This is a genomic window from Streptomyces sp. NPDC101194 (genome assembly GCF_044767885.1).
In the GTDB taxonomy this organism is placed as follows: domain Bacteria; phylum Actinomycetota; class Actinomycetes; order Streptomycetales; family Streptomycetaceae; genus Streptomyces.
The window spans coordinates 170123-219493 of sequence record NZ_JBIWOS010000013.1 but is presented as its reverse complement, the minus strand read 5'-3'; the positions used below and the strand labels follow the sequence as shown (position 1 = coordinate 219493).

Sequence of the window (49371 nt, the reverse complement as noted above, 5' to 3'; positions counted from 1 at the left end):
TCCAACGGCCCTTGGGGGCGCGCGCCCCCCCCGCCCCGCCCCCCGCCCGGGTGGGGGCCCCCCCCCCCGGGGGGGCGGGCCCCCCCCCCCCCCCCCGCCCCCCCCCCCCGCCCCCGGCCCCCCCCCACGACCGGGGACCGCCGGTGCATGCGTGTCCGCGACCGGCCGGGGTCCCTTCACTCCCGGTGCGTGCCGGTCCGCGGATCGGGGACCGTCAGGGGCTGGCCCCGTCGAAGCCGTAACGCAGCGGCTGCTCCTTCGCCCGGGGGTCGAGTCGATAGACGTACAGGGCTTCCACCCGCATGCCCTCGGGTGGCGCCTCGACCTCGCACGGCCAGGTGACCTGAACCACCGGTGGCCGGCTGGTGACCCACATGCGCAGCCCGTGTGCGGGGCCGCCGTCGAGCATCGCGATCTGCTGGTTCGCCTGAGTGTCGGAAGTATCGGCATCCATGTTTACACTTTAATGGTTGCGCAATACGTGAATAGTCGTGAGCTGTGTCACGCCGGACGGCCGTCCCTGCCGCCGTCCGGCGGGGGTGGACCGTGGGGCAGGTGCGGTCCGGGGTGCTGGTCACGGGCGTCGGCCGGTCAGCGGACGGCGGCCGGCGCGAGGGCCACGCGTACGGTGTCGGCCAGTGCGACCGGGTCGCCCGTGGGTTTCACCGGGTAGCTCTTGCGCTCCAGGTTCCAGGCGTTGTCCCGTGCGAACCAGTCGATCGAGGCCGGGGAGCGGCCGGTGGTCAGGGCTGTGTCGAGGGAGTCGAGGTAGAGCGTCCAGCGTTCGGCGTAGAAGTCGGAGACCAGTCCCGACCACTCGCGGTTCGCGTAGTCGCGCAGACCGCCGGACTCGCTGCCGGAACGATGGCCCCAGGTGGTCAGGATCGAGCGGGCGTCGAACTCCGCGGCGTCCCGCTCGGCAGCGGTGCCGCCCCAGGACCTGGCGTCCTTGAGCCAGGGGCCGAGCATGAACCGCCGGTCGGAGGCCAGCAGCCGGTCCAGCAGGGCGAGGTCCTGCTTCCACTCCGTGGCCCGTTGCCGGTACAGGGCAAGGTCCTTCTCCTCGTACGCGGACCTGATCTGCGGCAGCAGCGTACGGCTGCGATTGGCCAGTGCCTGCCGGGCCACATCCACCACGTCGAACCGGTAGGCGTCCGACTTCTGCAGTTCGGGGGCGACTTGGAGCAACTCCGTGAGCGCCCGCTGCACCGTCGACGCGTCGTACCGCATGGACGACGGGCTCCAGCTGGCCGCGGAGCCGACGGTCAGCGCGGGGCGCGCGGTGAACAGGCTGTCCTGGGACTCGCTCCAGGTGCCGGACGGTGTGCTGTAGGGGCCCGCCCGCAGCAGTTCCCACGCCTTGGCGGCGTGCGGGTCGGCACCGCCGTAGCGGCGTTCCGCGTAGTCGGCGAACCAGGCCTCGTCGTCGGAAGGGGCGCTCTGCCAGGCGAGTTCGGTGAACAGCTCGTACGCGACGGGGTTGCCGCCGGTGCCCTCCGGCAGGTAGGCGATTCCCCGGAGCGCGCTGCCCGGCTTGGTGCGCCATGCGTTGAACCTGGCTGTCCAGACAGCTGAGTTGGCCCCGATCGTGGTGTGACCACCGAAGTTGGGGATGGTTCCGAAGGCGTACGGCGCGCCGTGCCAGGCGGCCTCCCGGTCCAGGCCGTTGTACCGGTCCGCGAGCCCGTCGACGATGAGGAGCCTGCTCCTGTCGACCGCGTCGATGAGCTGCGTCGACGGATTGCTCTGCCAGCCGAGCAGCACCCAGGTGGCGCCGGGACGCGCGGTCTGCAGAGCGTCCATGACGGCCCGAGCCGCGTCCGCGATGGGTACGTCGCCCGGCCGTCCGCCTTCGTGCAACAGATCCATCTTGTACATGGCGGAGTCGCCGAACAGCCTTCGCTGGTGACGGTAGAAGGCCTCGGCGACCTTCGGGAACATCTCGCCGCGCGGGTCCAGCCAGTCCGGCCGCTCGAAACCGACCCAGTCGCCCTGCGGGACCACGGGGCCCGTCGGGTTGCGGCCCGTGAACCCGGGCGGGACCGTTCCGTAGTAGCCGGGCAGGACCGGGGTCATACCGAGCAGACGCAGCCGGTCGGCGATCCTGCGGCCGAGCGTGGCCCGCTGCTCCAACAGCTTCTCGGTGACCGGGCCGCCGAAGCCGGACATGTTCTGCATCAGCCACCACGGCTGATGTGCCGGACCGGGAATCCAGGACGCGAGGTCCTTCTTCGCGTACCCGAACTCCTGGAACGTGTCGTAGTACACGGCGTCCGCACCCATCTGCACGAACACCTCGTTGACACCGTGCAGGGCCAGGACGTCGATCTGCCTCTCGTACGAGGCCCAGTCCCGGTACGCGCCGGAGTAGCCGTCGTCCGTGTCGTTGAGGGCGAACCGGTGCGGCACCGAGGCGTCCCGGCGGACCGTGCCGACGGGCGCGGGGAGCCTCTTCGGAAGCCTCGACGTGCTGTCACCGGGCCAGCCGATGTCCACCTTCGCCGTGTACTTCAGGTACCAGTTGACCCCGCTGAGCAGCACGGCGGGGCTGGTCCCCCGAACCCGCACGTGGCCCGTGGTCCCGGAGACGGCGAAGTAGTCACCGGACGCGGGACGGTCCACCGCCACGAGGTCGAACTGCCCGGCGTGCCGGGGGAGAAGACGGCGCAGGGCCGCCTCGGCAGGCCCGGCGGCGAAGGCCGGGCCGCCGCGGGGAGACGCCTCCGCGGGAGCGGCAGGAGCGCTCAACACCGCGGCCAGCACCGTGAGGGCGGTCGTGCAGACGACGATCCAGGATCTGAGGCTTCTCAACGTTGACCTCGTCCGACGAAGGGATGTGGAGGTTTGCCGAGTACGTGGAGCGGACACGCGTCAGACTTACTAACGGAGCATTCGTTAATATGGGCGGACCGTGTCGTGACCGTCAAGAGCGCCGACCGCCCGCGCTCTCGAAGCGCTGGGTACAGTGCCTACAGCGCCCTCCGGCAAGGGAGTTGACGTACATGTCGGTCCACAGAGCGGCGGCCACCGGCCCGCACGTCCTGCGCCGGATGAACGTCGCCGCGGTTCTGGCCGCACTGCGGGAGGGGGACGCACCCACCGCCCGCGTCACCGATCTCGCCGCGCTCACCGGGCTGTCACGGCCCGCGGTGACCAGGGCCCTGGGCGAACTGAGGGACTGCGGACTGGTGGAATTCACCACGGCCGTCGGACCGCAACAGCTCGGCCGGCCTGCCCAGTACGCCAGGTTCCGCGCCGAGGCGGGGCACGTCGCGGGGGTCGACATCGGCCCGCACAAGGTGCTGGTGATGATCGCGGACCTGGCAGGCCGGATACTGGCCACGCATCGCGTGGCCGTGGACAGGGGCACGGCCGGGCCGCACCTGTTCGCCACGGTCCGGGCCGCGCTGACGGCGGCGGCGGCCGAGGCGGACGTGCCGCTGTCGAGCCTGTGGGCGGTGAGCGTGGGCACCCCCGGGATCGTCGACCGGGAGCGGGGCGAGGTGCTGCTCGCGCCCAGCATTCCCGACTGGGCCGGGCTGCCGGCCGCATCGCTGCTGCGCGAGTGGCTGCACTGCCCGGTGTCCATCGAGAACGACGTCAACCTCGCCGTGCTCGCCGAGCGCTGGCGAGGGGCCGCGGCCTCCTCGGCGACCGGCAGCGACGACGCCGGTATCCGGACCGACTGCCTGGTCTTCGTCCAGTGGGGAAGGCGCATCGGTACCGGCATCGTCATCGACGGCCGCCCCTACCGGGGGAATTCGGCCGCCGCAGGTGAGCTGGGATTCATCGACCTGATGGGGGATTCCGCCCCGGCCCCCGGACCGCGTCCGGCCGACGGCATGGGGCCGTTCGAACGGCTCGTCGGCGCCGAGGCCATTCACCGCCTCGCCCTGGAGGCCGGTGCTCCGGTCGGCGTCGCCCATGACATCGCGCCGCTCTTCGCGGCGGCCGGGGCGGGGGACCGGACCGCTGTCGACGTGGTGGAGCGGGTGGCCGCCCGGTTCGCCCGCGGGCTCGCCGTACTCCTGCTGGTCCTCGATCCGGGCCGGGTCGTCGTCGGGGGCGGTGTGTCGCGGGCGGGTGACACCCTGCTCGAACCCGTGCGCAGGCATCTGCGATCCCGCACCCTGGTGCCGGTGGAACTCGACGCGTCGGCGCTCGGCGAACGAGCCGTCGCACTGGGGGCGGTGCGTCACGCCCTGGACGTCGCCGAAGAACGTGTGACGACGACCCACCGAGGTGTGGTGTAGCGAAGGGGCGGCGACCGTGCCCGGCGGACGGAGAGCGGCGCCGGGCGGAGCGACGGAGGAGTACCGGCTGCCGCCGTCACCCGGGCGGTCGGCCGGTGTCACCCCGTTGCCCGCCGGGCCGTGCCGTCACCGCGGGGCCCGGTGAGGCTGGGTCCGGCGCTTCCCTCCGGTGGAGCGCCCCAATCCCTCGTCGGTGCCGTTCGTTTGCTGGGAGAGCGTGATGGATCTGCGTCTGACAGGCAGGGCGGCCGTGGTCACCGGCGCCGGCCGGGGCATCGGCCTTGCCGTGACACGGGCCCTCGCCGACGAAGGCGTGCGAGTGGTCGCCGCCTCCCGGACCCTCACCGAACCGCTGTCGGAACTGACGGCGCGCGAGGACGTCCACTTCGTGCGGGCGGACCTCACCCGGCCCGACGGTGCCGAGGAACCGGTGGCCGAGGCGGTCGCCCGGTACGGCGGCCTGGACATCCTCGTCAACAACGTCGGCGCTGTGCGTCCGAGAGCGGGCGGCTTCCTGTCCGTCGGCGACGACGAATGGATGTGGGCGCTGACGGTCAACCTCCTCACCGCGGTGCGCACCACACGCGCCGCCCTGCCGCACCTGATCGCGAGCGGCTCCGGCTCGATCGTGACGGTCGGTTCGGTCAGCGCCTTCCTGCCCGACCCCTCGGTCATCGACTACGGGGCGAGCAAGGCGGCCCTGAGTAACTTCTCCAAGGCCCTGTCCAAGGAGGTCGGCCCGCACGGGGTACGGGTGAACACCGTCAGCCCCGGGCCCGTCGCCACGGACCTCTGGCTGGGCGAGGGAGGCATCGCGCAGACCGTCGCGGCGGTCGCCGGCAGCGAACCGGACGACATCGCCCAGGGGTTCGCCGCCCAGGCGGTGACCGGGAGGTTCAGCCGGCCGGAAGAAGTCGCCGATCTGGTACTGCTGCTGGCGAGCGGCCGGTCGGGCAACGTCACCGGATCGGAATTCGTCATCGACGGAGGACTCGTCACGACGCTGTGACCGGGGGCGACCCGTTGCAGGAGGGGACCGGAACGGGAGAGGACCCGGTGCCGGGAGCCCCGGTGCCCGGCACCGCCGGGCACCGGGCCGGACGCGGCGCGTCAGGAGCGTCGACAGCCATCGGAATCCGCCGGGGCCCGCGTCCGTGCGGAGGAGGGCCCCGAAGGGAACGGGACATCGCATGCCACCCTCACTCGGCCGACGCGCCCTGCTGCTCGGCACCGGCGGACTGCTCGCGGGACCCATGGGCTGCTCCGCGACCTCCCGGACAAAGACCGCCCCGGCCACGTCTGTATCCCGTTCCCCGCTCCCACCCCTGCCGACGACCACGGCCTGGCATCCCGACCGCGGCGACGTGGACCCCGAGGTGAAGCTGCGTGCCGTGCGGGTGGTGGAGGCGATCGGCGCCTGGCCCGCCGGCCAGGGCGGTGCGGCCGCTGCGAAGAGACGGGTGGCCGCGCTGGGGGCGGCGCCGTCACTGGTGGACCGGGCGGGCGCGCTGCGCCCCGACGCGGACCGGGCCGCACTCCAGGTGATCGACGCGCAGTACGGCGGGATCCTGACCGACTCGGCCAGTGTGCTGGTGGTGTGCCGTCAGTGGACGCCCGGCCACGAAGGCGGTACGACCGTCGACGTACGGCTGAGCCGGGCCCGGCCCCACTGGGAGGTCACCGATCTCCACCCGGCCCGCCCCGGCCCCGCCGCGGCCACGCTGCCCACGGAGGCCGAGCGGGTGCTGGCCGAACCGCGGATCGGTCTGCCGCCCGCGGCCGAGGCGGACATCCGCAGCGGGCACGTCCACCCGAGCGTGCTGCGGGCCCTGCTGAGCCTGGTCGGCACGTACCGGATGGACCTCAGCGTGATCCGCTCCGGGCACCCGCTGTACGTGTTCGGGACCGACCGGCCCAGTGATCACCCACCGGGCCGGGCCTTCGACGTGGGGCGGATCGACGGGCACATGGTCGTCGATCCGGCCACGTCGCGCCGGCTGATCGAGTCGTTCATGCGCGACGCGGCGGCGGCCGGTTCGTACAACGTCGGAGGGCCGGTCCGGCCCTCCGGGGGCGTGACGGCACATCAGTTCTTCACCGACGCCACCCATCACGACCATGTCCACGTGGGATTCACGGACTGAGGACCGCTCCGCCGCTCAGGCGCGCTGGTCGAGACCCGCCCCCAGCGGCGGCTGCGGGGCGTCGAGCAGCGAGGTGTCCACCTCGCCGACGCCCCAGCCGTACGCCAGCTTGTGCACTTCCAGTACGAAGAAGGAGTCGGTCGAGACGATTCCGTCGATCTGATGCAGTCTGCGGTTCATCAGATCGGTGAAGTGGTCGGTGTCCCGGCAGATCACCTCCACCATCACGTCGTAGGTACCCGCCGTCATGATGACGTAGGAGGTCTCGGGCAGTTCCCTCAGCCGTCGGCAGACCTCCTGGGCGCTGCCCGGCCTCACCCGGATGCCGACCATGGCGAACCGGTCGAAGCCGATGGTCAGCGGGTTGGCGATCCCGACGATCTGAAGAGTGCCGTTCTCCTCCATGCGCTGGACGCGGTAGCGCACGGAGGAGGCGGGGATGTCGAGTTCCTCGGCGATCTGGCTGTACGGGCGGCGGCCGTCCGCTTGGAGTGCGGCGATGATCCGGCGGTCGGTGTCGTCCAGGGGGCTGCCACCCAGCGTGCTCATGCTGTTGCTCCGGCTCTCATGTACGGCCCGTCACGGTGCGCGGGCCTGGATCTTCGGTCGTGCGGCCTATCCTGCCCGGCTCAGGAATCGAAACCGAGGCCGAGTCGGTCCAGGGTGCGCAGCCACAGATCGCGACGGCCGTGCGTGTCCTCGCGGGCCATGGACCGGCGTGTGGCCTCGACACCCAGATACCGGACCGGCTCCGGCGGGAAGGGCACCGGTGGGCGGCGGATCATCGCGGGCCGGAGCCGGTCCGTGCGCCTTTCCGAGAGCAGGTCCAGCATGACCTGGGCACCGAACCGGGTGGCGCAGACGCCGAGCCCGGTGAAGCCGAGCGCGTAGGCGATCCGGCCGTGCGCCGCGGTGCCGGCGAACATGCAGAAGCGGGTGGTGGAGTCGATGACGCCGCCCCAGGAGTGCGAGAAGCGGACATCGGCGAGGGCGGGAAAGGCCTCGGCGAACTGGGCGGCGAGGGTGTCGAAGGTGGCGGGTCGCTGCGTGAGCCGTTCGTCGACCCGGCTGCCGTAGTGGTAGATGGCGTCGTAGCCGCCGAAGAGGATGCGGTTGTCGTCGGTCTTGCGCAGATAGTGGAACTGATTGCCCGCGTCGGTGATTCCGTGGTCGCCGATCCAGCCGATGGCGGCGAGCTGCTCGTCCTTCAGGGGCTCGGTGGTGAGGGCGTAGTCGTAGACCGGGATCACGCTGAGCGAGAGGCGTTTGAGCAGGGGCCGGTAGACATTGGTGGCGAGAGCGACCTGCCGGGCGCCGACCGCCGCGTACGGGGTGGCGAGGCGCACCCGGCCGGCATGACGGGTGGTCAGGTCGGTGACCTCGGTGCGCTCGGCGATGCGTACCCCGAGGTCCAGGCAGGCCGCGCGCAGACCCCAGACGAGCCGGGCGGGGTCGAGGAGCGCGTAGTCGGGGGACCAGAGGCCGGCGGTCCAGCCGGGGGAGTCGACGTACGCCCGCAGTTCCGCGCGGTTCAGCAGCCTGGTCCGCTCGCCGTACCGGTGGGCGAGCGCGTGGGCGCTGTCGAGTCCTTCGGCCTGCCAGGGCGTGGCGGCGACGGTGACCTTGCCGCCGCGCACGAATCCGCAGTCGATGCCGTGGGTGTCCAGATCGCGCCGGAAGGCCTCGAAGTTCTCCATGCCCAGGCGGTGCAGCAGCCGGGCCTCGGCGGGCCAGCGGTCGGCGCCGTTGGCGAGGCCGTGGGTGAGGCTGGGTGAGCAGAAACCGCCGTTGCGGCCGCTGGCCGCGTGGCCGCAGGTGTTCTGTTCGATGACGAGGACGTCCCGTTCCGGGTGGGCGCGTTTGGCGAGCAGCGCGGTCCACAGACCGGTGTAGCCACCGCCGACGACGGCGAGATCGCAGGTGGTGTCGGCGGTCAGCCGGGGCAGGGGCGTGGGGTGCTCGGGCCGGTCCAGCCAGTAGGGGGCGGCCTCCGTGTCGCGCAGGCGGCTGCGATGGTCGGCGGGGCGCGGGGCTGCGGTGGTCATGTGGCGGGTACCTCGTTGCCGGCGTGGTGGGACGGTACGGGCCGGGGCCCCGACACTGGTCGGGGCCCCGGTCGACGGCGGGCGGGAGCGAGCGGGGCGGTCAGAGACTGATGACGCCGGTGCGGGTGTCGGTCATGTCCATGAGTGTCCACTTGCCGCCGATGCGGCCCCAGCCGGTGGACCGGCTGCCGGCGCCGCCGAACGGCATGTTGATGTCCCACCAGTTGTTGCTCTCGTTCACGACGACCTGGCCGACGGCCATTTCCTCGATGAAACGGAACGCGGAGCTCATGCTCCGGGTGAAGACGGCGCCCTGGAGGCCCAGCTTGTCGTCGTTGGCTATGCGCAGCAGATCGTCCTCGTCCTGCCCGGTGATGATCGGGACGACCGGTCCGAAGGATTCCTCACGGGACAGCAGACTGTCCTCGGGGACCCCGTCCACCACGGTGAACTCGTAGTAGAGGTCGGTGGGGTGGCCGGAGGCGCGCTTGCCGCCGAGCAGGATGCGTGCGCCCCGCTCGCGGGCGTCGGCCATGTGCCGGTCCATCTTGGCCGCGACGCCCTCGTTGTTGAGGGGGCCGAGCACGGTCTTGGGATCGAACGGGTCGCCGAGGGTGATGCGCTGGGCCTCGCGCAGGACGGCTTCGACGAACTCGTCATGGATGTCGGCGTGCACGATGACGCGTTCGGTGGCGCAGCAGACCTGCCCGGCGCACGGGTAGGCGCCGTCGACGGCGGCCTTGGCGGCAGCCTCGACATCGGCGTCGGCGAGGACGACGAGCGGGCCGTTGCCCGAGCACTCCATGATGGAGCGCTTGAGTCCGGCGGCGGACTGGATCTTCGCCCCGGTCGCGGAGGAGCCGATGAAGCCGATCGCGTGAATGCCCTCGTGACGCACCAGCGCGTCGCCGGTGTCACCCTCACCGGGCACGATGTTGACGAGGCCGTCGGGCAGCCCGGCGGCGACGAACGCCTCCATCGCCCTGAGGACGGTCAGCGGGGTGTTGGCCGGCGGCTTGACGACATGGGCGTTGCCGGTGGCGAGACCGGGGGCGACGAACTCCGCGAGCATCAGCAGCGGAAAGTTCCACGGCGTGATGATGCCCCATGTGCCCACCGGGCGCTGGAAGGTGAACATCCGCTTGGTGTTGTCGGTGGAGGGCAGCGTCTCGCCGTGCAACCGTACGGCGTCCTCGGCGTGCAGATGGAAGAGCTTGGCCGCCTCCTCGATGTCGGCGACGGACTCGGCGAGCGGCTTGCCCTGTTCCAGGGACTGGAGGCGGGCGAGTTCGTCCACGCGCCTGCCGAGTTCCGTACCGATGCGGTGACAGAGCTCGGCGCGGGTCCACACATTGGTCGCGGCCCAGGCCGGCTGGGCCTCGTTCGCGGCACGCACCGCGGCGTCGACATCGGCGGCCGCGGGCAGGGGGAAGCTGCCCACGAGTTCGCCCGTCGCCGGGCTGATGACCTCATGGATGTTCCCGGAGGTGCCGTCGGTGAAGGCGCCGTCGATGAAGAGCTGGTGCCGGTCGGCGGTCGGGGTGGTCATGCGTTGGCCTCTCTGTCCTGTCCTGAACGGGAAAGGGCGTGCCGGCTCGGAGCCGCGCCGTCCCGGGTCCGGTGCGAAGCGATGACTGGAGACTCGCCGAGCAATCAGGGACTGTCAAGACTGCTGAATCAGCAATCGACAAAGTCGATCACTGCTCATTCATGAGTATTGACAGGCGTTTTTCGCCTCCCTTATAACCAGGCCACATCGGCACTCCTGCCTGCGCCCACCCTGAGGGGAACGCCATGTCATCCCAGCCGCAGACTCCAGCCCCGCCCTCGTCCGATCCCTCGCCCCCGTCGGGAACGGCGGCCGCACTGCCGAAGAAGATGAGCTGGTTCGACGGATTCGCGATGTCGCTGACCATGCCCGCGGCGCTGATCGCCTCGCTCGGCGCCTCCATCGGCGGTCTCGGCGCCTGGGGCGCCATCGCCCTGTGGGCCGCATCGATGGTGCTGGCCACGGCGACCAACTGGATCTACACCGAACTGGCCGCGATGTTCCCCGACTCCTCCGGAGGCATCGCGCACTACGCGACCGAGGGCTGGAAGAAGCGGGCGCCCGTGGTGGGCCCGATCGCGAGCATCGGCTACTGGTTCCCCTGGACCACGGCCCTCGCGGTCTACTCCGGACTCATCGGCTCCTTCGTCCGGGCCCAGTGGTTCCCCGGCCAGGACTGGAGCGTGGAGTTCGGACCGCTGAAGGTGGACTTCCCCATAGCGGTGGGCCTGCTCGTCATGCTGCTGCTGTTCGGCGCCGCGATGATCGGCCTGCACGTCGCCATGTGGGTCGTCTACGTCACCGGCGGTGCGCTGCTGATCCCGCTCGCCGTCTTCATCGTCCTGCCGTTGTTCTCCGGTGACTGGAGCGCGCAGGGCCTGCACTGGAACCTGCACGGTGCCGCGGGACTGCGCGAGGCCCTGGTGTGGCTGTACGTCATGGCGTGGACCTCGTTCGGTGTGGAGGTGTGCGCGACCTTCGCACCCGAGTACAAGGACACGGTGCGCGACACCACCCGGGCCCTGCGCGCAGGGGTGCTGTTCTCCCTGGGGGTCTTCATCCTGCTGCCGCTGACCCTGTCGGGATACGTCGGCGAGAAGACCATCGGCGAGGAGCCCACCACCTTCTTCGTCGGCGCCTTCCAGGATCTGGTGGGCGGTGCCTCCGACCTCATGGTGGTCTTCCTGATCGCCTCGTTGCTGCTCATCATGATCACCGGCCTCGCCGACGGCTCCCGGGTGCTGTACGAGATGGGCAAGGCGGGACTCACCGTCAAGCAGGTGGGGGTGCTGAACCGGCGCGGCGTGCCGGTCCGGGCCCTGCTGGTGGCCCTGGTGCTGAACGTCTTCGTGCTGACGGTGCTTCAGACCCCGCTGGCCATCATCGTCACGGGCAACCTGGGGTACATCCTCGCCCATGTGCTGGCGGTCTCCGGCTTCGCACTGCTGCGAAGGGACCGGCCCGACGCCGTGCGGCCCATCCGGCTGCCCCGGTTCTTCGTGCCGCTGGCCTGGACGCTCGCCGGTTTCCTCACGGTGGTTCTGGTGGTGGGCGCCACCGGATTCTCCATCACCGGGTACGGCGGCTACACCGAACTGGGCGTGGCGCTCGCCGTCCTGGTGGTGGCGGTGCTGCTGTGGCTGTACCGGATCAAGGTGCAGGACCGGCGGCCCGCCGACGGCCGGCCGGCCTGACGCGGGCGGCGTCCGCACCGCTTCGACGAGCCGGAAATCAGGCGGAAAGTGGTCCTGCGGGCAAGAGGCGGCGCTCCCTAGTCTCGGGCCCATGCGTGTACTTTTCGCCTCGACCAGAGGGTCGGGTCACTTCCACCCCCTCATTCCCTTCATCGACGCGTGCACGGCCCGGGGCGACGACGTCCTCGTCGTCGCCCCGCCGGGGCTGAAGGAGACACTGGCGGCCAGGGAACAGCCGTACCGCATCGGCGGCGAGCCGCCCCGCGAAGAACTGACGCGGGTGATGAAGCGCGTCCTGGAACTTCCCCCGGACGAGGGCGTTTCGCTGATGACCACGGAGGTGTTCGGCCGGCTCGGTCTCGCCGCGATGCTTCCCGCACTGGAGGAGGCCTGCCGCACGTGGCGGCCCGACCTGGTGCTGCACGAGGCCTATGAGTTCGCGTCGGTGGTGGCCGCCGAGCGGCAGGGCATTCCGCACGCCCGGGTCGCGGTCTCGGCCGCGCGTTTCGCCCGGTCCACCGACGCACTGCTGGCCGCCGTGCTCGAACCGTACGGCCCCGGCATCACGGATCGGCTCCGCGCGTCCCCGTATCTGACGCGGCTGCCGGCCTCCCTCGATCCCTCCCCGTACGCCCGGACCCACCGCTACCACGAGCTCTCGCGACCCGGTGCGCTGCCGGACAGTTGGGGCGGCAGCGCGGAGCCTCTGGTCTACGTCACCCTCGGCACCGAGGCGGGTGCCATGCCGACCTCCAACGCCCTGTACCGGGCGGTGCTGGAGGCGGTGAGCGGGCTGCCGGTACGGGTACTGCTCACCGCGGGCCGCGGCACCGATCTGCAGGGCCTCGGACCGCTTCCGCCCCATGTCCGTGCGGAGGCGTGGGTGCCGCAGGCCGATGTCCTCGGCAGCGCCTCGCTCGTGGTCTGCCACGGCGGGTCGGGGACGGTCTTCGGGGCCCTGGCAGCAGGTGTCCCGCTGGTCTGCGTCCCCCTCTTCGCCGACCAACCGGTGAACGCCCTGCTGGTCACCGGGGCGGGTGCGGGACTTGCCGTGACCCCGACCGGTGGTCCGGCGAACGATTCGGCGGTGCTCGGTCCCGACGACGTCGCCCGCATCCGGTCCGCCGCCGAACTCCTGCTCAAGGATCCGTCGTACCGGGCGCGGGCCGGCCGACTGGCCGACGAGATGCGGGCCACCACCACATGCCGGGACCTGATCGGCACTCTCGATCCGCACTCCTGAGCCGCGACCGCCTCGGCCGCTGCGCCGGCACAGGTACGGAAGGGGCGCAGCCGAACCGGACGGGCACGTCCGTACGGTGGGGTTCGGCGCGCAGGGGCGCTGCGACGGTGCACCGGCGGGCATGGGAAAGAGATGCCAGGAGTATCCGCACCCGTGATCAAGCTTGTCCGGCGCACCACCGAGCCGGTCGGAGCGCAGACCCTGCGCTCCACGGCGGCAGCCGTCATCGCCTACGTCGTGGCGGTGTGGACCCTTCCGCATCCGGCACCGCTCACGGCACCGCTCACCGCGCTCCTCGTCGTGCAGGTCACCCTCTACGCCACCCTCACCACGGGGATCCGCCGGGTGAACTCCGTCGTCGTCGGCGTGCTCATCGCCACCGCCTTCAGCTCCCTGGTCGGCCTCAGTTGGTGGAGTCTCGGACTGACGATCTTCGCTTCGCTGATCGTCGGGCGGCTGGTGCGGGTGGACGAGTTCGTGCCCGAGGTGGCGATCAGCGCGATGCTCGTACTGGGTGTGGCCCAGGTCGCCTCCACCGCGTGGGACCGTGTGCTGGAGACCTTGATCGGCGCAGGTGTGGGACTGCTGTTCAACCTGCTCTTCGCGCCGCCCGTGTGGGTGCAGTCCGCGGGCGCCTCCATCGACAGTCTGGCCAGGGCGATGGGGCGCATGTTCCGTGCGATGGGAGAGGACGTGGACGGGCACATCTCCGTCCAACGGGCGGCCGACCGGCTCCATGAGGCCCGTCGGCTGGACCACGACATCGTGGAGGTCGACGCCTCGTTGCGGCAGGCCGAGGAGGGCCTCACCTTCAATCCGCGGGTCAGGCAGGGGCTGCTGTACCGGGTCGTGCTCCGTACCGGACTGGACACCCTGGAGATCTGTGCCGTGGTGCTGCGGGTGTTGTCACGCACGCTGACCGACCTGGCCAAGGCCCGTACCGACGAGACGCTGTTCCCCGCAGACGTGGCCGAATCCCTCAGGCAGCTGTTCGGACAGATGGCCGACGCCATCGAGAGCTTCTCGGAGTTGATCACCACTCCGGTCGCGGAGAACGCCGAGGAGGCCGAGGACCGGCTGGCCCGCGCACTCGCCGTCAGCCGCGAGACCCGCGACCGGGTGGCGGATCTGCTCCTCGAAGACGTCTCGGAACACCCCGGGCAATGGCAGTTGCACGGGGCCCTGCTCGCGGAGGTCGACCGGATTCTGGACGAGCTCGACATCGACAAGCGCACGGAACGCCTCGGCAAGGAGCTCGACCGGCGCTCCGCGCAGGTGCACGACCGTCATCCCTGGCTGCACGCCGTGTCGCGACGGCTCCGAGGCACCCGGAGCTGAGACGGCGCGGGCGGACGGCATCATGCCGGAGGCCAAAAGCCGTTCGATGGCGACCATGGCCGCGTCGTCACCCGGACGACCCGAACGGTATCGCGACGAGAGCGTTCCTGCGCCTTCGGGTCTTCCGTCGCAACTGCAGGAACGGCTGGGAATCCATGCTTCCGGGATACCTCCCCCGGTCCGCCGCCGCGCCCCGTGACAGCGGGGCGGCGCGGCCCGGTGACACCCGTCGGCACTCCGCGTCGCCCGCGCCTCACCCGGACGGTCGGCCGCTTTCACCCGCCTGCTTCTCGTGTCGCGCCGTTCCCGTCGGGCCTGGCAACGCTGGGCCCACCAACCGCTCCTCGACGAAGAGAGAACAGCATGACCGTCTCGGCCTTCCTCGCCCCGCGGACACGGATACCCGGGCGTCGCGCGCGGATCGTCGCCACCACGCTCACCACGGCGGCTCTCGCCGCCCCTGCCGCCGTCGCGGCCGACGGCGGCGCAGATGCGGCCGGTGCCAAGCCCACGGTGGTGCTGGTGCACGGCGCGTTCGCCGACGCGTCGAGCTGGAACGGCGTGACGGAACGACTGCAACGTGCCGGCTACGAAGTCATGGCCCCGGCCAATCCGCTGCGCGGGCTCGCCCATGACTCCGCCTACATAGCCAGTGTGCTGAAGAGCATCAGAGGCCCGATCGTGCTGGCCGGGCACTCCTACGGAGGTGCGGTGATCAGCGATGCCGCCGCGGGGAACCCGCACGTGAAGTCACTGGTGTTCGTCTCCGCGCTCATGCCGGACAAGGGGGAGAAGCTCGCGGATCTGTCGGCGAAGTTCGCCGGGAGCGAGCTGAACGCGGCACTGAGACCGGTGCCGTTCCCGGACGCCGACGCCGTCGGCGGGGAAGGGGCCGACCTGTACATCCGGCCCGCCAAGTTCCACGACGTCTTCGCGGCGGACGTACCGTCGGGTACCACCGCTGTGATGGCCGCTGCCCAACGCCCCATCAACGGGGCCGCGTTCATGGAGAAGGCGGCGGGAGCCGCCTGGAGGACCATCCCGTCCTGGGCGCTGGTCGCCACCCGTGACAAGGCCATCGCCCCGGACCTCGAACGCTACGAGGCCAAGCGCGCCAAGTCCCACACGGTCGAGGTCGACTCCTCGCACGTCGCGATGGTGTCGCACCCCGACACTGTCGCGGATCTCGTCCGGAAGGCCGCCGGAGACAACACACCGGCCGCGTCCACCATGGCCTCGACGGGCACCAGCACGCTGGTCCTGGCCTGCCTCGGCGGACTCGCGGGCCTGACCGTCGTGACCGGCGCCGGCCTCGTGACGGCCGTCCGCAGGCGTCGGGCCGCCGGCAGCGGGCCCGGAGCAGCCCTCTGAGCCCCCTCGGATCGGTGAGGGCTCGGGCGCGGGCCGGTCCCCGGGACCGGCCCGCCGATCTCTTCGCCGGCGACGTCGCGTCCGTCACGGGGTCACGTCCCCCGCCGCGACGGGCCGAGCCGTCACGGCGCCGGCGCACGACCGGGCGGTCGTCCGGGCTCCCCCGTCATGCGGATCCCGCGTACGGAGGGACTCCGACGCGCCTGTCACCCGACCGGATCCGTCCGCCGACTCGCTGCACGAGGGCAGACGTGGCCTCTGCGGACGAGGGGGGCGGCGCGTGGCGCGTCGCCCCCTCCGGTTCCTGCCGATGAGCCCCGCACCGGTCCTGCGCCGCTGCGGGGCCTCGGACGTCTAAGGAACCAGCCGGGACTTCGACAGACGGGGCGAGGGCGGTGTCGCGCCGTCCAGCGTCGCGGAGTACAGCGCGGCGTGCTCCTCGCGGGACACCACCGACCGGCCGCCGCTCAAGGTGAGCCGATGCCCCTGCGGCGTCGTCCAGCGCACCTCTGCGCAGGCGCCGACGCCGTCCACCTCCGGGTCCGGCACCTGCCCGCCGGTCGGCCCCGTGGCGGACGGCACGAGGGAGAGAGACCCCGCGGCGAAGGTGTCGCCCAGCATCGCCCAGTCCAGCTCTGCCGGGCTCTCGCTCTCGAAGAGGACGACCTCGATCCGCATTCCTTCGGCGCGCGGCACCACCCGGACCATCGGCCCACGGCCGCCGAAGCTGCCCCCGGCCAGCCTGAAGGCCAGCCGTGCCGTCCCCAGATCGAGATCGACAGCGCCGCCGACCGCGGAGGTCTCCGGCACGGGCGGTGCGCCGATCACGTCCACCACCAGCCGCAGCGACCGCGCCCGGAACCGGTCACCCGGCCGGATCATGTCGAGGTGGTGGTGCCGGTCGCCCGCCGGGCAGGCGAAGCCTGTCAGCCAGGCGACATGCGGGCCGCTCTGCACGGTGGAGATCACCCCCGAGGCGAAGTCGAAGTCCTCCGCCCCGTCGTTCTTCAGCAGATGGACGTGCAGATGCCCGGGGGTGCCGTCGGGACGTACCCAGTGGCCGAACAGCGGGCGCCGCTGCAGCCAGGTGTCCTGGTGGTTCACGCTGCCCAGCGTGGTGACGGCGTCCAGCCAGGTGGTTCCCGTCTCCGGCGACGGGCCCTCGGTGAAGAGTTCCCGGTGCTCGCGTTCACCTTCCAGCTCCAGCAGTCGCGGCAGCGCCCAGTCGGGCATGCGGTAGTCCACGCAGGAGTCCACTCCGACCGACATCTCCCCCCGGACCGGGTGGACGTCCGGGGTGCCCAGCACCCCGCGTACCGCCTTCACCAGGAACGGCGGCACACCCAGGTCATTGCTGTAGCAACGGGCCATCGGACCGGAGAGCTGACGGGTCGGCGGATGCCAGCGGGCCAGGAAGTGCAGCCAGAGCCGGTCGTGCAGGCGGTCGTTGAGGACCAGCACCTCCTCGTCGCGTACGTGCTCCCTGATCAGGGTCAGGGTCTGGAGGACGACGCCCCAGTAGGACGGGCTGTTGAACTCGGTGAAGCTGCCGGTCGTGTCGATCGCCTCGCACAGTCGCACCATACGGTCCTTGCCGTACGCGAACAGCTTCTCGTCGTCGAGGAGGCTGCCGGCCGCGAGCGTGACGAACGTGCCCATCACGGCGACGTTGGTGTACGACATGTGGACGTTCCTGCGGACGATCGACGCCGCCGCGTGCCGTACCGACTCCCGGACCTCCCGCAGCACCGCGGGGGGCAGGCGGTCGCCGTGCCGGGCGTGCACCAGCAGCAGCTGGATCCCGAGGAAGTCCGCCCAGTTCCAGTCGGCGGGGTCCATCTCCGCCGCGGACTCCTCGGCGTAGTAGCCCCAGATGCCGTAGGTGGCGCTCTCCACCGACCGGTCCTGGAGCTCCGCGATGCGCAGGATCACGGTGTGCGCGCGCTCGGCGTCGCCCGCACCATCCCGTTCCAGCAGGAGCAGCGCGTACTGCAGGGAGTTGCGGGTGGGGTGGGCGAGGCCGCTCCTGATGTGGGTGTGGATGGGGTTGTAAGGGGCTTCGATGTGCAGCAGGTTCGCGTCGGGGTCCCAGCAGCGGTCGCCTTCGGAAAGGGCCGCTCGCAGCAGGGTGCGGTCGTACTCGGCGGCCGACCAGGCAGGGTGCACGGGATGTCCTCCAGCTCGCGACCGTCGGGCCGACGATCTTCGGCAATGTGCGGGAAACGTTTTCCAGAGGCTAGGTCGATGTCACCGCCTCGGCAAGGGGCGCACCGGAACCCGGGGGCGCAAATCCGCTCCTCACCCCCATTGACGCGGCGATATCGGGCGGTGCAAGGTGACCCCGGCTGGAAAACGCTTTCCGGCCCCTTTCCGGTCTGCCCCTGAATGGAGTCCCCGATGAGACCCTCCCTGCGCACCGCTCTCACGGGCGTCACCGCGGGTGCGCTCGTCTGCGTGCTTGCGTCGTGTTCCGGTTCCGGCAGTGACAACGCCGCCGACGGCACGGTGACCATCACGGTCTCCGGGCGCCCGCCGGCCACCAGCGCGGCCGCACTCAAGATCTTCGACGCGCGGGTGGCGGAGTTCGAGAAGGCCAATCCCGAGATCAGGATCAAGACGAACGAGTACCAGTACGACCAGCAGAGCTTCCGGACCAAGGTGGGCGGCGGCAGCCTGGAGACGGTCGTCCGGGTGCCGCTGACCGAGATGTCGAGCCTGATCAAGCGCAAGCAGATCGCCGATCTCACCGCGGACTTCAAGGGGTTGAAGCACAGCGAGGACTTCAACCAGGTGGTGCTCGGCGCCGCGAAGGGCCTGGACGGCAAGATCTACGGCATACCCACCGAGGAGTACGCGCTCGGACTGGTCTACAACCGCGATCTCTTCGAGAAGGCCGGACTCGACCCCGACAAGCCGCCGGCCACCTGGCCCGAGGTCCGTGCCGCGGCCAAGGCGATCTCCGAGAAGACCGATGCCACCGGCTACGCCCAGATGACCAAGGAGAACGCCGGCGGCTGGATGCTCACCGCCATGGCCTACTCCTTCGGCGACAGCATGCAGGAGGAGTCCGGCGGCAAGTGGGCCAACACCTTCGACCGGTCCGGCAGCGGCGCCGAGAAGTCCCTGAACACGCTCAAGGAGATGCGCTGGACGGATCAGTCGATGGGCAGGAACCAACTGCGCAACATCTCCGACATGGAGAAGGACTTCTCCGCCGGAAAGATCGGCATGACGATCGCCGGGCCCAGCATCATCAACCACTACGTCCTGCAGTACAAGGGCGATCCGGAGACCATCGGGCTCTCCGCCATGCCCACGGACGGCAGCAGCAAGCGGACCCTGGCCGGCGGCGCCGTCGCGGTGGTCAGCCCCAGGGCCACCCCGCAACAGCGCGAGGCCGCGGCGAAGTTCATCGACTTCTACTACCTCGCCCCCAAGTACGACGTCGCGCTCGGCGAGAAGGGCGCGGCGTCCATGAAGAAGGACGGCGCCGTCGTCGGTGCGCCGACCGTCCCGTTCTACACGCCGGCCGTCGCCGCCCCCGTCCAGGCCGCGATCGACAAGCTGGCCAACGTGCCGGTCGCACACTTCGCCCCGTACACCGAGGCGCTCGACGAGTACGAGCTGGCCATCGAGCCGCCCGTCGAGGCACAGAACGTCTACAAGGCACTCGACAGCGCCGTGCAGGCCGTACTGACACGTCGGGACGCCGACCCGGCCGAACAGCTGAAGAAGGCTGCCTCGCAGGTCACGTCCCAGGTGGAGCGCGCGCAGCGCTAGGCCGTGTCTTCGTACTGCCGTCTGCCGCGCGACGCGTGGCACGCACGCTCGCAGCGTTGTCGGAGCCGTCCACGTACGTCGGGTGCGAGGGCGATCCTCCGCCGTGCGGTCGCACGCGCCGGACGCCGCGGCCCGGCCTCCGGCCGAACGACGCCGGTTCGAAGACACGTCCCCAGAGCGTGTCCGGTACATCAGGCATGAGCACAGCACGAGAAGAGGCGAGGAGACGTCAATGAGCAGGTCCCACGCACCTGCGGCGCCCGCCGGGAACCGCACCCGGAAGAACCGGACGCGCAGGCAGCGCTCCGCCGCCCCCCTTGCGCCGCGGACAGCGGACGGGCTGCCGCGCACCGCCTCCCCGCGTCGCGGCGGCCCGGGGCAACGCGTCGTCCGCTGGGTCAGGCAAGGAGGTGTCACCACCATCCTGTTCGGCCTGCCGATGGTGCTGTGCTTCGCCTACTTCTCCTGGTGGCCGATCGTCCAGAGCGTGCGGCTCAGTTTCCAGCAGACCAATCTGGTGGGCCCCGCCACCTGGGTGGGCCTGGACAACTTCCGGCACGTGCTGGAAGACCCGCTGCTGTGGACGGCCGTCAAGAACACCGCGCTCTTCGCGTTGCTCGCGCTGGCGATCGGCTTCCCGGTGCCGCTCTTCCTCGCGGTGCTCATCGCCGAACTGCGCCGCGGCGGAACACTGTTCCGCATCCTCGCCTACCTGCCGGTGGCGATTCCCCCGGTCGTCTCCGTCCTGCTCTGGAAGGTGTTCTACGATCCGGACGGCGGCCTGTTCAACCAGTTGCTGGCCCATGTGGGCCTCGGTCCGTATCCCTGGCTGCAGTCCACCGACACCGCCATGCTGTCGATCGTCCTGGAAGCCACCTGGGCGGGCTTCGGCTCCACGGTGATCATCTATCTGGCGGCGCTCGGCTCCGTACCGGCCGAACTGTACGAGGCGGCCGAGATCGACGCGGCGGGCATCTGGCGCCGGGTCTGGCACATCACCCTGCCGTCGCTGCGCGGGGTCGTTCTGATCATGCTGCTGCTCCAGATCATCGGCACCCTGCAGGTCTTCACCGAACCCTTCGTGATGACGGACGGCGGCCCGGAGGACTCCACTCTCACCGTCCTGATGCTGATCTACGACTACGCCTTCCAGAACGGCGACTTCGGAGCCGCGACCGCGCTCAGTGTGATGCTGGCCCTCGTGCTCGGCGCGCTCTCGGCGATCTATCTGCGGGCGACGAGGAACTGGAGCAACTGATGGCCGTACAGACCCCCCTTCGCCCCCGTCGCAGCGGCCGTCCCGAGGAGAGCGGACGCGGACTCATATCCGACGCCGACCGGCGACGGACCTCCGTACGCGTCTCGCTCCGCTCCGTGCAGACCCTCTCGTTCCTGCTGCTGCTCGCCTTCGGAGCCGCACCGCTCTACTGGACGTTCAAGGGCGCCGTCTCACCGACCCAGGAGCTGCTGCGCGATCCGCTGGCGCTCTGGCCCGGTCACGCGCAATGGGACAACCTCTCCCACGCCTGGAACGAACTGCAGGTCGGCCAGTACCTCTGGAACACCGTGGTCCTGGTCACCGGCTCGGTCGTCGCGCACCTCGTCGTCGCCACCACCGGCGGATACGTGCTGGCCGTGCTGCGCCCCAAGTGGGCGGCGCCCGTGCGATGGATGGTGCTCGCCACCCTCTTCATCCCGGGCTCCATCTCCCTGGTCGCGCTCTACCTCACCGTGCTCGACCTGCCGGGCCTCGGCATCTCGCTCGCCAACAGCCCCTGGGGCGTCTGGCTGCCGCACGCCGCCGGCGCCTTCACCGTGCTGATCGTGATGAAGTTCTTCGACGGCATCCCGCGTGAACTCTTCGAGGCCGCCGAGGTCGACGGAGCGGGCCCGTTCGTCATCTTCCGCCGGATCGTGCTGCCCATGTCGCGACCGATCCTCGCGGTGGTGACCCTGCTGACGGTCATGAACTCCTGGAAGGACTTCCTCTGGCCCCTGATCGTCATCCCGGACACAGAGAAACAGCCCATCTCCGCCGCGCTGCCGCGTCTCGCGGAAACGGCGGAACAGTCGCTGCTCATCGCCGGGATGCTGCTCGCCATCCTGCCACCGCTCGTGCTGTTCCTGATCTTCCAGCGGCAGATCGTACGCGGAGGGGGAGGCTTCACCGGCCTCAAGGGATGAGTTCCACCCGGGCACACGCGCGGACCCCGTCCGCGCGGCCGACGGCGGCAGCGGTGCCTGCCGACGGCACACGGGCCGGCGTGCTCCGCCGGGGTACAGCCGACGGAGCACACCACCACCCGGGAACCACCGATACGCACCGCGCCGATCCGATCGAGAGGATGCCTCGATGGAAAAGAACGGCACGATCCGGCCAGGCCCACTGGTTCCGGCCAGAATAACGGGCCGCTCCGGACGACCCGTCGCATGGGGCGCCGCCGCCGCGCTGCTCGGCTGTCTGCTGGTGGCAGCGCCGTTGCCCGGTGCGGCTCCCGCCGCCCACGCGGCCGGTACCCTCACCGTCACCTCGCCCGACCTGATCTTCGTCAAGGGACAGGCGAGGATCACCCTGGCCTCCGACGAGGCCTCGGTGGCCTGGAGGGCCATGGACGACCAGGGCCTGACCGTGGCGTCGGGCACCGCACCCGTGTCGGGCGGCACGGCCACCGTCGACGTCACCACGCTCGGCAGCGGCTACTACACGCTCACGGCGACCGCGGGTGCCACCACCCGTACCGCCAATTTCGGTGTGCTGACCGCGCTGGCCGGCCACGAGCAGAAGGACCCCCGCTTCGGCACCGGCATCCACTACGGGTGGAACGGCGGCGACGACCAGAAGCTGCTGCGTTCGGTCAAGCTGATGGGTATGCACGGGATACGTTCCGACATCAACTGGAGTGCCATCGAGAAGACCGCCGGCGAGTACACCTGGAGCGGTTACTCCACCGACCAGCACATCCCGTACGCCAAGACGCAGGGGCTGACCGCCCTGCCCATCTCCGCCTACCGGAATCCCCTGTACGACAACAACCGGACACCGGCGTCCGACGCGGCGCTGGATGCCTACGGGAAGTACACCGCCGCCGTCGTGGAGAAGTACCAGCAGTCCACGAAGGAGGTCGAGATCTACAACGAGTACAACTCGACCGGCTTCAACAACGGCACCTGCGGCATCACCGCCGACTGCTACCTCAAGCTGCTGAAGGCGAGCTTCGGCAAGGTGCACGCCAAGGTGCCGGACGCCACCGTCGTGGGCGGCGGCCTGGCCGGTCTCCAGACCGACTGGCTCAAGCGGTTGTACGCGATCGGTGGCCTGGACCACATGGACGCGCTCAGCGTCCACGAATACGGCTACCCGAGGCCGCCCGAGGAAGCCCTGGCGAAGCTGCCGCAGGTGCGCGCCGACCTGGACGCGGCGGGCGGCAAGGGCTTCCCGCTGTGGATCACGGAGAACGGGTACCCCACCCACAGCGACGGCGTCACCCCGGCCGTGCAGGCCGAGTACCTGCCGCGTGCCCAGATCTTCTCGTTCGCCTCGGGTGTCGATCGTTACTACTGGTACGACCTCACCAACGACGGCACCGACGCCTCCGACAAGGAACACAACTTCGGTGGATTCAAGCGCCCCACCGCCGAGGTCGAGGCCTGGCAGCCCAAGCCGTCCGTCGTCACCGAGGGCGTCCTGATCCGCCAGATCGCGGGCCGTGCCTACACCGGCCGTGACGACGCCGGTTCCGACGCCGTCCGCTCGTACCGCTTCGGCACCGGCGCCGACACCGTCCGGGCGTTGTACACGACCGCGACGACACCCAAAACCGCGGAGCTCTCGGCCACCGGCCCGGTCACCGTCACCGACCAGCTGGGCCACGCGAAGACCTACACCCCGGCCGGCGGCAAGGTACAGCTCGGGATCGACGGAAGGGTGCTGTACGTCAAGGGTGCGGTGACCGGTGTCGAGGCCGTGACCGCCCCGGTCTTCTCCCTGGCGCTGCCGAAGCGCTCCAACACGGAGGAGACCGTCGGCGCGGTGCTCCAGGTGGACCGCACCAAAGGGCACACCCCGATGCCGCCGCGCGTCGACTTCCGGATCGCCGGGGCCGAGTACCGGTTGATCGCTCGACCCGGCAGGGTCACCCGCAAGACGGTCGAACTGCCCACCTCGTCCCTGACCGGGGCCCGTTCGGTCAGTGGCACGGTCGGAGCGGGACGGCTGACCCTCGGCCGGATCACCGCCGACACCGAGGTGGTGCCCCCGACAGAGGTCACCTTCGACCCGGTGGTGAAGAAGGCGGCACCGTTCGCCGCCGGACTCGAGGTCACCGTCACCAACAACCGCGCCCGCTCCGCGCTCGACCTCACCGAGCTGGAGTGGCAGGTGAACGAGGGCACCGCCTATCTGGACCGGGGCACCATCGACGGACCGATCGAGGTCGGCACCGAGTCAAGTACCTCGTACACCGTGGACGTGCGCAACATCAAGCCCTGGAACCGCTACTGGACGGCCGCCCACATCAGCACCCCCGACGGCACCAGGACCCCCATGGGAACCTGGAACGGCTGGGGCGCCGTGCAGCCCGCAGGCACGGACACGGCCACGCCCATCGACATCGCGGCTCAGGGCAAGCTGTACTTCGCGGGCGGCTACCAGGGTGCGGCCGACCTCTCCGGCACCATCCGGCCCCAGTACACCGACGCCGGGCTCGTGCTGAAGGGCGAGATCACCGACAACGTCCTGGCCCAACCCGCCACCACCGCCGAGAACATGTGGCAGGGCGACAGCATCCAGTTCGCCGTCACCCCCCAGCTGCCCGGCCGCAGCCGGCAGTACGTCGAGGTCGGCGCCTCGCTGGTGGCCGGCGAGCCACAGGTCTACACCTGGCGGCCACCGTCCGGACAGAACGCCGGGCCGACCCCGGGTGCCACCGCCCACATCACCCGCGACGGCACCACCACCCGCTACACGGTGACGGTGCCGTGGGCCTCGCTCGGCCTCAGCGGCAAGCCGACCGCGTCCATCGGACTCGGCGTCGCCGTCAACGACTTCGACGACGACGGCCGGGGGCGCGGCTGGTCCGAGTGGGGTTCGGGCATCACCAACAACTCCAAGAGCGCCACCGGCCTGCGGGCCGTCCAACTGACCGACTGACCCACCCATGAACCGGCGGGGCCGGGTGCACCTGACAGCACCCGGTCCCGCCGCGCCATGTCACACCGTCGCACGTCACACTCTTCCGAGTCCCACCGCGAGGAGACCGATCCCATGGCCCTGTTCGACCTGCCGCTCCACGAACTCCGCGACTACCGACCGCAGATCGACGAACCGGAGGACTTCGACGCCTTCTGGTCGAAGACCCTGGCCGAGACCCGCTCCCACGACCTCGCCGTCTCCTTCGAACCCGTCGACACCGGGCTGACCGGCATGCGCACGTGGGACACCACGTTCGCCGGCTTCGGCGGCCACCCCGTCAAGGGGTGGTTCAGCGTTCCCGCGCACGCCGAGGGCCCGCTGCCGCTCATCGTCCAGTTCCACGGCTACAACGGCGGTCGCAGCCTCCCGCACTGCTGGGGCATGTGGCCGCTGGCCGGCTTCGCCCACTTCATCATGGACGTCCGCGGCCAGGGCAGTGGCGGCAACGTCGGCGACACCCCCGACCCGGTCGGCTCCGGCCCCTCCCACGCCGGCTTCATGACCCGCGGCATCGAGGACCCGAAGAGCTACTACTACCGCCGGGTCTACGCCGACGCCGTACGCGCCGTGGAAGCGGCCCGCTCCCACCCGCTCGCCGACCCCGCCCGCACCGTCGCGCTCGGCGGCAGCCAGGGCGGCGGCCTCGCCCTCGCGGTCGGCGGCCTCGTCCCCGACCTGGCTGCCGTCGCCGCCGACGTGCCCTTCCTCTGCCACTTCGGCCGGGCCGTCACCCTCACCGACGCCAACCCGTACTCGGAGATCGCCGGCTACCTCAAGATGCACCGCGGCAAGGAGGACACCGTCTTCCGCACCCTGTCCTACTTCGACGGGGTCTCGTTCGCCGCGCGCGGCAGCGCCCCCGCGCTCTTCTCCGTCGCGCTGATGGACCAGGTCTGCCCGCCGTCCACGGTCTTCGCCGCCCACAACGCCTACCGCGGCAGGAAGAAGATGGAGGTCTACCGGTTCAACGGGCACGAAGGCGGCGCCATGTTCCAGGAGGCCGCGCAACTGGGGTGGGTGCCGAAGGCCCTGGAGAAGACCGGCTGAGCCCCCTCGCGGTCCGGTGGGTGTTGTGGATCACGGACAGACCGTGGACACCATGTATATGGTCCTTCGGGGCACGTCATGGCTCCGAGACGTGGCAAGGGCGAGGGCGGACGGTGCGGCAGAGAGCCTACGGGCAGGTGATGCGGGCCGTCGCCTGCGCGCTGATGGTGTGGCAGGTCTGGATGATGTGGTACATCGCCAGTCACGAGGCCGTCTCCGTGCGATGGACCTGCGACGGGACCGGCGGTTGCGGCAGCGACCAGTTCGCATCGGCAGCCCCGATCGTCGGAATCGGCTCGGCCGTCGTCCTCGGTCTGCTCTCCGCCCGATTCCTGCACCGCGCCGCGCCCGGGGCGATGGTCGTGCTCAGTGCCGTCGCCGCGATCGCCGGCTGGCACGCCGCGCTGGCGGAGGGCCTGGTCGAGTACGGCACCACCACCTCCTTCCACATCTTCTTCCCGGTCGGCGAGTTCTCCGTCTCCAGCTGGCTCACCTTCCTGTGGTCCGTCGCGGGCGCGGGCTGCCTCGCCGCATGGTGGGGCGCGGCCGTCAGCCTGCGGCGCAGCGGGGGGCTGCGCAGACTCTCCCGCCAATGCACCACGGCCGACGCGGTGCTGGAGGGCTGGCGGTCGGTGGGCCGCAAGTACGGCGAGGTCACCGTGGTCTTCACCGACACGGCCGGGGTACGCCACGAGGTCCCGGCCGTCGTGGAACGCGTCGCCCTCAAGCGGGACGTCCTCGCTCTGTACGACGCCGACCGCCCCGACGACCCGGACCGCACCAGAGTCGTCATCCCCCGCCGGAAGGTACTGCGCCTCTCATGACCACGCCGACCTCCACCGCGTCCTCCCTGCGCGGCTTCTTCAGGCTGTTCACCGTGGTGTCCGCGCTCGGTACCGGTCTCGCGCTGGCCGCGCTCGTCCAGGGCGCCGTGAACGGCCCGCGCTGGCTGCTGATGCTCGCGCTCCCCGTGACGGCCCTGGTCCTGACGGCGTACGGCAAGGCGGCCGAGGACATGAATGCGGGCGTCGCCGCCCTCGGGCTGCGCTCCGGCGGCCCCCGCGCCTTCGCGCCCGCCGTGGTCAACGGGGTGCGGGCGGTGAACAAGGAGAACGGCCGGACGGCCGTCGACGGGCAGGCCGTGAACTCGGTGTTCGCCTTCGACCTGACCGTGGTGTCCGACGAACTGCCCCCGTACCGGATCGAGGTCCGACACCCCCTCGATCTGCAAGGGCTGCTGCACAGGTCCAGGGCGGTCGTCGAGTACGACCCCGAGCAGCCCTGGCGGGTCGTCGTCCCCGACAACCCGCCGCGCGAGTGGCTGGCCCGCGCGGCGAGCCTCGTCCCGCCGGCGGAAGAGGTGAAGCGCCGGGCCGGTGGTGTTCCGGCCGGGGTCCGTGCGCTGGCGTCGGGTGTGGTGATCGCGGCCGTACTGCTGGTACTGGTACGGGTGCTGGGCTGAGAGGCTGTCGGGCGACCTCCGATCGGCGGCCCCCCGGCACGCGCGCTTCCCGCGTCGCCGAAACGTCCCAGTGCCCCCATCTCCCCGAGCTCTGAGTTCCGTTCGAGCGGGGGAGACCCCGTCCGAGGACCTCTCGGCGCCTTGCCATCGCACGCACCGGACCGCGTCCGCTGTCCGGTCGAAGGCCGCCCGACAGCCTCCGAGCCGCCGCGGGCTCAGCCGTTGCGCGGGTACTTCTTGAGCACCTTGCCGTTGATGTCGGCCCTCAGATAGGCGCCGCCGTACTCGTCCGAGACGTAGACGCTGAGCGTCGGCTGGTAGTCGTCGAACGGGGAGGCCGGGTCGATGACCACGTAGTGGCTGGTGGGCTCGGCGACGCCGAGCTCCTTGTCCGCCCGGCGGATCAGCCCCGGCAAGGCGTCCCAGTTGTACTTCTCCAGATCCACGGACTTGGCGTCCGGCCGGAGGGTGCCGCCCGCGCGTTCGCGGGCGGCCTTGCCGTCCCGGTAGGTGAAGACGTCGTACAGGCCCTTGTTCTTCGCGACCGGGGCCTCGACTCTCGCGTGCACGTCGTACAGCGAGAACGACGTGACCCGGGTACCGCCCATCACCGGCTCGAGCGCCGCGATGACGGACCGCGCCGCGGAGGGCGTCAGCAGATTCCCGGCCGGTGCCGCGGCCTTCTGCCGGCTCTCCTTCTCCTCGGCGGGCGAGGGACCGCCGAGGGTCCGGTCCGGGGCGGACGGAGTGCTCCCGGCCGCCTCCGTGGTCGAGTCGGGCATCAGCGACCAGACCAGGACGCCGGTCAGGGCGGTCCCGGCGAGCGCGGTGGTGATCGCGACGGCGCGGCCCCGCCGGACCCGGCGACGGATCTCCTGGGTGCCCAGCGTCCCGGGCCGGGGAGGCGGGGGAGTGGTGACGGGCGGATGACCGGGCCCGTACGCGCCGGGCGGGCGCCGCACGGGGGCGGTGGGCAGGACGGTGGTCGGGCCTGCCTGGCCGTGGCCGGGCGGCACCGCGTCCTGCCAGGCGGGCGGGGCCTGGCGAGGCGGTACGGCATCCTGCGGCGCCGCACGGCCCGGTCCGGGCGCCGAGGCCGGATCGCTCACCGCGGCCAGCATCCGGTCCAGTTCCTCGGGACCGGGCCTCGCCGAGGTGTCCCGGGTCAGCAGCGCATTCAGTACGGGAGCCAGCGGACCGGCCTGCCGGGGCGGCGGGATCTCCTCGTCGAGCACGGCCGCCAGCGTCGCCAGCGTGGTCGCCCTGCGCAGCGGATGCACGCCCTCCACGGCCACGTACAGCATCATGCCGAGCGACCACAGGTCCGACGACGGATCGCCCTCCGCACCACGAATGCGTTCCGGCGCCATGTAGTCGGGGGAACCGATGATGGAGCCGGTCGCCGTCAGACTGGTCGATTCACGGATCGCGGCGATGCCGAAGTCGGTGAGGACCGGACTGCCGTCGGTCCGCAGCAACACGTTGGCGGGCTTGACGTCACGGTGGAGGATGCCGGCTGCATGGGCGGCACGCAGCGCGGACAGCACCCCGCGGCCGAGTTCGGCGGCCTCGACCGGGCCGAGCGTCCCCCGGGCCAGACGCTCCGCGAGCGAGGCACCGGGCACCAGCTCCATCACGATCCACGGGTACGCGTGCTCGCCGCCGTCCACGATGTGGTGGACCGTGACCACGCCCGGGTGGTCGAGCCGGGCCAGCGCGCGGGCCTCCCGCAGCACCCGCTCCCGCAGCAGCCGCGCCGACTCGGGGTCGTTCTCGGCCAGAGCGGGGTCCGGGGGCCGTACCTCCTTGAGCGCCACGTCGCGATGCAGGGCGAGGTCGTGGGCCCGCCACACCATGCCCATGCCGCCGCTGCCAAGCCTGTTCACCAGCTCGAAACGGTCGTCGATCACTCGGCGCACAGGCCCCCCAGCGTTCATGGAAGAGAGGGTACGGGGCGGGACCGCGGCGGCGCGCACCCACCCCGTACCACTCAGACGTCGTCGTTCGGCGTGAGCCGCAACGTCAGGATCTGGAAAGGCCGCAGCCGCAGCCGCACCGCATCGCCCGCCACCTCCGCGGACTCCTCGGCAAGCGGACGCTCCAGCAGATCCGCGACCCTCGCCCCGGCCAGTGCGAAGCCCGTGGTCAGACGCGCCGAGGCCCGTCCGCCGTGGGCCTCGTGGAGCCGGACCACCACATCCCCGCTGCCGTCGTCCGCGAGCTTCACCGCCGTCACGACCACCGCGTCGTCGTCGACCGAGACAAGTGGGGCCACCACCGCGCTTCCCGGCACCCGGCGCTCGGGCAGGCTGAACCGCCAGCCCTCGCGCACCGCGTCACCGATGGTCGCCCCCGGCAGCAGCGCGTACCGCAGCCGGTGCACCCCCTGATCCGTCGCCGGGTCGGGATAGCGGGGTGCGCGCAGCAGCGACAGCCGCACCGTCGTCGTGGTCGAGCCGTCCTCGCGGACGGTACGGGTCACATCGTGCCCGTACGTCGAGTCGTTGATCAGTGCCGCGCCCCAGCCGGGCTCACCGACGTGCAGGAAGCGGTGGGCGCAGATCTCGAACTTCGCGGCCTCCCAACTGGTGTTGGTGTGCGTCGGCCGCTGGACGTGCCCGAACTGGGTCTCCGCCGTGGAGTGATCGGCGCGCACATCGATCGGGAACGCCGCCTTGAGGAACTTCTCCCGCTCGTGCCAGTCGACCTCGGTGTCGATGTCCAGACGCCGGGCCCCGGTACGCAGCGTCAGGAGCTGGGTGACGCGGGACGAACCGAAGGTACGCACCACCTCGACGCCGTCGCCGCTGCGGCGCACGGCGTCCGCCTCGGTGAGATCGGTGACCGTGTTGCGGTAGAAGGAGTCGACGTCCCAGGCGTCCCAGCGGTTGGGCAGGTCCGGATGGACCTGGAGCAGATTGGCCGCGCAGCCCGGGGCGACCGTCTCGCGTCCGGCCACCAGATCGACGACCGAGACCACCAGACCCCGCGCGTCCACCGTCACCCGGAGCAGTCCGTTGTCCAGCCGGAAGCCCCCGTCGTACGCCTCGGCCTCCACCGGTCGCTCCGGCTGCCCGGACGCGGGCGCCGCCCCTCCCGCGACGACCCCGGCCCGCTCGTGCGGAGCGGAGTTGAAGACGACCGTGCCGCCGCCGTCAGGAGCACCGGCCAGGGACCGCTGCGCCGTTTCGATCACGGCTTCGAGCTCTTCGGCGATCCGGGCGTACGTCGCCTCCGCCTCGCGGTGCACCCAGGCGATGGAAGACCCCGGCAGGATGTCGTGGAACTGATGCAGCAGCACGCTCTTCCAGATCCGCTCCAGCTCCTCGTACGGGTACGGCAGCCCCGTCCGTACCGCTGCCGTGGCCGCCCAGAGCTCCGCCTCCCGCAGCAGATGCTCGCTGTGCCGGTTGCCCTGTTTGGTCCGCGCCTGCGAGGTGTACGTACCGCGGTGCAGCTCCAGATACAGCTCGCCCAGCCACACCGGCGGCCGGTCGTACTCGGCCTCGGCGGCGGCGAAGAAGTCCGCGGGCTTCTCGATCGTCACCCGGGGCGAGCCCTCCAGGTCCGCGAGCCGCCCGGCACGGGCCAGCATCTCGCGGGTGGGGCCACCGCCCCCGTCCCCCCAGCCGAACGGCACCAGCGAGCGTGTCGCGTGCCCCTTGTCGCGGAAGTTCCGCTCGGCGTGCGCGAGTTCCGCGCCGGACAGCTCCGCCACATAGGTGTCCACCGGCGGGAAGTGCGTGAACACCCGGGTGCCGTCCAGCCCCTCCCACAGGAAGGAGTGGTGCGGGAACGGATTGGTCGTGTTCCACGAGATCTTCTGGGTGAGGAACCAGCGGGAACCCGAGAGCGCCACCAACTGCGGCAGGGCCGCCGAGTATCCGAACGAGTCGGGCAGCCACACCTCCTCGGTCTCGACCCCGAACTCCTCCAGGAAGAACCGCTTGCCGTACACGAACTGCCGGGCCAGCGCCTCGGAGCCCGGCATGTTGGTGTCCGACTCCACCCACATCCCGCCCACCGGCACGAACTGTCCGGCAGCGGCCTTCTCCTTGACCCGTGCGAACAGTGCCGGCTGATGCTCCCGCAGCCAGTCCAGCTGCTGCGCCTGCGACATCGCGAAGACGAACTCCGGGTGGTCGTCCATCAGCGCGACGACATTGGAGGTGGTACGGGTGACCTTGCGCACCGTCTCCCGCAGCGGCCACAGCCATGCCGAGTCGATGTGCGCGTGCCCCACCGCCGACAGTCGGTGGGCGGAGGCGTGCGCGGGGGAGGAGAGCACGGGGCGGAGCCGTTCCCGGGCGGCGCTCGCGCTCGCCCCCACGGCGTCCAGGTCCAGTGCGTCCAGACAGCTTTCCACCGCGCGCAGGATCTCCCAGCGCCGGGCCGAACCGAGCGGCAGCTGCCGCATCAGCTGGTCGAGCACCTCCAGATCCTGGACCAGTTCCCAGACCTGCCGGTCGAAGACCGCGGCGTCCATCCGTTCGACGCGGTACAGCGGCTCGCCGCCCGCGGTCTCCGGGTCGCCGAGCGCACTGACACCGTCCAGGATCTCCGGATTGGCGGCCGCCTCCAGGTAGTAGGTGAACTCCTCGCCGCCCGCGACCGGTTCGCCGATCCTCAGCCATGTGTTGCGCGGATTGAGCGCCTTGACCACGGTGCCGTCCGGCCGGTGGGCCAGTGCCTCCGCGGAGAACCCCGGCCGGTCGCGGGCGAACCCGAGGTCGATGACCGCTTCGACGGTCTCACCGGCCCATTCGGCCGGGACACGGCCCGTCACCCGGAACCAACTGGTGCCCCAGGCCGGTCCCCAGCCGTCGCCGACCGCGCCGGGCTTGTAGGCGCCGGCCACCGCCTCGGCGAACGGCACCGGTTCGCCCGGGGCGTGCCAGACCTCGAACTCCAGGGGCGCCGTGCGGGGATGGACGGCGGGGCGGATGCGCTCGCGCAGGGCGCGGTCGAGCCGCTCCTCGGTCAGTGTGCGGTCGTCATGCATGGGTGAAAGGGCCCCTCTGAATGAATGTGCGCTACGGGGTGGTTGTTCACGGGAGCTCGTCGAAGCCCACACAGGGCAGTGACATCCCGTCGGCCAGGGCCAGGAGTTTCTCCAGGCGGGCCGGGGTCACATGATTGGCCTCATGGGTGTCGGCGACGCAGTGGGCGTAGAGCGTGGTCACGCCGCCGTCGTCGGCGGTCCGGCGCAGGGCCGTCTCCACGCCGGTCAGATCGTCCCCGTGCGCGACGGCCCCGCGCCCGGAGTCCACCGAGCACCCCAGCAGGACCCGCCGGGCGGCGATGTCGCCCGCCGGGACGTGCAGTTCGGCGGCGAGGGACGGATCGGCGCGGCGCTCGGCGGACACACCGCCGCGCAGCCGCTCGAAGAGCGTGAGGAGCAGCCGGTCGGTGCTCGGGTCATGGGCACTGCACGGATAGGCGAAGCTCCGGGTCGGGAAGCCGAGGCGGCGCAGCGACTCCAGTGCGGGCACCACCTCCCGGTCGAGGTAGGCGCCCGCGCCGTGCGCGGCGATGAACTCCGGCGCCCGCTCGTGCCGCAGACCGTGGCAGCCGATGGTGTGGCCGTCGTCCGCGAGTCGGCGCAGCAATCGCACGTCGTCCCGGCCGAGCCGGTCGGGCTCGCAGATGAAGAAGGTGACGCGGGCGCCGTGGAGCCTGAACAGCGGTGCCGCGGCGGCCCATTCGCGCACATGGCGGTCGTCGAAGGTGAGCAGCAGGGCGCGGTCGACGCGGTGGTCCCCGCGCTCCTTCATCGCCCCGGCTCCTCGGGCGCCCAGCCGGGCACGGAGCCGTGCAGAGCCTGGTAGAAGGGGTCGCCCGGCCCGATCTCGCCGGCCAGGACGGGGCGGCCGGTGAGTGCCGCCTTGTACATCGAGGTGATCAGCTCCAGGGCACGGCGGCCGTCCCCGGCGCTCGCCCTGGGCCGCCGGCCCGCCCGCATGTCGGCCAGGAGCGAACGGAGCTGCGCGCTGTGCGAGCTCGGAACGTCCTCGGCGGGGGAGGCCCAGCCGGCCGCCCGGCCGGGTTCGACACCTGGCGCGGGGGTGTACGTCCAGTCGCCGTTCCCGTACCCGTACAGATGGTTCAGCTCGATCGTGGCGTCCCGCAGATCGATGCGCAGATGGCTCAGCTGACGAGGCGAGAGGGCACTGTTGACCACGGTGGCGAGGGCGCCCGAGGCGAAGCGCACGGTGGCGGTGGTGACGTCGTCGGTCTCGACGTCACGGGCCAGCCTGCCTGCCATGGCCCGGATCTCGGCCCAGTCCCCGAGCAGTTCCAGCAGCAGATCGATCTGGTGGATGCCGAGCCCCATGGCGGGACCGGCGCCCTCCGTCGCCCACTTTCCGCGCCAGGGGACCGCGTAGTAGGCGTCGTCGCGGTACCAGGTGGTCTGGCAGTGGGCGACCAGTGGCGCGCCCAGTTCGCCGGAAGCGATGAGGGCCTTGGCGTGCTCGGCACCCGATCCGAACCGGTGCTGGAAGACGATGGGGACGTACGGGCCCCCCTCGCCCTCGGCCGCGGTCATGGCGTCGTACTCGGCGAGGCTCAGCGCGGGCGGCTTCTCGCACCACACCCAGGCCCCGGCCCCGAGGGCGGCGACGACCTGTTCGCGGTGGGCGACGGGTGGCGAGGCGATGACGACGAGATCGGGACGGACCTCGCCGAGGGACGCGGCGAGATCGGTGGAATGGTGGGAGAGCTCGAAGTCGGTGGCGAAGGAGCGGGCCGTGGCGGGATCGGTGTCGACGGCGCCGACCACGCGGAAGTCCGAGGGGAGTTCGAGGAACGCAGGCATGTGGACGGCGCGGGCGATGCTGCCCGCGCCGACGAGCAGGACACGAAAGGGAGACACAGTCACAGAGGGCCGTCCAGGCTGAGGGCGTGAGCCGCCGAAGTTGGTAAGCGTTTTCCAGCACGTCGGTGAAGGGCCCTTCCCGAAGGAGGGGCAGTGGGTCTCAGAGAGCGGCGTAGAGCGCCCCGGCACTGGTCACGGGTCCGGTGCGGAGCCGGTCCGGCCAGTCGAGTGCGAGGCCGAGCGATTCCCTCAACCGGCCCTGGAAGGAGGCGAGCCGGTGCTCGGCCCCGCGGACCGCGCGCGGCGGCAGCCGGTGCTCCAGGCAGTACGACACCAGCGCGCCGACGGCCTCGCCGATGGTCCACTGGCCCGCGTGCCCGCCGAGCGCGGGCGCGCTGAGATGTGTCGCACCGATGTTCCGCCCGGCCGGGAGAAGGTTCTCCACCCGTACCGGCAGCAGGGCGCCCAGCGGCAGCTGGAACGGAAGGCACTCCAGGTCCAGGCCCGCGCCGCCACTGTTCCCCGGGTGCAAGGTGATCCGGGAACGCAGGGTGCCCACGCTGTCCGTGAAGGTTTCGGCGCCCGGGGTCCCGGCCCGTGCGGCAGCGGTCAGATGGTGCTCCAGCAGGGTGAACTCGGCCCGGATGCGCCGCGATTCGCGTACATGCGGTGTCTTGGCGAACCCGTCGGCCGTGCCGGTGGCATCCGGCCGCAGGCGCAGCTCAGGATAGCCGTGCCCGCCGTCGTGCCGGGGCGCGCGTGTCTGCATCCAGTAGAGGAACGACAGCGCCTGCTCGCGGGCCTCCCGCTCGGCACGGGCGCGTACCTCGTCCCCGCGTCCGGCGAGCGGCAGTTGCGTGTAGGCCGTCTGCTCCCAGTCGACGAGGGTGATGTCGCTGTCGAAGGTGCCGGGCAGGTACCGGCTCCGGGCGAGCGCCCGCAGCCGGTGCCAGCGGTCGTTGGGCGGCGCGGCCCACGGCGGGACCTCGTCCGGCTCGTGCAGGAAGAGCGGCACGGAGCGGGCCGGGGCACCACCGGGTTCCCCGATGTCCCAGGAGAAGGAGTCGGACCATCGGTCGTAACCGGCGGGCCGGTCGACGGTGTGGTCCTCGCCGGGGCGGTGGTCGAGCGCGAAGACCCAGGAGACCGGCTGCTGGTCCAGCGGATCGTCGACGGCGGCCGCGTGCGGTTCACCGGTCTCCTCGCGGGACTCGGCACCGGTGACGTGTTCGACGCCGGCGAGGTCGAGCAGCTCGCCCAGGTCCGTCGCGTCGACGACGTACGGAGCGCCGACCGTCAGCAGCTCGCCGTCCGCTGCCTCCAGGGTGACCGCGGCCACCCGGTCCCCGGTCGTATGGGCCGCCACCGGGCGGTGGCGGAGCAGCAGGGTGAGCCGGCCCGAGGCGAGATGCGGGGTGAGCAGCTCCTGGACGACGGCGAGTGCGGCGCGCGGTTCGTGGCTGAGATGACCGGTGGTACTGAGCCCGGGGTTCAGCAGCGGGTCGGCGTACGGCTCCGGGCGCAGCGGGTAGTTGCGCCGGTAGAAGTCGCGTATCCGTTCGCGCAGATCGCGGTATCCGGGCGAGACGGGGTCCAGTTCGATGCGGTGGCCGTCGGCGAGCGGGACCGCCTGGGCGGTGAAAAGGCCGCCGGGCCAGTCGGTCGCCTCGGTGAGCACGACGCGGTGGCCGAACCGGGCGGCGGTCAGCGCGGCGGCGAGGCCACCGAGGCCGGCACCGACCACCAGGACGTCGGTCCCGAGTTCGCGGGTACGGGATGCGGGTGCGGCGGACACAGGAGTCTCCTTCCTCAGGGCCGACGGGCGGCGACGGTACGGAGCCGGACCGGCACGGACTCGCGCGTCCTGATCCGGACGGGGAGCACGATCTGCTCGGCGCTGCGGTACGGGTCCTCGCCCGCCGTGCGCTCCGCGATCCGGGTGACCAGTTGCTCGACCGCCCGGCTGCCGATCTCCCTGGCGGGCAGCCGGGCCGCGAAACTGGTGAGCGGCAGCAGATCGTAGGGGCCCACGTCGTCCATACCGGCCAGCACGATGTCGTCGGGCACGGCGATGCCGAGCGAGGCCAGATCGGAGGCGGCGGTGGCGACGGCGAAGCCGTGCGCGCACAACAGGGCGGTCGGCGGCTCGGGCGCGGCGAGCAGCTCGGACAGCCACTGCTTGCGGTCCTCCTCGGGCAGTGCCGTGTAGGAGCGCAGCGCGGTCAACTGGGGGAGCAGGGGCTGGTCATGGGCGCGCAGCGCCTGCTTGTGCCCGGTCATCCGGTCGTGGACGCTGGTGCACTGTGTCTCGCCCCAGAGCGTCGCAATGCGTTGGTGGCCGTCGGCCAGCAGGTGCTCGGTGACCCGGTAGCCGACGTCGTAGTTGTCGGCGGTGACGGCGTCGATCGCGAGGCCGGGAAAATACCGGTCCACCAGGACCATGGGGATGTGCAGACGCCGGATCTCGTCCAGCAGGTCGAGATCGGGCGCTCCCTGGACGGGGTAGAGGATGATTCCGTCGACCTGGTCCTCGACGGCCTGGCGCAGCGCCTGGTCCTGGCGGGCCACGGACGCGCTGTGGTCGGCGTGCCCCGTGTCCGTCATATGGATCACGGAGTCGGAGAAGAACAGCCGCAGCCCGCGGTCCGAACAGCCCGACTCGATCCCGCGCAGCACCTCGGACTGGTACGGGCCCTGGCCGCTGATGATGCAGGCGACCACACCGGACCGGTGCGCCGGGGAAGGTTCCGCGGGTCGGTCCGAGGGATCGGCGACGAAGGTGCCCAGCCCCCGGCGCCGTACCAGCAGCCCTTCCGCGACGAGGTCGTTGAGCGCCCGGACGGCGGTGGTGGAGCTGACGCCGAAACGCTCACGCAGTTGGTTCTGAGTGATGAACGGAGCACCGGCCTCGTACTCGTCGCGTGCCACCTCGGCCCGCAACTCATCCTTGATCCGCTGGTACTTGGGTCCTGACGTACCCATCCAGCCACCATCCTCCCGGATTTGACGCGTCAATCGCCGTTGATCACAGTGTGGCGGCGATTAACGCGTTATTTCAAGAGGGTTGCAGCGAAATGATCGGCAACTTGACGCGTAAAGCTGAGGAGTTGTCGGCTCAATGCATCAATTCAGTGGCCCGTCGGACGGGGCCCCGGGCGGTCATGCCTCAGTCGGCCGTGCGGGGCGGCGGCGCCGTGCTGGCCCGCACCACCAGGCGCGACGGCACGGCGAGCGTGCGCGGCGAAGCCGTCGCGTCGCCGAGGGCCAGCAGCAGCGCGCGGCGGCCGATCTCTTCGAGCGGCAGCCGCACCGTCGTCAACGCGGGCGTGACGTCGCAGGCCACCGGCAGATCGTCGAAACCGACGACGGAGACATCGGCGGGTACGCTCCGCCCGAGGTCGTCACGGAGCGCCGCCAGCGCCCCGAGCGCCATGGCGTCATTGAGCGCGAAGAGCGCGGTGATCCCCGGCGACCTGCGGAACAGCTGCACGGCCGCGGCCCGCCCGCCCTCCCGGGTGAAGTCGGCCTCCACACGATGGCGCTCCTGGACGGCGATGCCCAGTTCGGCCGCCCGCTCCAGGAAGCCGTGCAGCCGGTCCTGTACGGAGACCAGCGCCAGCGGTCCGCAGATGATGCCGATCTCCGTGTGCCCCAGCCGGGCGAGGTGTTCGGCCACCGCCCGGCCGCCCTCGCGGTTTCCCGGCACGATCGTGTCCACCGGAAGGTCCTGGTGCGCGACCGCGGTCACCCGGCCGCCCTGCGCCGCGAACGCCTCCAGCTCCTGGGTGAGCGCGGGGCTCCCGCCGGTGAAGCCCGAACCGGCGAGGACGACGGCACGGGCCCGCTGCGCCCGCAGCCGTGCCACGTACTCCGCCTGGAGTCCGGGCTCATGGAAGGTGCCGGCCAGCATCACGAGGAGCTTGTGGTCGCGGGCGACCTCCATGACACCGGCCGCGATGGCGGAGTAGTAGGCGTCGTTCACATCGTGGACGATCAGACCGACGATGGACGTCGTGGACTGCACGAGCGCGCGGGCCGGCGCGTTGGACACGTAGCGGAGCCGGGCGGCGGCCTCCAGGACGCGCTCCTGGAGCTCCTGGGTGACGTTGCGGTCGCTGTCGCTGAGAACGCGCGAAGCCGTGGCGAGAGAGACCCCGGCGTCCTGCGCGACCTGCTGGAGCGTCACGGCGGACGGCGGGCGGGGGCGGGCGGAACGTCGATTGACCTGGCTCTGCATGGGGATACGATAGCTGCACTGAAAGCGTTTTCCCATTACGTACGCAAGAGGAACCCGGGACCGGGACCGTCCTGCGGCCCCTCGGTCCGGCCCGCGCTCCATCGCGCCGGCCCGGTCGGCGACATCGTGACCGGGCGGCGGTGGACGGCATCACCGTGAAAGGCGGCGAAACCGACACCGTGCGGGGCCGCGCGCTCCAGCGCCCACGCCGTTCCGTCCGCCTCGTGACCCCGTGCCCTGATCTCGAAGGTACCGATCCCGAGCCCGGCCACTGCGGCGATCTCCCTGGTTCACCACGGGTGCTCCGCGAGGTGTTCGGCGATCCGCTCACGGTCCCATGCCCCGTCCGCGACGGTGACCCGGTAGCGGCGGGACAGGGTGTCGCCAGGGGCCAGCTCCAGTTCGTCGTGGAACGCGAAGGAGGGGGCGACGGCGGCGAAGGGCTCGTTGCGGACGAACCAGTGTGCCGGGTGGGTCCCGCCCTCTCCCGAGTGGTCGTTCTCCGGAGCGTGCCGGAAGATCAGTGTGGCGTGGCCGTCGGTGCCGTCGTGCTCGCCGATGTAGGCCAGCCACGGTGCCTGCGTCCCCATCAACTCCGGTCCCGAGCCGTCCGGCCCGAGGATCCGCCCGCCCCGGAAGGCGCGCGGCCCGCGCCAGAAGAGACCGGTGTATCCCGCCGCCTCCCGGCCGTGTGTCGTGGGGCTGCCGAAGTGCAGCGGCTCGGCGCGCCGATTGGTGATCGCGCTCGACCAGGTCAGCGTCCAACTCCCTCCGGTGCCTGCCGCACCGGTGCCGGATCCGGCGTGTTCCACGTCGTGCAGTTCGATGCGCCGCCGCTCGTCCGCCCAGTGCGTGCCGTCGTGGTGGCGCCAGCTCAGCCGCTCCGCGATGACCGCGCGTCCGGCTTCCGCCGCCACCTCGTCGAACCCGAGGTGTGCCATCGAACCGACCCGTTCGGGCAGCGGCAGGTAGTCCTGGCCGTGCACATAGGTGTTGCCTCCCCACAGGTTCTGCCCGGACAGATGGGAGGCCGTCATCTGGAGGCCCTTGTGCCAGCGGTGATCATTGGGCCGATAGTCCGTGACAACGTCATCGGCAAGTGTGCGCATGGGATGGGCGTACGGCTTCGGAGCCTCCCAGGCCGCCTCCGGGCGGTAGACATAGCTGATCAGGTCGATGCCGCGCCGCTCCTCCGTGACCGTGATCCGGTCGCCGTGGGCATGCGTGATGCGCAGTGGACTGCTCATGTCCCAAGTCTCCCGGGCAGGGGCTGGAAAGCGCTTACCGCAACCTAGGTCCTTCATCGGACGAACGTCAACAGGAAGGGAGCGGGCGGATGTGCCGCACGCTCGGTGCCCCACCGCGCCTTCCTCGCCTGTGAAATTCCGGGAAGGACCCCCAGCAGGGGGCCGGGGTGGGCGACCGGAGTCTTCCTCCGCCGACCGAGGACCTCAGGGCGTGAGGTAGGAGTGGAAGGCGCCCTCCGGGTCGTACCGGTCCCTCAGCTCCTGAAGCCGTCGCCAGTCGCGCGCCGTGTAGGACCGCTCCGCGCGGGTGGGGTCGGCGCGGAGGTCGGCCTCGGCGATGTAGTGGCCCGTCCCGAGGGGCGCCACGGCGCTCATCGTCTCGCGCAGCCAACGGGCGTTGATGTCATCCTCCGCGGGATCGTCCCAGACGGCGTACGGGACGACGTAGCTCGATCCGAGCACCGAGAACGCCATGCCGCGCAGCAGATCCGCGTCGTGCGACGCGGGTGATACGGGTGCCAGGACGAGTGATTTGTCGGAGGGGGCCCTCTCCATCGCGTCGCCGAGCGCGGACAGCAGCGTCCCGAGGTCGGAGTCGGACCACAGGGTGTCGGCCGCGTAGCGGTGATGCGCGGGCCACAGGTCGTCGGAGGCTTTGTAGAGGGCATTGAAGGATGTCGGTCGGTCCGTCTCGCGGAAGAGGGACCGATCGGCGAAGGGGCAGTTCCGGAGCGGCCCGAGATCCTGGACGGCCTGCTCGCGCGAATCCGCGAAGGCGGTGGCGGCGACGGTGATCACCTTCGGCCGCGGCCTCGCTCTCGTCATGTGCGGGGCGGCTGTTGCGAGTACGAGGGTCAATTCCACGGTCGGTTGAAGACCGTGTGCGGTTTCGACGGCCCAGTTCGTCACCTCATGGCGGTCTGCGAGGGGAAAGGCGAACGTGGTCGACATGATCGCTGCGGGAAGCCGGTTCAGGCGGAGGTGAAAACGGGTGACGACGGCGAAGAAACCCGGACCTGCTCCGCGCGCCGCCCAGAGCAGGTCGGGATTCTCGTCCCTGTTGCACCGGACCGTCCCGCCGTCCGCGGTCACGGCTTCGATTTCCTGGACGCTCCGACAGGCCGGCCCCAGGGCGCCGGAATTCCAGCCGAGACCCCCGCCGAGGAGATAACCGCCGACGGCGACCGAACCGCAATGCCCCGTGGGAAAGGAGAAGCCGCGCTCCGCGAGTTCCGGAGCGAGTGCGCTGCCGGTCACGGCGGGCTGCACCGCCGCCGTCGCGGAAGCCGTGTGGATGTCGCACCGCCGGAGCCGGGAGAGGTCGATGAGCAGGCCGTTGGAACGGACGGAAGAACCGCACCAGCTGTGCCCGCCCGCCCGCACCGCGATGCGGAGCCCGCGGCGACGAGCCAGCCCGATGGCCCCGGGAACATCCCGTTCCGAAGCGGCGCGGACGATCAGTTCCGGGAACCGCTCGGGCTTGCGCCCGTTCCACACCATGCCTGCCAGGATCGCGTCGTAGTCGGCGTCGCCGCGCTGGACGAGCTCCCCTTCGATCGCTCCGATCGGTTCTCTGTCGCGCATCGCGGAACTCCCGGACTCGCACGGGCTGCGGCCGTGGACGAAGCCGAAGCGCCCTGCTCCTAACCCGTGGTCAGGCCGAAGACGGTGACCAACACCAGGTAGCACACCGCAACCAGCGCGGCGCCCGCCACGTGGGCACGGACGGACCGCGCCCTGGCGGGCAGCAGCCAGAAGCCGAGCGCTCGGTTGACCAGCGGCATCAGCAACCAGGTCAGAATGCTCACACTCAGTACGTTGCTGATGAACAGAGCCAGATATCCGGGCACTCCCAGGTGGTCGAGCCACTCACCGACCGTCAGGTTCAGGATCATCACCGTCGGGTACAGGGCCAGAACCACGGACATGGCCTGTTTCCAGTTGGGCGGAGCCCCTTCCGCCGCCCCCTCACCGAAGCGGAACCAGGAGCCGAACGCCGATCCGATCTTGCGCACGTCGTAGGAACCGAAGTACTCGCGCCCTTCCGTCAGGAGCCTTTCGCGAGCCTCGGATCCCAGCCATTCGTCCAGGTGCTCGCGTGTGTCGAAACGGAAGGCGACCACCCAGCGGTCCTGAACTCCCTCCACCGGACTGAAGAGTTCCGACCCCATGAAACCAGGATGCCTCTCCTGTTCCTTGAGGATCTTCTCCTGCCAGTGCATGAAGTCCTGCTCGTGCCCCGGTCGCACGTCGTGCGACACGACCGCAGTGACGACGTCCTCCGTCGGCGTGCCACCGGAGAGCACCTCTTGCGTGGGGGGTCCGTCGAACAGCGGGCGGCCTTCGTCGAGGAGCTGCCGACGCGCGTTCGAGTCCAGCCACTCGGTCAGCTGCTCGACACGGGAGAATCGGAAAACGACGACCCACTCGCTCTCCTCGCCGGAGGCGGGCGGGTACAACTCCGTCCCCTGGAACCCGTCGAAGCCTCGCGCGACCTCGTTGGTCTTCTCCTGCCAGCGCTTGTAGTCCTCGTCCCGGCCGGCCCGGACCCTCTGGGAGATCACCACCGTTGCGCTGCCGCTGGGGTCACGGCTTGCACGGGTACTCATGCGGAGTAGTCTAGTTCTAAAAGGAGTTATCGGACAAATGGGGAAAAATTCCGCCTCGGTGAGCGGGAGGATCTTGAGATGGGACACAAGGAGTTCATGGCCGAAGCGGTTCGACTGGCCACCGAGGCCGTCGAGAACGGCTGGGGCGGACCGTTCGGTGCGGTGATCACCAACGACGGCGAGATCATCGCTCGCGGGCAGAATCGTGTCCTTCTCACAGCCGATCCGACCGCGCACGGTGAGGTGGAGGCCATCCGCAAGGCTGTACAGGTGCTCAATCCGGAGGCGCCCAGCATTTCCGAGGAGCACCAGAACGCGTACACCCTGAAACTGGTGCCTCGGCCGGAGGGTTCCCCCGACGTGGTGCCCGAGCGCGCTCGGATGCTGCAGGGATGCGCGATCTACACCAGCGGTGCCCCGTGCCCCATGTGCATGAGCGCCATCTACTGGTCCCGCATCAGTGCCGTTTACTACAGCTGTGACTGGAAGGCAACTCAGGACATCGGCTTCGACGACGTCTTCCAGTACGAAGACTTCGCGAAACCCCCGGACCGGCGGAGCATCACTCTCGAACAGCTCCACCCCGAGCTGGGGGCCACGTCCTACGAGGCGTGGGCGAACAAGGCGAACAAACACCCGTACTGAAGCGGCTCGGAACGCGAGGACGACGGCCGCATCGCCGATGTGCAGGGATGCCGGGGCCGGGCGGCCGACGGCTTGCCACTCACCCATGGAAGAGCGGCAAGACGTCGGCCGTTCGCGTGAGACAGGTACTGCGTGAGGCGGGTGCTACGCGCGGCAGGTGCTACTTGGGCGGGCGGATGTTGCCGCCACCCATCTTGCCCTGCTGCTCACTCTGCTCCTGCAGCTTCCGGGCCTTCTCCTGAAGCCGCTGACGCTGCTCAGGGTCGGTGGTGCGCTCCGCGGCCTCGGTCATGTGCCGGGCCTTGTCGCGCAGCTCCTGCGCACGGTCACCGGATTCACGTGCAACGCTCATCATCGCTCCTTGTGCGGTTGGGAAGAGCGGGCTCCATCAGAGAACCAGTGCCGTCGCGTCACCGCACCTCGAATCGTCACTCAGCGTCATGGCGTGCGGGAGGGGTGCTGCGGCGCTGGCATGATCAACGGCATGAACGAGAGCATCATCGCCGCGTGTGACGGGGCATCGAAGGGCAATCCGGGGCCTGCGGCCTGGGCGTGGGTCGTGGCCGACGCGCAGGGGCGTCCGGAGCGCTGGGAGGCGGGACCGTTGGGGACCGCCACCAACAATGTCGCCGAACTCACGGCATTGCGTGAGTTGTTGGAGTCCACGGACCCGTCCGTGCCGATCGAGGTGCGGATGGATTCGCAGTACGCGATGAACGCCGTGACCAAGTGGCTGCCCGGGTGGAAGCGCAACGGCTGGAAGACCTCGGCCGGCAAACCCGTGGCCAACCGTGACCTGGTGGCCGGGATCGACGCCCTCCTGACCGGCCGGACCGTGAACTTCGTCCACGTGCCCGCCCACCAGGTCGACGGCGACCCGCTCAACGCCCTTGCCGACCAGGCGGCCAGCGAGGCCGCGGTGGCACAGCGGCCGGCCGGTACCGCACACGGCTCCGAGCAGTTCCCGACGCCCGCCCCCGCGCGGGCGACCGAGGGGCGGGGCAGGAGCGCCCCGGTGAAGAGCGCGGGGAGCCCGACGCGTCCCGCACGCTCCGGCGGCACCATCCGGGCCAAGTTCGCCGGCCGCTGCCAGTGCGGAAAGCCTTATGCGGCACAGGAGATGATCGCCAAGAACACGAAGGGCTGGGGCCACCCGGAGTGCCGCACCGCGTCTGCCTGAGCCGTGGCCCCCGCCCTGGCCCGTACGGACGGTGAGGCCGGTTCGGGCCGGGCGGGGGCGCGGGCGGGGGCCGACGAGTGGCCACGCGAAGGGAGGCCCGCGTGCCATGATGCGGCTCCGGCGGCGGTGTCCGCGGCGCACCGCCGGCGCTGCCGAAATCGGGACACGCTGGGGGGCGTATGGAAAGCAGAGGCACGGTTCTGCGCGAGTTGCGCGGTGCGCAGAAGACGGCGAAGGGGGTGTCGCTGTACTCGCGATACGTGAACCGCCCGGCCGGGCGGGTGTTCGCTGCAGGAGCGTACCGGCTCGGACTGACGCCCAATCAGGTCACCCTGATCAGTGCGGCATTCACCTTCGCGGCCATCGCCTCGGTGGCACTCGTCCGGCCGTCCTGGGGGCTCGCGGCCACGGTGTACACCGGGCTGGTCGTCGGCTTCGCCCTCGATTCGGCCGACGGTCAACTGGCCAGGCTGACCGGCCGGGGCGGCCCGGACGGCGAGTGGCTGGACCACGTCGTGGACTGCGCCAAGATGATCCTCGTGCACACCGCTGTACTGATCTCGTTCCAGCGGTTCTCCGTTCTGCCGTCCGACGGCTGGCTGCTCCTGCCGCTGGGCTTCCTGTTCACCGCCGTGCTGACCTTCTGCGCGGGGCTGCTGCGCGAACAGCTGGGGAGGGCGGCCGCACGGCCCGCACCGGACGACGGCGCCCCGGCCCCGGTGTCCCGGGCGCGCGCCGTGGCACTGCTGCCCGCCGACTACGGGGTGTTCTGCCTGGTGTTCCTGCTGCTCGGTGACCGGACCGCGTTCCGCGTCGGCTATGCCGCGCTCGCCGCCGTGCACGCGCTGTTCCTCGTGGTGTTCCTCGCCAAGTGGTTCAGGGAGCTGAAAGCGCTCCGGGCTGCGGACTGACGAGGGAGTCCAGCACCCGGCGCAGCTGCGTGCTGGACGTGTGCACGGTGTACGGGAAGTAGACCACCTCGACGCCGACCTCGGCGAAGTCGTGCTCCAGTCGCCGGCCCCTCTCCGTGTCCCGCCAGTCGTCCCCCTTGAAGATGACGTCGAACCTGACTTGCTGCCAGGTCTCGATCTTGTCGGGCACGGTCTCGACGAACGCGGCATCCACATGGCGGACACTGCGTACGATCTCCAGCCGCTCCGGCAGCGGAATCACCGGCTTGTGGCCCTTGGCGAGTGCGGCCATCTCGTCCGAGACGACTCCTGCGACAAGGTAGTCGCACTGACTGCGGGCATGTCGCAGGATGTTGAGGTGCCCTATGTGGAACAGGTCGTAGACCCCCGGTGCGTAGCCGACCCTGTGCACCATCCGTTCTCTCCCCCCACGGTGAACGTGATGTCCGTGTCCCGGGGTGATTGTCCGGACATGGCATCCGGTGCCGCGGGATATCGGTATCGGTGTTGATGGTGCAACGACCTTACTGTGAAGACCACTTGCGCATCTCGTGAACGGATAAGCTCGCTTTTGGGGCTGTTCCTTGGGGGGAACACAGAAGGTTCCGGGGGGAAGGCGGGCGTCCATGTCAGATGCCGATCGTCACAAGCCGTTCGAGGGCCGCACGCTGCTGGTCGTCTCGACGAACTACGCGCCGGAACTGACGGGCATCGGCCCGTACGCCGCGCAGCTCGCCGAGCACTGGGCCGAGAGCGGGGCCGACACCCATGTACTGACCGGCATGCCGCACTACCCGTCCTGGCGGACCGACGCGGAGTACCGGGGTGTGTGGCGGGCCGTCGAGACGCGGGCCGGGGTCACCGTCCATCGGCGAAGACACTATGTACCGTCCCGTCAGACCGCCCTGCGCAGAGCCGTGTTCGAGGCCACGGTGCTCGGCCACGGGCTGCTGGCGCCGCCCGTCTCGCGTCCGCCGGACGCGGTGATCTCCCAGATGCCCAGCCTCGCGGGCGGGGTCGCCGGAGCCCGGCTGGCACGCCGCCACCGGGTCCCCTACATACCGGTCGTACAGGATCTGATGGGCGCGGCCGCCGCCCAGAGCGGAATCCGGGGAGGCGGCCGGGCGGCAGCCGTCGCCTCGGCGGCCGAACGGTACGCGCTGCGCGGTGCGGCCCTCGTCGGAGTCATCCACGAGACCTTCGTCCCGCGCGTCACCGCGTACGGCGTGGACCCCGGCCGCATCCGTACCGTCCCGAACTGGTCGCACGTCCGGGCCCCTTCGGCCGACCGCGCCGATACGCGGGCCAGGCTCGGCTGGAGCGAGGGCACTCCCGTGGTCCTGCACTCCGGGAACATGGGGCTCAAACAAGGGCTGGAGGTCCTCGTCGACGCGGCCCGGCTCGCGCCGGGGATCCGCGTCGTGCTGATGGGGGACGGGAACCAGCGCGAGGCGCTGCTGGGGCGCGCGGCGGGCCTGCGCAACCTGGATTTCCTGCCGCCGGCCGACGCCGACGAGTTCACGGACATCCTCGCCGCTGCCGATGTGCTCGCGGTGACGCAACGGGCGTCCGTGCTCGACATGAGCGTCCCGTCCAAACTGACCTCGTACTTCGTCTCGGGCCGCCCCGTCGTCGCCTCGGTCGCCGACGGGGGAGGGACGGCCCAGGAGGTGCAACGGTCCGGGGCCGGGATCCTCGTCGCGCCGGAGGACCCCGCCGCGCTGCTGTCGGCCGTGCGCAAGCTCGTCGAAGCACCGGCCGGGGCGGACGCGCTCGGGGCCAACGGGCCGCGGTACGTCGCACGCCATCTGAGCCGGGAGGCGGGCCTGGCCCGCTTCGACGCACTGCTCACCGAGGTCCTCGCCGACACACAAGGGAGACCACACCGATGACCCAGCCCATCCGCGCCCTGGAGGACCAGGACGAACCCGCCCTGTTGCGGGACCAGTTCCGCCAACTCCTGCGCTACCGGGCACTGCTCGCCTCCGGCGTGCTCCTCGGGCTGCTCGGCGGCGGCTGGCTCGCCCTGAGCGGCGAGGACAGCTACACGTCGACGGGCGAGGTGGTCGTCCGCTCCGCCGCCTCGGACCCGTTCGCCGCGGGCGCCTCCGCCGACAAGGGCATCAACATCGGCTCGGAGCGGCAGACCGCGGTCAGCGACACCGTGGGCACCCTGGCCGTCGGCTCCCTGGCCCGGCACGGCGACCGCGTGGACGTCGGAGCACTGCTGTCCGGCCTCCAGGTCACGAACCCGCCGAACACTCTCGTGCTCCGCTTCTCGTACACGGGCCGCACCCCCGCCCTGGCGAAGGCGCGGGCCGAGGCGCTCGCCGACGCCTATCTGGAGATCCGCAGACAGCGCACCGAGGACAGCATCGCCAACATGGTCGACGGCTACCGCGCCCAGCTGGTCCCGCTCACCGAGCAGCGGGACCAGCTGGCGGAGCAGCCCGTCGGCAGCAACGACGTGGCCGGCGCACGGGCCAACCTCGTGGTCTCGATCTCCGAACTCAGCAGAAAGATCTCGGAGTTGCGTGCCCTGGACACCACTCCTGGCTATCTGACGAAGAGGCCCGTGGCGCCCACGAAGCCCACCGGCGCGGGGCTTGAGCTGCTGCTGGGACTCGGCGGAGTCGTCGGGCTGGCGCTGGGGCTGCTGCTGTCCTGGGTACGCCTGGTCTTCGACCCGGCCGTGCGCTCCACCCGGGAACTGGTCCGTTCCCTCGGTGCCCCGCTGCTCGGCACCCTGCCCAGGGAGCGGGCGGCCGCGGGCACGCTGCTCGCCATCGGGCGGAGCGGGAGCCGGCTGGCGGAGGAGTACCGGGCGGTCGCCTTCCGGCTCGCCTACGACCCGTCGTTCGCCCAGCGCCGCAGACTCCTGGTCACGGCCCCGCGCGGCGACGGCACCGCCGCGGCCGACGCGGCGGTCAATCTGGCCGCGGCCTTCGCCGAGATGGGACGCGACGTACTCCTGGTCGAAGCCGATCTGCGCACCCCCTCACTGGCCAGGGATCTCGGCCCGGCCGTGCAGGGCGCCCGGCCACGCTGGGCGACGGAGGGAGAGCGGGCCTGGCCGTCGGACAGCCGGATGAACGTGGACGTACCCGGATCGGGCGCCTTCACCCTGATAGCGGGCCGTCGCACGGACAACGTGCCGCGCGCCCTCACCTCGGCGCCCGTCGGGCGGATCGTCGCCGAGGGCGACCGGCCGGACGCCGTCGTCATCGTGCTCGCCCCGCCCGTGCTGTCGTACGCCGACGCCGTCGCGCTGATCGACCGGGTGGAGGGTGTCGTCGTGGTCTGCGACCCGCGCGAGGTGCACCGCAGCGACCTGGAAAGGATCCGCGAGATCATCGAGGCGGCCGGTGGAACGGTGCTCGGCGCCCTGCTGCATCCCGGCCGCGGCCGGCACGAGCGCAGGGCCCGCAAGAAGGCGCGCAAGCGCCGCGCGGGCGGTGGCCGGTCCGGCTCCGCGCCCGGCCGGGGCGACGGGGACGGCCACGGTGACGCCGGGCATCACGACGACCCGGCGCAGACGCTGGGCCTGCGCACCTTCGACTCCACCGCGGGACACAGATGAAGGCACGTACCGCGATCGTCTGCTCGGTCGCGGACCAGGGCGTGGCGGCCCTCACCAACATCCTGGTACTGGTGGCGGCCGCCAGGCTCTCCACCGTGGCCGACTTCGCCCGCTTCTCGGCTGTCTACCTCGTCTTCACGGTGCTCCTGGGCGTCTTCGGCGCCTACACCGGGCAGCCGCTCGTGCTGCGGCGGGGCGAACGGGACGAGGTGGGCGGCGCGTGCCGGTCGGCGGTCGCCTTCACCCTGCTCGCCGCGTCCGCGCTCGGCGCCCTGCTCGTCGCCGTCTGCCTGCCGCTCCCGGGGGCCACGCCACGCGCCCTGATGGCGCTGGGACTCGTTCTGCCGGTGGTCCTCGGACAGGACACCATGCGCTACGCCTTCTCCACCCTGCAGCTTCCGCACCTGGCACTGGGCGGCGACGTACTCAGACTGGCGTGCGTCCTGGGCGTGTTGGCCATGCAGCCCTACGGTGCCCCGGCCGCTCGACTCGTCACCGTGTGGGGGCTGTCCGCACTGCCCGCCCTGCTGCTGTCGGCCGTCCTGCTGCACCGCAGGGTGGCCGGTACACCGCTGCGGCCGAAGGTCCTGCTGCGAAAGGGGCATCTGGGGCGGCGCTTCGTGGTGGAATTCGGGGTCGGCAACGCCACCGGCCAACTCTCCGTGCTCGGACTCGGTGCGGTCGGCAACCCGCTGGTGGTCGGCGCCCTGCGCGGCGCGACCACACTCTTCGGGCCGCTGAACGTGCTGTTCACCTCGGCCACCGGCTTCGGCCCGCCGCTGCTCGGACGGCTTTCCTGCGAACGGCGCCGGGTACGCGCCACGGCCACGCTCGCCGCCGTACTGGCACTGACCGCGGGGGCCTGGGCCACCGCACTCGCGCTGCTGCCCGACGGGGTCGGCCGCCACCTGCTCGGCGACACCTGGCCCACGGCGGCCGCCCTGCTCCCGGCGACCGGCAGCCAGTACGCGGCCATGGCCATCGGGACCTGCGGACTGCTCGCGCTCCGCATGCTCGACCCGCGCACC

At 71.0% G+C, this 49371-nt stretch carries 38 protein-coding genes (1 of these 38 running past the window's edge); 20 read left to right on the top strand and 18 right to left on the bottom strand.

The window, feature by feature from the left end; translation table 11 throughout:
• Positions 1–214: 214 nt before the first annotated feature.
• Positions 215–454 (bottom strand): hypothetical protein, encoded by a 240-nt coding sequence (locus ACIRP2_RS35240; protein WP_351082184.1) that lies wholly within the window; start codon positions 452–454, stop codon positions 215–217.
• Positions 455–591: 137 nt separating this feature from the next.
• Positions 592–2811 (bottom strand): alpha-N-acetylglucosaminidase, encoded by a 2220-nt coding sequence (locus tag ACIRP2_RS35235; RefSeq protein ID WP_404257598.1) that lies wholly within the window; start codon positions 2809–2811, stop codon positions 592–594.
• 191 nt (positions 2812–3002) lie between these two features.
• On the opposite strand from ACIRP2_RS35235, the gene ACIRP2_RS35230 reads away from it, so the two are divergent.
• From ACIRP2_RS35230 to ACIRP2_RS35220, 3 genes are all read left to right on the top strand, one after another.
• The gene (locus ACIRP2_RS35230; RefSeq protein WP_404257596.1) at positions 3003–4253 is read left to right on the top strand and encodes an ROK family transcriptional regulator; all 1251 of its coding nucleotides are present in this window, start codon (positions 3003–3005) and stop codon (positions 4251–4253) included.
• A gap of 220 nt (positions 4254–4473) precedes the next feature.
• Entirely contained in the window at positions 4474–5262 is a 789-nt protein-coding gene (locus ACIRP2_RS35225) for an oxidoreductase (protein WP_404257594.1), read from the top strand.
• A gap of 181 nt (positions 5263–5443) precedes the next feature.
• Positions 5444–6397, top strand: a complete 954-nt coding sequence (locus tag ACIRP2_RS35220; RefSeq protein WP_404257592.1) for a hypothetical protein — start codon at positions 5444–5446, stop codon at positions 6395–6397.
• 15 nt (positions 6398–6412) lie between these two features.
• Here ACIRP2_RS35220 and ACIRP2_RS35215 read toward each other — a convergent pair whose 3' ends face one another.
• The 3 genes from ACIRP2_RS35215 to ACIRP2_RS35205 form a co-directional block, all read right to left on the bottom strand.
• Positions 6413–6946 (bottom strand): Lrp/AsnC family transcriptional regulator, encoded by a 534-nt coding sequence (locus ACIRP2_RS35215; RefSeq protein ID WP_376285327.1) that lies wholly within the window; start codon positions 6944–6946, stop codon positions 6413–6415.
• Positions 6947–7026: 80 nt separating this feature from the next.
• A complete protein-coding gene (locus ACIRP2_RS35210) occupies positions 7027–8442 on the bottom strand; it encodes an NAD(P)/FAD-dependent oxidoreductase (RefSeq protein WP_404257590.1) in 1416 nt (471 codons plus the stop codon).
• A gap of 100 nt (positions 8443–8542) precedes the next feature.
• Positions 8543–9991, bottom strand: coding sequence for an aldehyde dehydrogenase family protein (locus ACIRP2_RS35205; RefSeq protein WP_404257588.1), 1449 nt, complete (start codon positions 9989–9991; stop codon positions 8543–8545).
• Between the two features lie 245 nt (positions 9992–10236).
• Between ACIRP2_RS35205 and ACIRP2_RS35200 the strand changes: the two genes are divergently transcribed.
• From ACIRP2_RS35200 to ACIRP2_RS35185, 4 genes are all read left to right on the top strand, one after another.
• Entirely contained in the window at positions 10237–11685 is a 1449-nt protein-coding gene (locus ACIRP2_RS35200) for an APC family permease (protein ID WP_404257586.1), read from the top strand.
• Between the two features lie 91 nt (positions 11686–11776).
• Positions 11777–12928 (top strand): glycosyltransferase, encoded by a 1152-nt coding sequence (locus tag ACIRP2_RS35195; RefSeq protein ID WP_404257584.1) that lies wholly within the window; start codon positions 11777–11779, stop codon positions 12926–12928.
• Between the two features lie 132 nt (positions 12929–13060).
• Entirely contained in the window at positions 13061–14266 is a 1206-nt protein-coding gene (locus tag ACIRP2_RS35190) for an aromatic acid exporter family protein (RefSeq protein WP_404257582.1), read from the top strand.
• A gap of 363 nt (positions 14267–14629) precedes the next feature.
• Positions 14630–15637, top strand: a complete 1008-nt coding sequence (locus ACIRP2_RS35185) for an alpha/beta fold hydrolase (RefSeq protein WP_404257580.1) — start codon at positions 14630–14632, stop codon at positions 15635–15637.
• Positions 15638–15991: 354 nt separating this feature from the next.
• On the opposite strand, the gene ACIRP2_RS35180 is transcribed toward ACIRP2_RS35185, so the two are convergent.
• Entirely contained in the window at positions 15992–17803 is a 1812-nt protein-coding gene (locus ACIRP2_RS35180; RefSeq protein ID WP_404257578.1) for a hypothetical protein, read from the bottom strand.
• Between the two features lie 231 nt (positions 17804–18034).
• Here ACIRP2_RS35180 and ACIRP2_RS35175 point away from each other — a divergent pair, with 231 nt between their 5' ends.
• The 7 genes from ACIRP2_RS35175 (at position 18035) to ACIRP2_RS35145 (ending at position 27117) form a co-directional block, all read left to right on the top strand.
• Positions 18035–19417, top strand: a complete 1383-nt coding sequence (locus ACIRP2_RS35175) for an ABC transporter substrate-binding protein (RefSeq protein ID WP_404257576.1) — start codon at positions 18035–18037, stop codon at positions 19415–19417.
• Positions 19418–19649: 232 nt separating this feature from the next.
• Positions 19650–20675 (top strand): carbohydrate ABC transporter permease, encoded by a 1026-nt coding sequence (locus ACIRP2_RS35170; RefSeq protein ID WP_404257574.1) that lies wholly within the window; start codon positions 19650–19652, stop codon positions 20673–20675.
• Complete coding sequence (locus tag ACIRP2_RS35165) at positions 20675–21601, top strand: carbohydrate ABC transporter permease (RefSeq protein WP_404257572.1); 927 nt, start codon at positions 20675–20677, stop codon at positions 21599–21601. Before ACIRP2_RS35170 ends, ACIRP2_RS35165 begins: the two co-directional genes overlap by 1 nt.
• Positions 21602–21770: 169 nt before the next feature.
• Positions 21771–24566 carry a hypothetical protein gene (locus tag ACIRP2_RS35160; RefSeq protein WP_404257570.1) on the top strand — a complete coding sequence of 932 codons (2796 nt, stop codon included), beginning with the start codon at positions 21771–21773 and terminating at the stop codon, positions 24564–24566.
• 114 nt (positions 24567–24680) lie between these two features.
• Positions 24681–25655 carry an acetylxylan esterase gene (locus tag ACIRP2_RS35155; RefSeq protein ID WP_404257568.1) on the top strand — a complete coding sequence of 325 codons (975 nt, stop codon included), beginning with the start codon at positions 24681–24683 and terminating at the stop codon, positions 25653–25655.
• 113 nt (positions 25656–25768) lie between these two features.
• On the top strand, positions 25769–26479 hold the full coding sequence (locus ACIRP2_RS35150) for a hypothetical protein (protein ID WP_404257566.1): 711 nt from the start codon (positions 25769–25771) through the stop codon (positions 26477–26479).
• The gene (locus ACIRP2_RS35145; protein ID WP_404257564.1) at positions 26476–27117 is read left to right on the top strand and encodes a hypothetical protein; all 642 of its coding nucleotides are present in this window, start codon (positions 26476–26478) and stop codon (positions 27115–27117) included. The genes ACIRP2_RS35150 and ACIRP2_RS35145 overlap by 4 nt, the downstream gene beginning before the upstream one ends.
• Positions 27118–27332: 215 nt before the next feature.
• Here the strand turns inward: ACIRP2_RS35145 and ACIRP2_RS35140 are convergent, their stop codons facing one another.
• The 10 genes from ACIRP2_RS35140 to ACIRP2_RS35095 form a co-directional block, all read right to left on the bottom strand.
• A complete protein-coding gene (locus ACIRP2_RS35140; RefSeq protein ID WP_404257562.1) occupies positions 27333–29054 on the bottom strand; it encodes a protein kinase in 1722 nt (573 codons plus the stop codon).
• A 53-nt stretch (positions 29055–29107) separates the two neighbouring features.
• A complete protein-coding gene (locus tag ACIRP2_RS35135; protein WP_404257560.1) occupies positions 29108–32119 on the bottom strand; it encodes an alpha-mannosidase in 3012 nt (1003 codons plus the stop codon).
• Positions 32120–32165: 46 nt separating this feature from the next.
• A complete protein-coding gene (locus ACIRP2_RS35130) occupies positions 32166–32891 on the bottom strand; it encodes a polysaccharide deacetylase family protein (RefSeq protein WP_404257558.1) in 726 nt (241 codons plus the stop codon).
• Positions 32888–33991, bottom strand: a complete 1104-nt coding sequence (locus ACIRP2_RS35125) for a Gfo/Idh/MocA family protein (protein WP_404257556.1) — start codon at positions 33989–33991, stop codon at positions 32888–32890. Before ACIRP2_RS35125 ends, ACIRP2_RS35130 begins: the two co-directional genes overlap by 4 nt.
• A gap of 103 nt (positions 33992–34094) precedes the next feature.
• Complete coding sequence (locus ACIRP2_RS35120; RefSeq protein ID WP_404257554.1) at positions 34095–35729, bottom strand: FAD-dependent oxidoreductase; 1635 nt, start codon at positions 35727–35729, stop codon at positions 34095–34097.
• Between the two features lie 14 nt (positions 35730–35743).
• Complete coding sequence (locus ACIRP2_RS35115) at positions 35744–36916, bottom strand: substrate-binding domain-containing protein (RefSeq protein ID WP_404257552.1); 1173 nt, start codon at positions 36914–36916, stop codon at positions 35744–35746.
• A 184-nt stretch (positions 36917–37100) separates the two neighbouring features.
• A complete protein-coding gene (locus tag ACIRP2_RS35110) occupies positions 37101–38171 on the bottom strand; it encodes a LacI family DNA-binding transcriptional regulator (RefSeq protein ID WP_404257550.1) in 1071 nt (356 codons plus the stop codon).
• Between the two features lie 290 nt (positions 38172–38461).
• A complete protein-coding gene (locus tag ACIRP2_RS35105) occupies positions 38462–39418 on the bottom strand; it encodes a PmoA family protein (protein WP_404257548.1) in 957 nt (318 codons plus the stop codon).
• Between the two features lie 204 nt (positions 39419–39622).
• On the bottom strand, positions 39623–41002 hold the full coding sequence (locus tag ACIRP2_RS35100) for an FAD-binding oxidoreductase (protein WP_404257546.1): 1380 nt from the start codon (positions 41000–41002) through the stop codon (positions 39623–39625).
• A gap of 59 nt (positions 41003–41061) precedes the next feature.
• Complete coding sequence (locus ACIRP2_RS35095) at positions 41062–42027, bottom strand: antibiotic biosynthesis monooxygenase (RefSeq protein WP_404257544.1); 966 nt, start codon at positions 42025–42027, stop codon at positions 41062–41064.
• Between the two features lie 78 nt (positions 42028–42105).
• On the opposite strand from ACIRP2_RS35095, the gene ACIRP2_RS35090 reads away from it, so the two are divergent.
• The gene (locus ACIRP2_RS35090; protein WP_404257542.1) at positions 42106–42672 is read left to right on the top strand and encodes a nucleoside deaminase; all 567 of its coding nucleotides are present in this window, start codon (positions 42106–42108) and stop codon (positions 42670–42672) included.
• Between the two features lie 160 nt (positions 42673–42832).
• Here ACIRP2_RS35090 and ACIRP2_RS35085 read toward each other — a convergent pair whose 3' ends face one another.
• The gene (locus ACIRP2_RS35085; protein WP_404257540.1) at positions 42833–43024 is read right to left on the bottom strand and encodes a DUF6381 family protein; all 192 of its coding nucleotides are present in this window, start codon (positions 43022–43024) and stop codon (positions 42833–42835) included.
• 132 nt (positions 43025–43156) lie between these two features.
• Here ACIRP2_RS35085 and ACIRP2_RS35080 point away from each other — a divergent pair, with 132 nt between their 5' ends.
• Both ACIRP2_RS35080 and ACIRP2_RS35075 read left to right on the top strand, forming a co-directional pair.
• A complete protein-coding gene (locus tag ACIRP2_RS35080; protein ID WP_404257538.1) occupies positions 43157–43852 on the top strand; it encodes a ribonuclease H in 696 nt (231 codons plus the stop codon).
• A 179-nt stretch (positions 43853–44031) separates the two neighbouring features.
• A complete protein-coding gene (locus tag ACIRP2_RS35075) occupies positions 44032–44763 on the top strand; it encodes a CDP-alcohol phosphatidyltransferase family protein (protein ID WP_404257536.1) in 732 nt (243 codons plus the stop codon).
• On the opposite strand, the gene ACIRP2_RS35070 is transcribed toward ACIRP2_RS35075, so the two are convergent.
• Entirely contained in the window at positions 44729–45178 is a 450-nt protein-coding gene (locus tag ACIRP2_RS35070) for an adenylyltransferase/cytidyltransferase family protein (protein WP_404257534.1), read from the bottom strand. The genes ACIRP2_RS35075 and ACIRP2_RS35070 overlap by 35 nt on opposite strands.
• Positions 45179–45389: 211 nt before the next feature.
• Between ACIRP2_RS35070 and ACIRP2_RS35065 the strand changes: the two genes are divergently transcribed.
• The 3 genes in view from ACIRP2_RS35065 to ACIRP2_RS35055 are tightly spaced (each overlapping or abutting the next) and all read left to right on the top strand, a layout consistent with a single transcriptional unit that may run on beyond the window.
• Entirely contained in the window at positions 45390–46655 is a 1266-nt protein-coding gene (locus ACIRP2_RS35065) for a glycosyltransferase (protein WP_404257532.1), read from the top strand.
• Positions 46652–48343 carry a lipopolysaccharide biosynthesis protein gene (locus ACIRP2_RS35060; RefSeq protein WP_404257530.1) on the top strand — a complete coding sequence of 564 codons (1692 nt, stop codon included), beginning with the start codon at positions 46652–46654 and terminating at the stop codon, positions 48341–48343. The genes ACIRP2_RS35065 and ACIRP2_RS35060 overlap by 4 nt, the downstream gene beginning before the upstream one ends.
• Positions 48340–49371, top strand: the 5' portion of a protein-coding gene (locus ACIRP2_RS35055; RefSeq protein ID WP_404257528.1) for a hypothetical protein. 213 nt of this gene lie beyond the right edge of the window; 1032 of the gene's 1245 nt are visible here — the first part of the coding sequence; its start codon is at positions 48340–48342; its stop codon lies off the right edge, out of view. Before ACIRP2_RS35060 ends, ACIRP2_RS35055 begins: the two co-directional genes overlap by 4 nt.

What these genes read in the sequence shown, in the direction of transcription:
- ACIRP2_RS35095 (WP_404257544.1), bottom strand. Translation starts at nt 42,027, where the DNA reads ATGAGTACCCGTGCAAGCCGTGACCCCAGCGGCAGCGCAACGGTGGTG.
- ACIRP2_RS35060 (WP_404257530.1), top strand. Translation starts at nt 46,652, where the DNA reads ATGACCCAGCCCATCCGCGCCCTGGAGGACCAGGACGAACCCGCCCTG.
- ACIRP2_RS35130 (WP_404257558.1), bottom strand. Translation starts at nt 32,891, where the DNA reads ATGAAGGAGCGCGGGGACCACCGCGTCGACCGCGCCCTGCTGCTCACC.
- ACIRP2_RS35170 (WP_404257574.1), top strand. Translation starts at nt 19,650, where the DNA reads ATGAGCAGGTCCCACGCACCTGCGGCGCCCGCCGGGAACCGCACCCGG.
- ACIRP2_RS35140 (WP_404257562.1), bottom strand. Translation starts at nt 29,054, where the DNA reads ATGAACGCTGGGGGGCCTGTGCGCCGAGTGATCGACGACCGTTTCGAG.
- ACIRP2_RS35100 (WP_404257546.1), bottom strand. Translation starts at nt 41,002, where the DNA reads ATGCGCGACAGAGAACCGATCGGAGCGATCGAAGGGGAGCTCGTCCAG.
- ACIRP2_RS35200 (WP_404257586.1), top strand. Translation starts at nt 10,237, where the DNA reads ATGTCATCCCAGCCGCAGACTCCAGCCCCGCCCTCGTCCGATCCCTCG.
- ACIRP2_RS35105 (WP_404257548.1), bottom strand. Translation starts at nt 39,418, where the DNA reads ATGAGCAGTCCACTGCGCATCACGCATGCCCACGGCGACCGGATCACG.
- ACIRP2_RS35135 (WP_404257560.1), bottom strand. Translation starts at nt 32,119, where the DNA reads ATGCATGACGACCGCACACTGACCGAGGAGCGGCTCGACCGCGCCCTG.
- ACIRP2_RS35145 (WP_404257564.1), top strand. Translation starts at nt 26,476, where the DNA reads ATGACCACGCCGACCTCCACCGCGTCCTCCCTGCGCGGCTTCTTCAGG.
- ACIRP2_RS35080 (WP_404257538.1), top strand. Translation starts at nt 43,157, where the DNA reads ATGAACGAGAGCATCATCGCCGCGTGTGACGGGGCATCGAAGGGCAAT.
- ACIRP2_RS35220 (WP_404257592.1), top strand. Translation starts at nt 5,444, where the DNA reads ATGCCACCCTCACTCGGCCGACGCGCCCTGCTGCTCGGCACCGGCGGA.
- ACIRP2_RS35240 (WP_351082184.1), bottom strand. Translation starts at nt 454, where the DNA reads ATGGATGCCGATACTTCCGACACTCAGGCGAACCAGCAGATCGCGATG.
- ACIRP2_RS35215 (WP_376285327.1), bottom strand. Translation starts at nt 6,946, where the DNA reads ATGAGCACGCTGGGTGGCAGCCCCCTGGACGACACCGACCGCCGGATC.
- ACIRP2_RS35070 (WP_404257534.1), bottom strand. Translation starts at nt 45,178, where the DNA reads ATGGTGCACAGGGTCGGCTACGCACCGGGGGTCTACGACCTGTTCCAC.
- ACIRP2_RS35225 (WP_404257594.1), top strand. Translation starts at nt 4,474, where the DNA reads ATGGATCTGCGTCTGACAGGCAGGGCGGCCGTGGTCACCGGCGCCGGC.
- ACIRP2_RS35190 (WP_404257582.1), top strand. Translation starts at nt 13,061, where the DNA reads ATGCCAGGAGTATCCGCACCCGTGATCAAGCTTGTCCGGCGCACCACC.
- ACIRP2_RS35065 (WP_404257532.1), top strand. Translation starts at nt 45,390, where the DNA reads ATGTCAGATGCCGATCGTCACAAGCCGTTCGAGGGCCGCACGCTGCTG.
- ACIRP2_RS35115 (WP_404257552.1), bottom strand. Translation starts at nt 36,916, where the DNA reads ATGGGTACGTCAGGACCCAAGTACCAGCGGATCAAGGATGAGTTGCGG.
- ACIRP2_RS35160 (WP_404257570.1), top strand. Translation starts at nt 21,771, where the DNA reads ATGGAAAAGAACGGCACGATCCGGCCAGGCCCACTGGTTCCGGCCAGA.
- ACIRP2_RS35085 (WP_404257540.1), bottom strand. Translation starts at nt 43,024, where the DNA reads ATGAGCGTTGCACGTGAATCCGGTGACCGTGCGCAGGAGCTGCGCGAC.
- ACIRP2_RS35210 (WP_404257590.1), bottom strand. Translation starts at nt 8,442, where the DNA reads ATGACCACCGCAGCCCCGCGCCCCGCCGACCATCGCAGCCGCCTGCGC.
- ACIRP2_RS35075 (WP_404257536.1), top strand. Translation starts at nt 44,032, where the DNA reads ATGGAAAGCAGAGGCACGGTTCTGCGCGAGTTGCGCGGTGCGCAGAAG.
- ACIRP2_RS35185 (WP_404257580.1), top strand. Translation starts at nt 14,630, where the DNA reads ATGACCGTCTCGGCCTTCCTCGCCCCGCGGACACGGATACCCGGGCGT.
- ACIRP2_RS35155 (WP_404257568.1), top strand. Translation starts at nt 24,681, where the DNA reads ATGGCCCTGTTCGACCTGCCGCTCCACGAACTCCGCGACTACCGACCG.
- ACIRP2_RS35110 (WP_404257550.1), bottom strand. Translation starts at nt 38,171, where the DNA reads ATGCAGAGCCAGGTCAATCGACGTTCCGCCCGCCCCCGCCCGCCGTCC.
- ACIRP2_RS35090 (WP_404257542.1), top strand. Translation starts at nt 42,106, where the DNA reads ATGGGACACAAGGAGTTCATGGCCGAAGCGGTTCGACTGGCCACCGAG.
- ACIRP2_RS35165 (WP_404257572.1), top strand. Translation starts at nt 20,675, where the DNA reads ATGGCCGTACAGACCCCCCTTCGCCCCCGTCGCAGCGGCCGTCCCGAG.
- ACIRP2_RS35205 (WP_404257588.1), bottom strand. Translation starts at nt 9,991, where the DNA reads ATGACCACCCCGACCGCCGACCGGCACCAGCTCTTCATCGACGGCGCC.
- ACIRP2_RS35175 (WP_404257576.1), top strand. Translation starts at nt 18,035, where the DNA reads ATGAGACCCTCCCTGCGCACCGCTCTCACGGGCGTCACCGCGGGTGCG.
- ACIRP2_RS35195 (WP_404257584.1), top strand. Translation starts at nt 11,777, where the DNA reads ATGCGTGTACTTTTCGCCTCGACCAGAGGGTCGGGTCACTTCCACCCC.
- ACIRP2_RS35230 (WP_404257596.1), top strand. Translation starts at nt 3,003, where the DNA reads ATGTCGGTCCACAGAGCGGCGGCCACCGGCCCGCACGTCCTGCGCCGG.